The sequence below is a fragment of the Pseudomonas cichorii genome, assembly GCF_003700275.1.
GTDB lineage: Bacteria > Pseudomonadota > Gammaproteobacteria > Pseudomonadales > Pseudomonadaceae > Aquipseudomonas > Aquipseudomonas cichorii_B.
This window is the reverse complement of sequence record NZ_RBRE01000048.1, coordinates 1-47,196: the sequence shown is the minus strand read 5'-3', so window position 1 is coordinate 47,196 and position 47,196 is coordinate 1. Positions and strand designations below refer to the sequence as shown.

Sequence of the window (47,196 nt, the reverse complement as noted above, 5' to 3'; positions counted from 1 at the left end):
TGCAAACGGTCATGACCCATCTGCTGATCATCTATGGGCAGGATCAACAGGCCAGCGTCTGGCTGGCCGAGCAGGAAGCCAGGGCCAGCAGCCTGTTCGGCACTATGCGCTACGGCTTTTCCCCGGCCCTCAAGGATGCTCTGGAACAGCAAGCCAACGCCCTGTTCAGTGGCATTGGCGACCTCACCAACCTCGCCACCCGTGCCGGTGAACTCAACGCCGCGCTCAACCATCAGGGTTTTGCCGATGCGGCCTGGATGAAAAACCTTAAACAGCCGGTGCGCGACACCTTCAAGGCCCTGCGCGAACTGGTCGCAGGCGCTGGCAAGGCCATGGCGGAAAACATGCTGCTGGCCTGGGTGCCGGTCGACAGCCGTCTGGCGCTGGGCAAGCAACAGAATATTCCGGCCTTGATCCGCAGCCTGTTGATCGGCCAGATCCTGACCAATATGCCGGAACAGGTGCGCATCGACCAACAACTCGCCTCCCGACTCAAACAGTGGAAACGCGAATGGCGGCTGCTCTCCAGTCAGATCACCGACACTCGCCACAGTTGGTTGTACCCGCTCGATCCCCGCAGCCGCCGCAGCACCGCACGCCATCTGCAGAAGCAAATGGACGCGCTACGCCTGCACGAACTGAAAATCCCCGGCCTACTGGACTTCCAGAACAACCAGTACGCCCAGTTGCTGCAGGATGAAATTCGCGCCTTCTTCAATTCCGGCCTGGATGTCGCAAAGGACTGGCACACCCGCGCCAAGGCCTGGAGCGAACGCCTCGGCGGCTTGGGCGCTGGCATCACCTGGGGCGTGATCCTGATCAACTTCATCAACACCGCCATGCTCTATCAGGACCTGACCCGAGATGGCGAATTCAGCGGCAAGGATATCGTCAAGGTCGGTTACAGCCTGGGCTATAGCGCCAACTTGCTGATGGCGGTGTTTGTCGAAGCGCCGTGGGCGGTGATTCGGGAGGCGAAGCCGGTGATGATAGGTGGATATGAAGTCGGAATTCTGGATCGGTCTGCCGCTTATTGGAAAGCTCAGGGGAATACGGTCTGGGGAGAGGCGCTTCGCGGTTTCAGGGCCACGATGGTGGCCTTGGGGGCGTTTGCGATGATGGCAGGGATGTTGGAGATTTGGGACATTCAGGACATTCAGGGCGACTATAGAAGCGCTAAAACTGAGCAGGAAAAAGCAGCACTACTTGTAAAAGGTTCTGCTGTGTTTGTAATGGGTTTTGGCGGTTTAATTGAAGTGCTTGCAGGGCTATCGCTATTCAGGCATGCCGTATTTTTTGTAATGAGTTCATGGTTCACTGTGGGTCTCCTGATAGCCGGTATAGTTTATTTGATCTCCAGTTTTGCCTTGAATTATTTTGAACAGGACAGTGTTGGCTGGTGGTTACGAAAGTGCTGCTGGTCGCGCTCGTCTGAACATCGCCATGCGGAGACTCCAGAAGCTGAAGCCGAAGAAAAGCGCGCTTTACTGGAAATCCAGTTGAGCCCGCAGGTACTGGTTAAAAGCACGGTTGAGTACCGGCAGAAATATATAGGTAAAGTCGGGTATACAGATGTGCCGGTACAAAACGGGGCCTGGATACAAATACGTTTGCCTGAGGCCTTACGTGGGCAATGGGTTCAGTTGAACGTGATCAGCAGTACGCGACCTTTCGGCTTTCTGCCCACGGTGCAAACCAATACGCCCATTGCCGATAAATTTGAGGAATTTGGCACATTCACCCCGCTCAAGAAGTTTGGCAGTCTCGGCAGTGAGTGCCCGCCCCATAACCCTTCGGGTCTGTATTTCCCGATTTTCCCTGCGGGCGAGGATGTCGTCTGGCAGACCTGGGTTCGGCTCAGGGAAGAGGCTGTCTATATCGAGCTGCAAATCTGGTACCCGAAGGCCGTCGGCGTCTCGGGAGAAAAAGCCCAAAGCTATCTGTATCAGATAGAGCTAAGCCAGGAAGGAAACATGGCGGTTGATGGCTCAACCCTCGCGCAGCTTGAAGTCAATAAATACAGCCGCGCCCAGGCTCTGACACTTATGCTTCCGGAATAATAAATCCTATGGCTCATATAACAATTTGCAGCACAGAGCAGGATTCAATTTCCTGCACTGATACACCTGTCATGGTATGGAGCGCCAAAACAATTGATTGCCCACCAAAGGAGTTAATGAAGTTTCAAATCATAATTGTAAGCTCAAGTCTTATGTTTTTTCTTTATTGCTTGTGGCTTATGTGGGATACGCTTCCTGAGGATGTAGGGCTGCTTATAGCGTTTGGCTGTTCGGCAGTGGTGTCTGTTATTTATATGATTATGCTAGTAGCAAGACAAAAGACCATCTTCAATTACAAATTAACAACCCAGTCAGGCTCTGTCGAACGCTACCTTCACTACCCGGACTTCGCAGGCCAGCTCTTCAAATGCATCGCCATTTTCACCATCCTGTTCTTTCTCGGCGTCGCGCTCGTCACCGGCTCGCTATTATTTCTGATCGGTCCTGCTGCCATTGCGCTCGGGGCAGCCCGTACCTTGCTGAATTGGGAGAACCCGATCCATCATCGAGAAACCCGCCCATGGGAGATGCATAACTTCGTCACGATTGATCGCAAGCGCTCAATCATCGTTATCCATTGCACTGACATAACAACAGGATTTGTCGCCCACCTCCCCAACAAGGAGCTATTCGAGCAGTACCTGCAATTCCTGCATTCCGTCCTGCCGCCCACCGCCGAGTTCATGGAGAAATCCTGGGAGTGGTAAGCAGGCCAGATACCTAAGGCTGTTGGTCGATCACGGCCTTGTCAGGCGCATCGTGTTTGGCTGCCGTGCGAATTTCCTTGCTCCACTGCAGGATGATCATCAGCAAGGTCGGCACGCCCAGCAGCGCGGTGATCAGGAAGAAGTTGTGATAGCCGAACTTCTCCACCATCACTCCCGAATAACCGCCAATCAAGCGCGGCAGCAACAGCATGATCGAGCTGAGCAGGGCGTATTGAGTGGCAGAGAACTTGAGGTTGGTCAGGCTCGACAGGTAGGCCACAAAGGCGGAGGTGGCCAGTCCTGAACTCAGGTTGTCGAGGGAAATGGTCAGCACCAGCATTTTGATGTTCGGGCCCATGTCGGCCAACAGCAGGAACAGGATATTGGTTGCCGCCGAACTCAGGCCGCCGATGAACAGGATCGGCATGATGCCGAAGCGCACGATCAGCAGGCCGCCGGCTCCTGCGCCGAGCAGGGTCATGATCAGGCCGAAGATCTTGCTGACACTGGCGATCTGGTCCTTGGTAAAGCCCTGATCGATATAGAACACGTTGGCCATTACGCCCATCACGGTATCGGACATGCGATAGGTCGCGATCAGGCCCAGCAAGATGAAGGCCTGCCAGCGGTAGCGCATGATGAAGTCGTTGACCGGGGTCAGGACCGGAGCGAGGCCACGGCGGCCCATGGAAGACAGGCAGGCGGTGGTCAGCACGATGTAGAGAATCGAGCGCAGGAACGCCCGGTCTTCCATCAACAGGTCCATCCAGCTACTGCCCTGGAACAGCACGCTGGCGAAGTCGGTGTTGTACAACTGGGTGAACATGGCCGGAACCGACACCAGCAGCACGATAAGCACGAATACCGAGGCCAGTTGATGCATGAAACCATAGCGCGCTGCCGACAGTTGGGTACGCAACGGTACTGGCGGCTCACGCATGATAAAGGTGGTCAGCAGAGCTGGAAGCATCAACAGGCCGAACAGTACATAGGTACCGGTCCAGGCCGAATGCTTGTAAGAGAACCCTGTCGAGCCAAAACCCTCGGCGAAATACAGCGCGCCGGCTGTGGACAGGAGCGCCGCAACCCGATAACCGGACATATAGCTGGCCGCCAGGGCTGCCTGTTGGGTGTCATGGGCGATTTCCAGGCGATAGGCATCGATGGCGATATCCTGAGTCGCCGAAGCAAAGGCCACCACCACGGCAATCGCGATCAACCACGACAGATGCTGCTGCGGGTCGCAAAAGCCCATGCCAATCAGGCCGAGCATGACCAGCGCCTGGGAGAGGACCAGCCAGGAGCGTCTGCGCCCCAGCTTGCCGAGCAGCGGCAGGCGCCATTGGTCGAGTAATGGCGACCAGACCCATTTGAAGGCATAGGCCAGGCCGATGAGGCTGGCATAACCGATGGTTTCGCGAGCGACACCGGCTTCGCGCAGCCAGACCGACAGCGTAGAGAAGACCAGCATGTAAGGCATGCCCGCTGCGAATCCGAGCAGCAGCAACACTAATGTCGAGGGACTGGCATAGGCGGCGAGCGCGGCGCGCCAGGTTTTACGGGGCATGAGCTGGAAACTGCCTCAGGTTGCGAAAACAAAGGGCGCACTCTAACCGCTGTGCTACGTGGGACGCCAGCCATGGCGCTGCATATCGACCCGATTGTTGCGGATGGTAAGGCCTTCTGCACGCAAGCGGGCACGCTGTTCGTCACCTGAGGCGCTTCCTGCGGGAAGGCTGAGCCTGCCTCCAGCGCCCAATACCCGATGCCAGGGCAGCGAAGTCCCTTCGGGTAACTGGCTCAAGGTGCGGCCGACCCAGCGCGCCGCCCTGCCAAGTCCGGCCAGTTCGGCCAGCTGTCCATAACTGGCGACCTTGCCTTCCGGAATCTGCTCAAGCGTGAGATAGAGCGCTGTACGTCGGGCCTCAGCCGGTGAAAGCCCGGCAGGATCGTCATGTTCTGACGCGGGATGGGGCACGGTTTTCTTCCTGTTTAGAGGCATGTATATGTTTTGTTACCGGAACTACAGAGCAATCCTACGGTCACTGATACCTGTTACCCGGCGGTCTTCGATTGCCCTGACGTTATTCTGCAGGCCGGCAGAATAATGCCCGATTTTCCGCTTAACAGAGCCTAGTAGTCGCTTATGTTGTCCAGAACCCTGTTGTGCCTTGCAATAACCACAGTGTCCACTCCACTGCTTGCCGATACCGTCTGGATGAAGAACGGCGACCGGTTGAGCGGCACGATCAAGCTTTTCGATGGTGGAAAACTGCTGATCGAAACCAAGTATGGCGGCTCTGTGCCGCTGGACTGGAAAGAGGTCAAGACCCTTGAAAGCGATCATCCGTTGCTGGTCAAGCAGGATCAGTCCTCTGGCGAAGTCGCCAAGTCGCTGAAGGCGGCCGATGACGGCAAGGTCGTGCTGGTCAATGGCGAAGCACCGAAGACGGTAGAGCTGGCCAGCATTCAGCAGTTGATCAAGCCCAAGCCGGTCATCACCGACATGGTGTGGAAGGGCAACATCGACGCCGCACTGGATTTCCAGAGGGCCGAGAACGATACCAACGACTACAACGTCGCGTTCAAGACCTCGGCGCGCCATGGCCAGTGGCGGCATAACGCCAAGGGCGATTACAACCGCGAAACCACGGACGATGCAGTCGGCACCAATAACTGGAGCGCCGAATACTCCATCGACCGCTTCCTTACCGACAAATTCTTCTGGGATGCGCGCATCACCTACAAGCGCGACAAGATCGAAGACCTGTCTCGCCAGCGCACCGTCGGTACCGGTCCCGGCTACCAGTTCTGGGATGACGAACTGGGTGCATTCAAGGTGGGCGCACTGCTCAACCGTACCGACTTCGAGTTCTCCAATGGCCAGAAAGAGAACTTCTATGCGGTCGCCGGCACCTGGGACTACAACCGCTATCTGGTGGGCAAGAAGTTCGAGTTCTTCTCCTCCGGTGAATTGGGCAAGCCGCTGAGCGGCGTGGCCGATTACTCGATGGATGTAGAGGCGGGGCTGCGCTACAAGGTCACCGATTGGGCATCGCTGAACCTCAAGGCAGAGAAAAACATCATCAGCGGCTCAAGCAATGGCGATGTCGACAAGACCCGTTACACCGCAGGTTTTGGTGTGAGCTGGTAACTCGCCAGGCTGCTGTAGATCGGCGGCTCCACGCATCGATGGCGTGAAGCCGCCAGCTCGCTAGTGTGGTACTTCTGAAACACACTAGATACGCATCGCCCCGTCAAGCTCCAGAATCCTTCCGCTGTAGTAATCGTTCTCCAGAATGTAAGCGACCGAGTGCGCAATCTCGGCAGGCTTGCCCATGCGTTTGAGCGGGATGGCCGAGGTCATCTTTTCCAGCGCCTCGGGTTTCATGCCGGCGGTCATCTCGGTTTCAATGAAACCCGGTGCGATACCCGCGACCCGGATCCCATAGCGCGCCAGCTCCTTGGCCCAGGTCACGGTCACGGCCGCCACGCCAGCCTTGGCGGCCGTATAGTTGGTTTGCCCGATGTTCCCGGCGCGGGATATCGAGGAAATATTGATGATTGCGCCCTGACTTTTCTGCTCGACCATTTTTGCTGCCACTTCACGGGTACAGAGGAATACCCCGGTCAGGTTCACGTCAATGACCGATTGCCACTGGGACAGGCTCAGCTTGGTGATTTCGCCATCCTTGACCTTGAGCAACAAACCATCGCGCAGGATGCCGGCATTATTGATCAGGCCATGAATTGCACCGAAGTCGTCGGCGATTCGGATCACCGTTTCGGTGACCTGATCTTCATTGGCAACGTTGCACAGATAGGCGCGCGCCTCGACACCCAACGCCTTGCAGGCTGCTACGGCCTGATCGAGCTTTTCCTGATTCAGATCCACCAGCGCCAGATTGGCACCTCTGGCTGCCAGGTCTTCGGCCATCGCCCGGCCCAGTCCCTGACCGCCCCCCGTAATAATAATTAACTTGTTTTTCAATTCCATGTGCGTGCCCAATCAGCAAGTCATAGTCGTGGCATCGATCATCGCGAATGCCATTAACAACAGTTATAAGCTGTTTCAGAGCGTTCGTCTTTAACTCGACGAAAACGTTATAAGGAGCCATAAGATTGAGCGCAAAAGCCTCTAAAGATGCCCGCGAGCTACTGCTTAAAGAGTACCGCTCGGTACTGTCCACGCACTCCAGGTCGATGCCCGGGTTTCCATTCGGTTCGGTGGTGCCTTACTGCCTTGATGAGCAGGGCAGGCCGCTGATCCTGATCAGCCGCATTGCCCAGCACACCCACAACTTGGCCCAGGACCCCAAGTGCTCCTTGCTGGTGGGCGAGCGGAATGCCGACAATATTCAGGTAGGGGGACGCATCACGATGCTGGCCGAGGCCTGCAAGCTGACCGATCCGCAAGCCATCGAAGCTGCTGCCCAACGCTATTACCGCTATTTCCCTGCGTCGCAGAACTACCACACAGTTCACGATTTCGATTTCTGGGTGCTGACGCCCGTGCGCTATCGCTACATTGGTGGCTTTGGCTCAGCTCATTGGTTCGATTCCGATACTGTCGCGCTGGCCAATCCGTTCGCCGGAGAAGTCGAAACCCGCATGATCGAGCACATGAACGATGACCACGCCAATGCCATTGCGCATTACGTGGCGTTGTCCGGTCTGCCGCAGAGCGAGCCAGCGAAAATGGTCGGCCTCGACAGTGAAGGCATGCACCTGCGCATCGGTCATGGGCTCCACTGGCTGGCATTCGGGCAGCCCTGCAATACGCCGACACAAGTGCGCGAAGCCTTGGTTCAACTGGCTCGCACCGAAAAATGGCCGTCATCCGAAGGCCAAAAAGCTTGAATTAACGATCTTCTGACATCACATACGGTCTACTTGGAAGGCATTCTTCCTTAGAGGAACTGATTTGATGCGTGCTTTTTTGCTGCTCTTTTTGCTTTTTCCGGTCCTGGAGCTGTTCATTCTGGTCCGGGTCGGTATGTCCATCGGCTTCCTGTGGACCTTCCTGCTGGTGCTGGGCACTTCGGTGCTCGGGCTGTTCGTGATGCGGGTCGCCGGTCTGGCCACTGCGCTGCGCGCCCGTGAAAGCCTGGCGCGTGGTGAGCTTCCTGCCCAGCAGATGCTTGAAGGGCTGATGATTGCCGTCGGTGGCGGGCTGCTCCTGCTGCCGGGCTTTATCAGTGACATCCTGGGCGTGATCTGCCTGATGCCTTTCACTCGTCGCATGCTGGCTGACAAGCTGCGTAAGCGGGCCGAGGATCAGGCCATGCGCCAGCGAGCGTTCGCCGAAGACTTGCAGCAAGCCAGCCAGGGGCCTGCAAGCAGCCGTCCGGGTTCGATTCATCAGTCGAGCCGCGAGCCTGATGTCATCGAAGGTGAATTCGAGCATCGCGACAAGTAACCGGCATAACCCCTCTGCACGGCACCTTCGGGTGCCGTCTCTGTTTCAAGTCTCTGTATATATGCAAAAAAATTCTTGCCCAAGCCTTGTAATCACCTTGCCTGCCCTTATGTATGGGTCACCGCAAGGTTTCTGGCCCGTTGGCCAGACCGTATTCTGCGGTTCGCTCGTCGAACCGTAACCGGCAAGACCGGATTTTTAACCCCGCCGGTGTGCTCACCGGGCGCTCTAAAACCATAATCAGGAGATCGACAATGAAGCTTCGTCCTCTGCATGACCGCGTCGTAATCCGTCGCAGCGAAGAAGAAACGAAAACTGCCGGCGGTATCGTGCTGCCAGGTTCGGCTGCTGAAAAGCCTAACCGTGGCGAGATCGTCGCTGTTGGTACCGGCCGTGTGCTGGATAACGGTGAAGTACGTGCGCTGGCCGTGAAAGTGGGTGACAAAGTAGTGTTTGGCCCTTACTCCGGCAGCAACACTGTGAAAGTAGACGGCGAAGACCTGCTGGTGATGAGCGAGAACGAAATTCTCGCGGTCATCGAAGCCTGAGAAACCCGCTGATTTCCGTCACTACAAAGTATCGAAGGAATAAAGATCATGGCTGCTAAAGAAGTTAAATTCGGCGACGCTGGCCGTAAGAAAATGCTCGCTGGTGTAAACGTCCTGGCTGACGCAGTAAAAGCGACCCTGGGCCCGAAAGGCCGTAACGTCATCATCGAGAAGAGCTTCGGTGCTCCTCTGATCACCAAAGACGGTGTTTCGGTTGCCAAGGAAATCGAACTCAAAGACCGTTTCGAGAACATGGGCGCGCAACTGGTCAAAGACGTTGCTTCCCGTGCCAACGACGACGCTGGTGACGGTACTACCACCGCTACCGTTCTGGCTCAGGCTATTGTCAACGAAGGCCTGAAAGCCGTCGCTGCCGGCATGAACCCGATGGACCTCAAGCGCGGTATCGACAAGGCGACCATCGCCATCGTTGCCGAGCTGAAGAAACTGTCCAAGCCTTGCACCGACACCAAGGCAATCGCTCAGGTGGGTACCATTTCCGCCAACTCCGACAACTCCATCGGCGACATCATTGCCGAAGCCATGGAAAAAGTGACCAAAGACGGCGTTATCACCGTTGAAGAAGGCACTGGTCTGGAAAACGAGCTGTCGGTTGTCGAAGGCATGCAGTTCGACCGTGGCTACCTGTCCCCGTACTTCATCAACAAGCCGGACACCATGGTTGCCGAGCTGGACAGCCCGCTGATCCTGCTGGTCGACAAGAAGATCTCCAACATCCGCGAAATGCTGCCGGTTCTGGAAGCAGTCGCCAAGGCTGGTCGTCCACTGTTGATCGTTGCCGAAGACGTTGAAGGCGAAGCCCTGGCGACTCTGGTTGTGAACAACATGCGCGGTATCGTCAAGGTTGCAGCCGTCAAGGCTCCAGGTTTCGGCGACCGTCGCAAGGCAATGCTGCAGGACATCGCTGTCCTGACTGGCGGTACCGTCATCTCCGAAGAGATCGGCCTGAGCCTGGAAACCACTACCCTGGAACACCTGGGTAATGCCAAGCGCGTTGTACTGAACAAAGAAAACACCACCATCATCGACGGCTCCGGCGTCAAGACCGATATCGACTCGCGCATCGCCCAGATTCGCCAGCAGATCGGCGACACCAGCTCCGACTACGACAAGGAAAAACTGCAAGAGCGTCTGGCCAAGCTGTCTGGCGGCGTTGCAGTCATCAAGGTCGGTGCCGGTTCCGAAGTTGAAATGAAAGAGAAGAAAGCCCGCGTTGAAGACGCCCTGCACGCTACTCGTGCAGCCGTTGAAGAAGGCGTGGTACCTGGCGGTGGCGTGGCACTGGTTCGCTCCCTGCAGGCTATCTCCGAGCTGAAAGGCGACAACGCCGATCAGAACGTCGGTATCGCTCTGCTGCGTCGCGCTGTAGAAGCTCCACTGCGCCAGATCGTTGCCAACTCCGGTGACGAGCCAAGCGTTGTTGTCGACAAGGTCAAGCAGGGTTCGGGTAACTTCGGTTACAACGCTGCCAGCGGCGAATACGGCGACATGATCGAAATGGGTATCCTGGACCCGGCCAAAGTGACTCGCTCTGCTCTGCAGGCCGCGTCCTCCATTGCCAGCTTGATGATCACCACCGAAGCGATGATCGCTGACGTGGCTGAAGACAAGCCAGCAGCTGGCGGCATGCCAGACATGGGCGGCATGGGTGGTATGGGCGGCATGATGTAAGCCAGCCTTACCCTCGCAACACCCATGAAGCACCCCGCGTTGTACGAAATGCCGCTCACTTGAGCATCAAGTCCTGGCGGGGGGCTTTGCAGAAAATCCGGTGCCAGCTATCTGGCATCGGATTTTTTTATGCGCGTTCACCAGCAATTGTCTGGCTTTGCAGGCATGGGGCAGTAGAAGAGCACTACAGTGAGTGTAATGTTCGTGTACCACTCATCGTTTTTTTGAAAAAAGGTGTGATCAGAGAAAAAATCATGACCAGAAGGGGGATGGAAGTAAGCGTTATTTTTGCATGTATCGTCGCCAAAAATGATGGATTCCTGAGTTAAAGCTGTGATGCGTGGACTGTTGTCGTTGGGCTTTTTTGCGTAGTTCTTCGATGGTTTATGCAGGGACGAAGCATCCGTAAAGATGAGTGTGTCGTCTCGTTTCTGAATGGAGCCACAATGGTTCCATTCTTCGTTCTGGCAGTTTCTGTCTTTAGTCCCTCTCTGTTGAATCTGGCGCTTGCTGCCAAGGGTGCAACCGTGCTCGCAGGTTGCGTCGGTATTTTCTTCGTGCTCGGAGAAACCCTCTCTCCGAGGGATCTTCGCCGTCCAGCCGCAAAAGTATCTGCATCGCCCGAGTCTTTGCCTGACTGAACGATCGGTAGCCTGGCCTTCGCTCGCCGACTTTCGTACAGAACCTAGGATTGCGCAGGTGCACTGACTCCAGCAGCGGCGCTTTTATCCGGCCGGTACAGGATGAGGTAATACGCGCCGAGACAGATCAGCCAGCAGAACACCGCTGTCCAGACGTTGTGCGAAAAGAAGTGCGCGCCTTGCAGCATGCGCCCCAGAGAAAATATCGCCCCCAGACTGAACGCCAGCACCAGCCCTGCCTTGGCCAGGCGTGGCTTGCGGTCGCGAAACATGAAGAACAGGGCGAACAGGGTAAAGCCGGTAGCCGCATGACCGCCCGGCCAGCAGCGTCCCGGTTTATCGGTCTCGGGGCGCGAAGCGAGCAGTTCGCTGTAGGTTTCCTTGCCACCGAACTCGCTGAGGCTCCATGGGCATTGCACGGCGGTGACGACTTTCACTGGCGTCACGAAGCCGGTCGAAAGCGCCATCGACAAGACCAGGCAACCCAGCTCGCGCCGCCATGGCATCAAGCGTCTGACCTTGAACGATGCGGCGAAAACCAGCATCGAGATCAGGCCGAGGGCAATGACTACCTGCTTGGCGCGGTCGTGCAGAATGTCTTCGAGAAAATAACTGTGTCTGCCAATGAAGTCGCCCGCGATCGGGTCATACGCCAGATGGGCGAGGCTCATGTCCAGGGAGGTCAATTCCAGCAGGATAAGGATCAGTGCGGTTGCAGCAGGAATGCCCAGATAGACCCACGGATTGAGCGGGCGCGAGCGGGACAGGGTTGCAGGTGTCGACATGTCTAATCCAGATCAATGGCACAGGCCCCGACGGCTATTACGGGGGACGCGGAAGTTTCTACCCGAAATGGTCGTATGTTCGTGAAGCATTGATGAAAAATTCGTAAAGCCATGTGGTACTGGCCCTGAGACTGACTTCGCCTTAAGCTGCGCCAGCCTAAATTGCATATTGAGAGTGTTCCCCCATGCGAATTCTTCTGGTTGAAGATAACCGCGACATCCTGGCGAACCTGGCCGATTACCTGGGCATGAAGGGCTATACAGTCGATTGCGCACAAGACGGCCTCTCTGGACTGCATCTGGCGGCAACCGAGCACTACGACCTGATCGTGCTCGACATCATGCTGCCCGGCATTGACGGTTACACCCTCTGCAAGCGCCTGCGCGAAGATGCGCGCCGTGATACGCCGGTGATCATGCTCACCGCCCGCGATCAACTGGATGACCGCCTGCAGGGCTTCCGCTCCGGTGCCGACGATTATCTGCTCAAGCCTTTCGCGCTGTCCGAGCTGGCGGCGCGTATCGAAGCGGTGTTGCGCCGTGCTCAGGGTGGAGGCCGTCGTACCCTGCAGGTCGCCGACCTGATCTATGACCTCGATACCCTCGAAGTTACCCGCGACGGGCGTCTGCTCAAGCTCAACCCGGTAGGACTGAAACTGTTGGCGGTGCTGATGCAGAAGAGCCCGCATGTGCTGCGCCGCGAGATTCTCGAAGAAGCCTTGTGGGGCGATGACTGCCCCGACAGCGACAGCCTGCGCAGCCATGTGCACCAATTGCGTCAGGTGATCGACAAACCTTTCCCGAAACCGCTGCTGCAAACCGTACATGGTGTGGGCTATCGCTTGGCCGAGGGTAAGGATGGAGTTTAAACAGAGCCTTGCCCAGCGGATCATCATTGCCTTTGCCTTGATGAGTGCATTGGTCGCCGGGTCCTTTGCCATGGGGATCATTTCCACCGTCCATCTGGTCGAGGAAAAACTGATTTCCACGGGGCTTGGTGGTGATCTCAACCGCTTGATGCTGATGGACAGTGTCAGTGACTGGAGCCATCGTCCCAAGCAGGACCAACTGTTCTATTTCAGCAACGGCCCGGGTGATTTCGACCTGCCCAAGGACCTGCGCCACCTTGAGCCCGGCTTTCATGAAGTGTTTCGTGGCCCCTTGTCCTATCACGCCATGATCGAGGTGGTGGATGGCAGGCATTACGCCTTGCTGCAGGATCAGAGCGACTTTGAAGAGCGCGAGCGGGTGCTGTTCGCCGTAGTGCTGGTGGGCTTCGTTCTGGCTCTGGCGCTTGCGGTTTTCCTCGGCTGGGTACTGGCTCGTCGGGTGATGGCTCCTGTGGTACGTCTGGCCCGTCAGGTACGCCATCGTGACCAGCTATTGGGACTGGCGCCGCCATTGGCTCCGGATTATGCCGCCGACGAGGTCGGTGAACTGGCCGTCGCCTTCGATGCGACCCTCGGTCGCCTGCGGCAGGCATTGATACGCGAGCGGATGTTCACCAGCGATGTCAGCCATGAATTGCGTACGCCCTTGATGGTGCTCGCCAGCTCCTGCGAGTTGCTGCTGGAAAATCCGGCCCTCGACCAGCGTGCCAGAAGGCAGGTAGAGCGCATTGCCCGTGCCTGTGAAGAAATGCGCGACCTGGTGCAGACCTTCCTCATGCTGGCTCGTACCCAGCGCGAAGATCCGGCCATGACGCCGCGAGCTACGCTGGGGGCTGTTGCCGAACAGCTGGTTGCCCTGTGGCGCGGCCCGATCGAAGGCAAAGGCCTGACGCTGATCTACAATCCGCCCGAGGTCGAGCAGTCGACCGATGTGAGTTACAACGCCACCTTCCTGCATGCCGTGATGGGCAACCTGCTGCGCAATGCGCTGCATTACACCGACCATGGGTTTATTGCGCTGACCTTGCAGGAAGATGGTTTTATCGTCGAAGACAGCGGCGTCGGTATTCCCGAAGAAAAACGTGAGGCCATGTTCGAGCCGTTCGTGCGCGGTAATGAGCAGCGTGGCGAAGGACTGGGTCTTGGGCTTTCGCTGGTGCAACGGATCTGCGCAAACCAGGGGTGGAGTGTCGGACTGACGCCGATGGAACCCAATGGCTGCCGGTTCAAGGTGAGCCTGGCAAGCAAGGCCTGATGGCTGCTACAGGAGCAGCCCGGAATGCTCCTGTATCAGGCTCTAAGTAATACCCTGAAATGTTCTCTGGCCCGGAGAACATTTTTTTCACATCTGCATGACCTGACGATGACAGCGGACTGATTACTCTGGCTGCAATCCGAATCATGAGATGCCTCCCATGAACAAGCGCATCGAGCTCGAGTTCTCGCGCAAATACACCAAAGAGCACGCCCGGCAATATCTGGAAAAACACCAGGACGGCCTGTCGCGCAAGTTGTCTCATTATCGCGACGAACAACTTGCCAGAAAGGCCCTGCATCTTGCTGGCGACCCTGGACTGGTGCTGGATCTGCCTTGTGGAGCAGGCCGCTTCTGGCCTTTGCTGGCTGAAAAAACCAACCGCTCGATTATTGGCGCCGACAATTCCGCCGATATGCTCAAGACCGCTTTGGACTCTCAGCCTGAGCAAGTGGTCAAACGGGTACAACCTTTGCAAACATCTGCTTTCGCAATTAACCTGCCCGACAATGCGGTAGACAGTATCTTCTGCATGCGTTTATTGCACCATGTTGGACAGGCTGAGCATCGAATGTCTCTATTGCGGGAGTTTCAGCGTGTCACTCGGGACAGTGTGATTGTCTCGCTGTGGGTTGATGGCAATTTCAAGGCCTGGAAACGCAAGCGTCTTGAGTTGCATCGACAGCAAAAAAGTGGGGCCGAAAGTTACCAGAATCGTTTTGTGTTACCTGTTGAAACTGTCGAAGCCGAATTCGAGAGCGCAGGTTTCCGCATTCAGGAGCGTATGGACTTCTTGCCGTTTTATGCCATGTGGCGCGTTTATTTACTGCGTAAAAGGTAATTCGGGATGAGTGCTCAGGCTTTAGGGAAACCGATGCGTATATCCAAAGACAATCGCTTTAGCCACTTCTGGAACCTGCGTGGTGAATGGGTGGAAGAACCCAATGTTCGTCGTGGTGGTGAAAGTGGTGTTCAGCGGATTCACACCACTGAAGGTTCGATGCTTTACAGCAAACGTCAGACAGGGCATACCTATCGTAGCTGGCGTTATCCACTGGGGCGCCCGACCGTCCTGCGTGAGCGTGATGCGATCGAAGGACTGCGCCGTGTCAACGTTGGCGTGCCTGAAATCGTGTTCTGCGGTGCCGAACAGGATGCCAACAACCAGTGGCGCGCCTTGCTGGTGACTGCTGCCCTGGATGGTTTCGAGGATCTCGACCACTGGTACGCCAGTGGCGGGCGCGAGCGTTGCGGCGAGTTGCTGCATGAACAGATGCTCAAGGAAATCGGCACTACTCTGGCGCGCATGCATCTGGCGCGCTGGCAGCACAGTTGCCTGTACAGCAAGCATGTATTCGTCCGGGTGACCGGCGAGGGTGCGCAGTCTCGAGTGGAAGTTGCGTTGCTGGACCTGGAAAAGGGCCGCCGTCGCTGGACCGCTTATGGCGCTGCCCAGCACGACATGAAACAGTTTCGTCGCCATTCGTCGTTCACGACAGCAGACTGGCAAAAGCTCGTCTACTTTTACCATTCAGTGTTTGGCAGCACTATCAAAGGCTTGTAGTGATGAAACTAGAAGTGGCTAGAGGTCTGTTTCTGCTTGGTGCCCTGGCAACGGCAACGGTTGCCGTGGCCGCCTGGGAGCAACCGTCGACAAAGATACTCAGTGCCCAGAACGGCGAAGGGCATTGCCCCTTGCCGCGTGTCGTAAAAAGCTCGCCGAGCATGACGCCCGATCATGATCTGCTGCTTCTGATGTACAGCCTGGTTCAAGGCGGGCCTCGAAGTTGAAGTGACTTTCAACTATCCAAAGCCCCTTCTTGGGGCTTTTTAGTGTGCGGGATCGGGATGTTCAGAGTGTAAGTGCGCAGGCTTGTACCGGGCCGCCAGCAATGTATACACACAAGGCAGCACGAACAGGGTAAACAGCGTTCCCACCGACATTCCCGTCGCAATCACGATTCCGATATCGAAACGGCTGACCGCTCCGGCTCCGGTTGCGAGTATCAAGGGCACCATGCCGAATACCATTGCCGCGGTGGTCATCAGCACCGGCCTCAGACGAATCGCTGCCGCTTCCTCTACTGCTTCGCGAGCCGACAGCCCTTTATCGTGGCGCAACTGATTGGCGAACTCGACGATCAGGATGCCGTGCTTGCTGATTAGGCCGATCAGGGTCACCAGCCCGACCTGAGTGTAGATATTCATGCTCGACAGCCCGAGAAACAACGGAATCAAGGCCCCGCAGATCGACAGCGGCACCGTGACCAGAATCACCAGCGGGTCGCGGAAACTCTCGAACTGGGCAGCCAGCACCAGAAAGATGATCGCCAGTGCCAGGGCAAAGGTCACCCACAGCGCACTGCCTTCCTGAACATACTGGCGTGACGCGCCCGCGTAGTCATAAGCGAATCCGGCCGGAGCTTCTTCACTGGCAATCTGCCGGACAGTTTCAATAGCCTCGCCCATGCTGACGATGGGAAAGCCCTGAATGATTGCCGAATTGAGCTGCTGGAACTGGTTGAGCTGGCGTGGCCTGGCCCGGTCGCTGACAGTGATCAGCGTGGACAGCGCCAACAGCTTGCCTTCGCTGTTCCTGACGTAATAGTTGTTCAACCAGCCTGGATTGTCCCGGTAAGGTCGCTCTACCTGGGCAATCACCTTGTAGCTGCGGCCTTCGATGGTGAAACGGTTGATTTCCGCCTCGGCCAGCAGAGTCGCCAGTGTGCCGCCCAGATCCTGCATGGAAACACCCATCTGCGCCGCCTTGGCACGGTCGATATCGACCACCACCTCAGGCTTGTCGAAGGCCAGATCGATATCCATGAACGCGAACTTGCCGGATTCCACGGCGCGTTTCTTTACGCGTTCGGCGACTTCCAGCAGCGCGGCATAATCGTTCGGGGTGTTGATGACGAACTGAAACGGCAGGCCTTCACCAGTGCCCGGCAGCGAGGGCAGGTTGAAGCCGAAGATCTGCAGGCCCGGAATCTGCGCCAGTCGCGCCTGAACCTGCGGCAGGATTTCCATCTGGGTCCGGCTGCGCTCGTCCCACGGCTTGAGCAGAAAACCACCTACGCCGGTCTGCACACCATTGAAACCGTTGATCTGGAACGACGAGTAGTACTCGGGAAACTCCCGGAATATCTGCACGAACTCGTCAGTGTAAGCGTTGATGTAATCCAGGTTGGTCGGCTGCGGAGAAGTCGCCATCATGAAAATGATGCCCTGGTCTTCGTCCGGCGCCAGATTCGACTGGGTGAACTTGAGCAGCACCGGAATCAGGCACAGCACGATCAGCGCGAACACCAGAACCACCGGACGGGTATCGAGAGTGCCATGCAGCATGCGTCGATAGCGTACTTTCAGGCGCTCGAAAAGCTTGTCGAGTTTGTGCGCCAGCCCACCGCTGTTTTTGTCATGACGCAATAGCAGGGCGCACATCATCGGTGAGAGGGTCAGGGCAACAATCCCGGAAATGATCACCGCACCTGCCAGGGTCAGGGCAAACTCCTTGAACAGGGCGCCCGTCAGGCCCTCCAGAAAGCCTATAGGGGCGTAGACCGCAGCGAGGGTGACGGTCATCGATACCACGGGCATGGCGATTTCCCGGGCACCCTCGATGGCCGCGTCGAACGGCGTCTTGCCTTCTTCGATATGGCGATGAATGTTTTCCACCACGACAATCGCATCGTCCACTACCAGCCCGATCGCCAGCACCATGGCCAGCAAGGTAAGCAGGTTGATCGAATAACCCATCAACTGCATGAAGAACAGGACCCCGATCATCGACAGGGGAATGGTAATGACCGGGATCAGCACAGAGCGCAACGCACCGAGGAACAGGAACACCACCACGATGACGATCAATACCGCTTCGATCAGGGTTTTCACTACTTCATTGATCGAAGCCTGGATGAACAGCGTCGCGTCGTAGGCGATGGATACCTTGAGGCTGGGCGGCAACTGGCTTTCCAGCTCCGGCATGATGCGTCGCACTTCCTTGATCACATCCAGCGGATTGGAACTGGGAGTGCCCTTGATGCCGATATACACCGAAGGAATACCATCGAACGAGCTCACGGCGTTGTAACTCTCGGCGCCCATTTCCACCCGTGCTACATCCCCAAGCAGCACTCGACTGTCGCCATCGGTTTTCAGCGGGATTGCGGCAAAGGCTTCGGCGGACTTCAGGTCGGTGGTGGCGTTGATGCTGGTGACCACATATTCGCCCTTGACCTCGCCCGCCGCTGCCAGGAAGTTATAGCGCCGTACCGCATTGGTGACATCCGCTGCCGTCAGGCCGAAGCCGGCCATGCGTACCGGGTCCAGCCACAGACGCATGGCGAACACCTGGTTACCGAGGATTTCCGCTTCGGCCATGCCCGGCAATGTGGCCAGCTTGGGCTGGATGACCCGTGACAGGTAGTCGGTGATCTGCGGATTGCTCAGTTCGGAGCTGTAGAAGCTGATGTACATCAGCGCCGAAGCGTTGGCGGCCTCCTTGCTCAATACCGGGTCTTCGGCATCCTGCGGCAGCTTGTTCTTGACTTCGTTGGCCTTGGCCAGCAGCTCGGTGAACAGACGGTCGCTGTCGGCACCGATGCGCGCATAGATAGTGATGATCGAGAAGTTCTGGCGGCTGACCGAGGTCATGTAGTCGATGCCTTCGGCACTGGCCAGGCTCTGTTGCAGGGGCTGGGTAATGTAGCCCTGAATGGTTTCGGCATTGGCGCCGGGATACGCCGTGGTCACGGTGATCATGGCGTTTTCCATCTGCGGATACTGGCGGATGGTCAGTTTGCTGAACGCCTGGAAACCCAGCAGCACGATCAACAGGCTGACCACGGTCGCCAGTACCGGGCGGCGAATGAACGGATCGGTAAATGCCATGGGAAATTCCTTGCTCAGTCAGCGCGTGGCTGGCTGTTCGGATCGGCGGGCAGGGTCTTGTCGGCGCTGATGGCTACATGGGTGCCGTTGTCGAGCTTGAGCTGGCCGCCGCTGACCACCTGATCGCCGGCCTTAAGCCCCTTGGCTATGATGACCATCCCGCCGCGACGCTCACCGGTTTCGACGAAGTGCCGTTCGACCGCCAGTTGTTGCTGGCCCTGGGCGTCCTTTTCCGGCTCGCCGCTGGCGTTTTTCTTCGGTACGACGACAAACACCGAATTGCCGTAGAGGGTGTAGGTGATTGCGCTTTCCGGCACCACGATCTGGTTTGGAGCACTGGGCAGCACCACCTGCAGATTGGCGAACATTCCCGGCAGCAATCTGTTTTCAGGGTTGGGCAGGGTGGCGCGAATCAGCACGTTTCGGGTGCTGTCATCGACCTTGGGGTTGATGGCGCTGACCCGTGCTTCAAAAGGTTGTTGCGGGTAGGCCGCGACACTGAGCTGGACGGCCTGACCGATGGCGAGTTTCGGCACGGCCTGCTCGGGCACGTAGAAGTCGACATAGAGGCTGCTCAGATCCTGCAGGGTGGCAATCACGGTGCCACTGGCCAGATAGTCGCCTACATCGACCTGACGAATGCCGATGGTACCGCTGAACGGTGCGAGGATCTGTTTCTTGGCCAGCGAGGCCTTGAGCTGGGCGACGGTTGCCGCGGCTTTTTTCTGTTGCGCGGCGAGCCTGTCGAAATCGCCCCGGGAGATTGCCTGATCGCCTACCAGCCTGCTACCGCGCCCGTACTCAACCTGCGCCAGCCCCAGGTCTGCCTCGGCGGTGCCCAGTTGGCCCTTTTCCACATCGCTGTCCAGTTGCAGCAAGGGCTGGCCAACCCGGACCTTTTGTCCGGACTCGAACTGTACGGCTTTTACCGTACCGGCGATTTCCAGGCTCAGGTCGACGCCCTGCAGGGCCTTGAGGGTGCCAATCGCTGGCAGAAGATTTTGCCAGGGCTGCTCGCGGGCCGTGGCCACAGCGACACTGACCGCTGGTTTGGGAGCGCTGAACTGCTGGATCTGTTGGTAAATGGAGAACGCCTTGTAGCCCGCCAGCATAAGCACTACAAGCAGAACAAAGCCCAGCATGATCAGCATGCGCCGACGCACCATACTGCACTTCCTTGGAGATATTTAACCTGAGAAGCAGGCTAGCTCCACGACCGGATATTGCAACCCGATGTCGTGTGGGACTTTTCCTTTTTTGTTGGCGCGCAGGAGCGGTTTAACCGCGAATGTCACCACGATCTTCTTCGCGAGTGAATTCGTTTACCGAAGGTTTGTATTTATGGATTAGCTGACCAGATGCAAATGGTTGTCCCAGAGCCCGGCCGGCAGGTCCAGAGGCCGGGCCTGCAACTCGGCCTGGCGGCAATCGTAGAAGCGGCAGCGGCCCTGGCCGGAGGTCACCACGAAACCATCGGTCACCGCCCCGACGCCAGCGCAGTCCGGCAGTGGTGCATCAAGCTTCAAGGCCCCGCTGTCCAGGTCCCAGATGAAGAACCGGTTGCCACGCGGGGCAGTCAGGGCCACCAGTCGCAGGTCGCTATGGACCGCGACGCTCGCGGTGTAATGCCCCATCGCCTGTAGCTGTTGCTGCGCTACCGGGAAAGCCTGGAAAGGCTGTCCTGGCCGCTTGATCGCCAGCAACTCGGAGGACTCGTGGGCATCGCCCATGAACTGCTGACCGCAGACAATCGTGCCGTCGCTGGCAATCCCCATGTGACGCACGCTGTTCATCTGCTGGGAAAGGGTTTCCTTGCTCAGCAGCGTACCGTCGCGCTGCATAAGTACCAGGCTGGGTTCCATGGCATGCAGGTTCATCTCGACCCGGCTTTCGGCCTCGGTACGAATACCGCCGTTGGCGACCACCAGCGTCTCGCCGTCCGGCATCCATGACACCTGATGCGGACCAATGCCGTGAGTGGGAATTTCTGCCGAATGCACCAGCCGTTCATCGACAAAACGATAAACGCCCAACAGGCCACGGCCCGCATCGCTGGTGTCGTTTTCCGTGGCGTACAGCCATTCGCCATCGCCATGAATCACGGCATGGCCATAGAAATGCCGGTTGGGTTGTGAGGTGATGGTTTGCAGCAGACGCCCGTCGCGCAGGTCGATCAGGTAGCTTTCGGTGCCGGGCCTGCGGGCGATGAACACAGCCAGCGGCAATGACGGGTGATTGATGATGTCATGGCAGCGCTGGGCGACCCGGGTCGCGAATACCTGCGTGCCGTCGAGCCGGTAAGCCACTGCATAGTGTCCGCCGTCGCCATCGTCACGGGCGGACAGCAGCAGCGGGCTTTTGTCCTTTTGCCGAAACAGTGTCCAGCCGCCCAGCGTACACGCGCTGAGCAGCAGGCTGCCGAGGGCCAGGGCCTGGCGTCGCAACATCATCTACAACCTCTCGATCAATCGCCGTCGTTGGCGTTGAAGCCCAACTGAATACCCAGAGCCTTGGCCAGTTCGCCTTCATGCAGGCGATGCACCACGTTCAGGCTGTCGTAAAACGCATTGAGCTGCTGGCGGCCAGCATCGGAAGCCAGCAGGTCGGCCAGTGGCGGCTTGAGCTCTGACAGCAGTTTGCGGCTGGCAGCGTAGGCCGCGTCGATCTTGTCGGCCAGAGGTTTCTGCTCGGCGGGCAACAAACCACGCAGGCCTTTGTTATCCACACCGGCCCAGACGGCTTCAGCACTGCTCAGGCTCGCTTCCAGGCTGCTGAGCGAAGACTTGCTGCGCCAGGAGTCTGCCTGGAAAGGTTGTGGCGTGCCCTTGGTCTGGCGGCCCAGAGGCGTGCCGAGCTTTTTCTTCAGGCTGTCTAGTGCTGTGACCTGTACGCGCAGTACTTCGGCGATAGCCTCGTGGGAATCTGCGTAGCGAGTGTTGGGAAACTTGCTCAGTTGCGCGAGCATGCCGTCGTTGCTGTTCCAGCGGCTGAGGATTTCTTCGGCGAGGATCTTCTGGCGTTCACCGATGGCCATCAACAGCGGGCAGTAACGGGCTTTCTGCTCGGCGTTGGCCATGTCGATACCGGCATCGAACAGAATGTATTCGTAAGCAGACAGACCCTGAACCACGACGCTGGCCTTGGACAGTTCTTCGGCATTGATCTGCGGCTGGGCGGTGACCAGTTGTTCGACCTGACGTCCGACCAGATTCTTCTTGTCCGGCCAGAACTGTACTTGCCAGGCACGATTGCCCTCGGCCAGCGGCCCGATCAGCAAGGGTTGCAACTCGGCCCAGGTCTTCTGTGCTTTCAGGAAGTCGGCGCGGGCGCTCTCCAGGTCGGTCTTGCCCTGGCAGAAGGCAAGGGCGCTGCTGGCCAGTTGGCGATCGGCATCGACCCAGCGGCTGTAGGTCGGCAGGATCACCTGCTTGGCAATGGCGGCAGAAGTGACGGCCTGAGGATCGGAGGGCGAGCAGGCACCCAGTGCCAGGGCCGCAAGGCTGGTAAACAACAACTTGGGTCGGAACATGTCCGGCTCCTTACTTTAAAGAGAATACTTATAACGAATTCAGGAACGCCAACAGCGCCGCACGCTGCTCGGCATCGAAAGCCAGTACCTGCCGCTGTGCTGCCTGGGCTTCGCCACCGTGCCACAGTATCGCCTCCATCACGTTGCGAGCGCGACCATCATGCAGCAATTGGGTATGGCCGCTGACAGTACCGGTCAGGCCCAGTCCCCACAATGGCGGCGTGCGCCATTCGCGGCCATTGGCCTGAAACTCTGTCCGGTTGTCGGCCAGGCCTTCGCCCATATCGTGCAGCAGCAGGTCGCTGTAGGGACGAATCACCTGATTGGCCAGCTCCGGCTCGGCGGCATCGGCGCGGGTGGTGAATTGTGGCGTGTGGCATTGTTGGCAGCCGGCCTTGAAGAACAGGTTCTTGCCCGCCAGCACTTGTGGGTCAGCCACGTTGCGTCGGGCCGGAACCCCCAGGTTGCGGGTGTAGAACTCCACCAGCCGCAGAATATTGTCGCTGACCTCGGGTTCGCCGGCGGGGCCATTGCCGTTCGGGGCGTTGCGGCAACTGTTTTGCGCAGGAGTGCAGTCATCCTCGGTCTTCAGGCTGGTGGTCAGGCCCATGTCACCGGCGAACGCATGAACATTCTGCTGATTGAGAGTGGGTTGTCCGGCCTTCCAGCCGAAGCGCCCCATGACGACTTTTTGCTGCACATCGTCCCAGACCCAGTTGGCGCGTCCGGAGATGCCATCGTCATTCCTGTCATCCGGATCGGCATTGGCCAGGATCGCAGCTTCGGGGATCGCCTCAAGCAGCCCCAGGCCGATCATGGGCGGTGCAATCCGTGCCGATGCGTGGGTGTCGGGATGCATCGGGCCGTAGCCCAATTGAGTGATGCGCAGGGTCGGCTGGCGCAACTCCACGCTGGTGCCGTCGCGAAAGCGGATGCTCAGGGGATCGTACTCGACCCGCACCTTGCCTTCCGGCGCGACGCCGGGAATTGCCATGTCCTGTAGCTGCACGCCATAAGTCGGCTCGGGCACCACGCCATTGCGCTTGATGATCTCGGCATACGCCGGGCCGTCCGGAATAGAGAGCCTGACCAGCATCGACACCGCATTGCTGTCGCCCGGCTCTGGCGGATGACCACGACCATCCTTGATGTGGCAGTTCTGACAGGCATTGGTATTGAACAGCGGACCCAACCCGTCACGGGCGATGGTGGTTGAGGGCGCGATGACCCAGGGATTGCGGAAGAAACTGTTGCCGACACTGAAGTCCAGCCTGCGCACTGGCGAGAGGTTGGCCGAGGGCATGGAGAAGGCGTTCTGATCGCTTTTCTTTACCGTAGCCGCGCCACCGGAAAGCGCCTCGCCAGGTTCCGCCTCAGTGAAACGCGGCGCGTCATCGCACGCGATCAGGACCAGGGCCGAGAACATAACAAGGGACAGGCGCAGCGGCATACTCATACGAATTCTGCAAAGAGCCAAAAATCAGGGCGAGCAAGCTTATCAGCCTGATGCGCTTTGAATAAGAGGAGTTATCGTTTGCCGGGCTTGAGGCAATGTATTGTTACGAAATGGCAGACGTATGCACTACCTTCTTGCACACATCTCGACATTGGAAACTTCGTGAGCAAAACCCTTTGAAAAAAATGCCAGTCAGCAAAACTGACTGGCATTCGATGTTGCAGGCCCGAATCTTCGGTTACTTCACTGATCAGAAGTCGTGATCGGCGTTGTCCGGGTTCAGGTCGGTGATGCCCAGCTTGCCGGCAGCCTGTTCGATGGCGCCGGTCTGCTTGACCAGAGCCGCGATGGCGTCACGGACTACCTGATTGCCGGCGGTGTTGCCGGCTGCGATCAACTGGTCGAAGTGTTCGCCCTTGTTGGCGTGGTCGACGATCACTTGCAGCTTGGCCTGGGTATCGTCCAGGTCGGCGCGCAGGGTGGCGTCGGCAGCCGGGTCAACCTTGGCGACCAGGGACGAGATGCTCGGGCCGCTGATCTTGCTGCCGTCGGTGCGGGTGTATTCGCCCAGGTAGACGTTGCGGATACCTTTGCCGTTGTAGAAGTGCGAGTTGTGCGTGTTGTCGCTGAAGCAGTCGTGCTCGTCTTCGCTGGAGTTGGCTTCCAGAGCTACTTTCATGCGTTCGCCAGCCAGTTCGCCCAGCGACAGGCTGCCCATGCCGAACAGCATTTTGCGCAAGCCGTTTTCGCCGGACTCCGCTTCCAGAGTGGCACGGTAGTTATCCGCTACACCGGCTTTCCAGTTGCCCGACATTTCTTCCAGGTCGGTGACCAGCAGTTCGGTCACGGCCTTGAGGTAGGCGCGACGACGATCGTTGTGGCCGCCGGTTGCACCGTTACCTTCAAGGTAGTCGCTGGCTGGGCGTGCGCCGGCGCCAGGGCCGGTGCCGTTCAGGTCCTGGCCCCAGAGCAGGAATTCGATGGCGTGGTAGCCAGTGGCAACGTTGGCTTCGGAGCCGCCCAGCTCATTGAGGCTGGCGAGTTTCTCGGCAGTAATTTCCTTGACGTCGACCTTGTCTTCGCCGACCTGGATTTCCGTGTTGGCGATGATGTTGGCGGTAGCGCCCGGGTTGCCCAGTGCGTGCTGGTAATCCTTGGCAACGTAGTCGATCAGGCCTTCGTCCAGGGGCCAGGCGTTAACCTGTCCTTCCCAGTCGTCGATGATGGTGTTGCCGAAGCGGAAGACTTCGCTCTGCATGTAAGGCACGCGGGCGGCAACCCAGGCGTCACGGGCGGCCTTGAGCGTCTGGTCATTCGGCTTGGCCAGGAAGGCATCGACAGCGGTGCTCAGGTTCTTGGCAGCGTTTTCGGCATCGCTGAACACGGCATAGACCATGTTGGCGTAGTTGGCGACCACGGCCTTCGCGGCAGCGTCGTCAGTCTGGGAGGCAGCGGCTGGAGCGGGTGTGGCAGGCGCTGCTGCCGGAGTCACAGGAGCCGCAGCAGGAGCGGGTGCGGCGGCCTTGTCCTTGCCTTCGCCACAACCGGCGAGGGAGATAGCTATGGCCAGCAGACTAGCTGTTGCCAGAGGCATACGAATCATGACGAAATCCTGCGTCTAAGGGAGTTTATGGCGCCGGGCGCCCAGAAAAACTGCGACATAATGCGAAAGATTTGCATTCGGTGTAAAGGCATAAAGCCCTTAAAGTCGTGGACGAGTATTCCACTACTTGTAACTGTCGGTTTCAGGACAACCAGAAACTGATCGCAGGAGCGAATTCATTCGCGAATGAATTCGCTTCTACAACACCTCTGCCTGGCTGCGTTGCGATTGTTTGAGGTAAGGCAGGATTTCACGGGCGGGCAGGGGTTTGCTGTACAGATAGCCCTGACCTTCGTGGCAACCCTCGGAGATGATATAGGCTTCCTGTTCGGTGGTTTCCACGCCTTCGGCAATCACCTGCATGCCGAGGCTTTTACCCAACTGGATGATGGCGCGTACGATGGTCGCGTCGTCATCGTCGTCGATCAGGTCCTGCACGAAACTCTTGTCGATCTTGATCTTGTCCAGCGGCAGACTCTTGAGATAGCTCAGGGACGAATAGCCGGTGCCGAAGTCGTCAATCGCGATCAGCGCCCCGGAGCGGCGCAGGCTGAGCAAGTGCTGGGCGGCGGTGTTGATATCTTCCATCAGACCGGTTTCGGTGACTTCCAGCTCCAGGCTGCGCGGCGGCAGGCGATAGATCTGCAGCAGGTTGTTGACCACCCGTGGCAGTTCCGAGTGGTGCAGTTGCACGGTGGACAGGTTGACCGCCATGCGCAACTCGGTGAAGCCCTGGTCGTGCCATTCGCGTAACTGCCGACAAGCCTGGTCGAGCACCCATTCACCGATGGCGATAATGGTGCCGTTCTGTTCGGCCAGCGGAATGAAGACATCCGGCGGAACCAGACCGTGTTCTGGATGCTGCCAGCGAATCAATGCCTCGACGCCCATCACGCGATGGTCGCGATAGCTGATCTGCGGTTGATAGACCAGATACAGCTGGTTGCGCGGCATGGCTTCGCGCAGGTCTTTTTCCAGCTCGCGACGACGGCGCATTTCGCTGTCGACACTGGCGATATAGAACTGGTAGCGGTTACGCGAGCGCGTCTTGGCCAGGGTCATGGTCTGTTCGGCTTTCTGCAGCAGCTTTTCGGTGCTGTCGCCATCTTCCGGGAACAGCGTGATGCCAATGGTCGCGCGCAGGCGGATTTCCTGTAGATCCAGGGCGAACGGGGCTTCCAGATCATCCAGGATGTTTTGCGCCAGTTCCGCAGCTTCGTAGGGTTGTTCTATATCCGCCTGGACCAGGGCGAACTGATCGCCACCGAGCCGCGCCAGAGCGCCGAGCCGTCCGCTGTGGGCGCGCAACCGATCTGCCAGTGCCAGCAGCAACTGGTCGCCGGTCTGATAGCTGAACTGCTCGTTGATGCCTTTGAAATCATCGAGGCCGACACACAGCACGGCAACGCGGCGTTGCAGGCGCCCGGCGTCGACCAGGATCTTGTCCAGCTGGATCTGCAGTTGCAAGCGATTGGGCAGGCCGGTCAGGAAGTCGTACTGGGCCATGCGTTGCAGACTGTTCTCGGCTTCGTGGCGCAAGTGGGTGTTGCGCTCGATGGAGGCCAGCAATTGATTGGCGGTATTGACCCAGATCCCCAGCTCGTTCTTTTCATGGCCCTTGAGCAGCGGCAATTGATGCTCGCTGGGGCGATCCGGGTTGATGCTGGTCAGGTGCTCGATGATTCTGGACAGCGGTTTGGTCAGCAGCCAGTGATAGACCAGATACAGCACCAGACCCATTGCCAGTGCGCGCAACACGCCGGAAATGAAAATGATCACGGCATTGATGATGAAGCTCTCGCCGTAGTTGGCGGTATCCAGCGTGATGCGCAGGTCGCCGTAGTATTCGCTGTAGGGGCTGCGGCCGACCAGTTGAGTCGTGAAGCTGCGCTCCTGGCCGAGAATGACGTCTGTCAGCCAGCGCGAGGAAGAGTTTTTCAGAGGGCGTTCTTTTTCTGCCAGCAAGGTTTCGTTCGGGTGGCCGATGGAAGCCATGCGCACGGAATTGTCCTGAAACAGGCCCTCGATGACCTGCATGCCCATTTCCCGGTCAAGGCTGTACACCGCCTGGGTCGAAGGATCGCGGAACATGTCGAGGATGCGTTCGGCATCGCTGGCCACGTTCTGGCGTGTCTTGTAGGCATCGAAGACAATTTGCGCGCAACTCAACACAACGCCTACGAGCAGCGCTGACAGCAGTACCACGCGCAGCAACTTAACCGACAAGCTGTGTTTGAGTTCCAGCTTCAAATGGTCATTCCTTAATTCGTGCCGGGAGCGTGCAACCCTACAACCATCGAAAAACCAGCTGTGCCAGCCTGTGTCGAGAGCGCTTCTCGTCAGGTCGACTTCTGCTTTCCTTGCCCTGTTTGCCCGAAACTCTGACTCCGGACGATTCCACTGTGTCGGACAAGTATGCATGGAACTTGAGCAGGACTCTGCAAATACAAGAAGTAATATTAGTCTGCTATTGCTTTCTGGCAACACGCAAAGCTGGGGCGTCGGATCGCAGGCTGAATGCCCCCGCCGCACGTGGGTGAGGGCAGAGGCTTGTGCCAGAGCGGTTGCTGCTCCGGGGATCAGGCCAGTTGCTGCACAACCTCCAGAAAAGCCTCGCGGAATGTTTGCATTTCGGCTTCGGTGCCGATGCTGACGCGCACCCAGGTCGGCCAGACATCCCACTTCCTGCCAATCAGAATCCCGCGTCTGGCCAGCCCTTCGATGACCCGTTCGGCCGGATGCCCGGTATCGATCATGAAGCAGTTGGCCTGGGAAGCGGTACAGGTGAATCCATGGCTGGCGAGAAAGCTTCGGGTCTGTTCGCGCACCTTGCCATTGAGCAGTTTGCGCTGCCGGACCAGATCGGGGTCTTCAAGACTGGCGATACCGCCCATGGCCGCAGGCAGCGGCACAAAGTTGTTGCCGCCCCAGACTTCGATCTTCTCCAGCAGTTCGGGATGGCCTATCGCGAAACCCAGTCTGGCGCCGGCCATTCCGTAGAGTTTGGAGAAGGTCCGCAGCACCAGCACATCCTTGCGCGTGGCGGCCAGCGGGACCAGGCTGGGAGCATCCGAGAAATGAATGTACGCCTCATCGATCAGCACCACCGTACCTTCGGGTTTGCCGAGAATGGCTTGCTCGATCTGCTGCTGCGCGGTCACCGTTCCGGTCGGGTTATTGGGGTTGCAGATGTAGATCAGGCCTGGCGTTCTGTCGGCCTTGAGCATGGCATCGAGATCATGGCTGCCATCGGGGCGCAGCGGCACTTCATGAATCGTGACGTTCTGGCTGTGGGCGGCTTCGACCGGCGCGTCGTAGGAAGGCGTGGCGAGAGCGAGGCCCCGGTGTTCATCGGTGAACGCGGCAATCGCGTACTGCAAGGGTTCACGCGAGCCGCTGTAGGCGTGCACGTAATCGCTGGGTATGCGGTTCTGTCTGGCAAACAGTTCGATCAGTTTCAATTGCGCGCCGTAGTGATAGCGGCCTGTGGACGCGGCGCCATCCTGCATCTTTTCCAGGGCCAGGTGAGACGGGCCTAAATGGCTTTCATTGAAGTTGAGATGAATCTTGTCGCTGCGGGCCGGCTGGTTGTTCTGCGCTGTGGCTGAACTGACTTGCGGCAGCACCAGGCTTGCGGAGGCCAGGGCGGAGAGGGTCACGAAAGAACGACGGCTGACCGATGACATGGAGTTAGTCCCTTGTTGGTTGCGGGCGTCTGCACTCGTAATGGCACATTAATGTTGCGCAAGGCTTGAGTGGCGGGGGTTTCGTTGAAGGAAACGATAGCAAGCGAAGGATATTTACAGAGCGGTGCGGGGACTGTCCGCAGGACTTGCGTGTGATGGAGCCAGAATCTTTTTAAATCAAAGGCTTGAAGCCCAGGCAATAAAAAACCCGGCATGGCCGGGTTTTTTGACTGAAGCAGGAATCAGGCAGCGTATTGCTTGGCCACGAAGTCCCAGTTCACCAGGTTCCAGAATGCTTCAACGTATTTTGGACGCAGGTTGCGGTAGTCGATGTAGTAAGCGTGTTCCCAGACGTCGCAGGTCAGCAGCGGAGTGTCGCCGCTGGTCAGCGGGTTGCCTGCGCCGATGGTGCTGGCCAGAGCCAGGGAGCCGTCAGCCTTTTTCACCAGCCAGCCCCAGCCGGAACCGAAAGTGCCGATGGAAGTCTTGCTGAACTCTTCCTTGAACTTGTCGAAAGAGCCGAATGCAGCGGTGATGGCATCTGCCAGAGCGCCGGTTGGTTCGCCGCCGCCGTTTGGCGACAGGCATTCCCAGTAGAAAGTGTGGTTCCAGACCTGAGCGGCGTTGTTGAAGATACCGCCCGAAGAAGTCTTGATGATTTCTTCCAAGGTCTTGCCTTCGAACTCGGTGCCTGGCACCAGGTTATTCAGGTTCACGACGTAGGTGTTGTGGTGCTTGTCGTGGTGATATTCCAGTGTCTCAGCGGAAATGTGCGGCACCAGAGCGTCTTTTGCATAGGGCAGCGGTGGCAATTCAAAAGCCATGGTTTATCTCCTTATCAGGTCAGTTGCGGTAATCGCACGGCCGATCACGGGCGGCCAGATACAGCATGCACCGGGAGTTTTACTCTTTTGCGGCGCAGACCCCGGATCATAGCACCGGCCCTCTGGCATAACCACGCAACAACTGTGTGGGATAGAGGTTCCAGAGCGATTGACCCAATGGTCACGAAAAATGTTTATCAACTTGCGCCGATCAATTTGCCCTGATCAATTGAGCCGCCACGCTGAACATCATCACCGCCACCATCAGATCGAGTAATCTCCAGGTTGCGGGACGGGCCAGCCATGGGGCGAGCCAGGCTGCGCCGATTGCCAGCGTCGAGAACCACAGCAGAGAAGCACTGGCAGCGCCTGCGACATAGGCACCCGGCACGCTTTGCTGGGCGCCCAGCGAGCCGATCAGCAGGACCGTATCGAGATAGACATGCGGGTTGAGCAGCGTTACAGCCAGGGCGCTGAGCAACACCGCCTTGCGCGAACGCTGGCCCACCACCTGGCTTTTTTCCAGGCTCTGGCGTGAGCAGGCCCGGCGCAGCGCCTGCAAGCCGTACCAGCTCAGGAACAGCACGCCGCCCCAGCGCGCTATCGCCAGCAGTGTCGGGTTCTGCACCAGGACATTGGCCAGGCCGAAAACACCGGCAGCCACCAGCAACGCATCGCAGACAATGCACAGCAGCGCCACGGGTACGTGATATTCGCGTCTCAGGCCCTGCGCCAGTACAAAAGCATTCTGTGCACCGATGGCCATGATCAGGCCGGCTGCGACCAACAGGCCGTTAAAATAACTTTGCCACATAAAATCAGTTCCGCAATGCAGGGGTAGGTGGCGATTGTCATCCCTGTCGGTGTATAAGAAAAACCAATATTCCTGATTCCTCATTAGGAAAACTGATGTTCGATTACAAATTGCTTTCGGCCCTCGCGGCGGTCATCGAGCAGGCCGGTTTTGAGCGGGCCGCCCAGGTGCTGGGCTTGTCCCAGTCAGCCGTCTCGCAGCGGATCAAACTGCTGGAGGCGCGCATCGGCCAGCCGGTCTTGGTGCGGGCCACGCCACCGACGCCGACCGATATCGGCAGGCGTCTGCTCAACCATGTGCAGCAAGTGCGCCTCCTTGAGCGTGACCTGCAAAGCCAGGTGCCTGCGCTGGACGAGGAGGGCATGCCCGAACGGCTGCGCATCGCACTGAACGCCGACAGTCTGGCGACCTGGTGGGCGCCTGCTGTCGGCGCCTTCTGTGCCGAGCAACGGCTGTTGCTGGACCTGGTGGTCGAGGATCAGGACGTCGGCCTCAAGCGCATGCGCGCCGGAGAAGTGGCCGCCTGCCTGTGTGGCAGCGAACGACCGGTGGCCGGTGCGCGCAGTCAGTTGCTCGGTGCCATGCGCTATCGTGCGTTGGCCAGTCCGGCGTTCATCGAGCGGCATTTTGCCGATGGTGTCAGCTCGGCAAAGCTGATGCATTCGGCAGCGCTGGTATTCGGTCCCGATGATTTTCTGCAGCATCGCTACCTGGCACTGCTTGGGATCGAGGGCGGTTTCAAGCATCATCTGTGCCCCTCTTCGGAGGGGTTTGTGCGCATGATCGAGGCCGGCGTCGGCTGGGGACTGGTGCCCGAGTTGCAGGTGCAGGCGCAATTGCACAATGGTTCGCTGCGCGAACTGGTGCCGGATCGCTACATTGATGTGCCTTTGTATTGGCACCATTGGCGTACTGGCGGTCAATTGCTGACCCGCCTCACGGCGCACCTGGCGCAACAGGCGAGCCAATGGCTGGTGCCGCTGGGCGACAAGTGAGCGTCAGTGCAGACATATGAAATGTGGGAGCGGTAAATGAAGATTCTGGTCACCGGCGCAAGCGGCTTCATTGGCGGACGCTTTGCGCGTTTTGCCCTGGAGCAGGGCATGAGCGTGCGCATCAATGGTCGACGGGCCACGGGTGTCGAGCATCTGGTGCGACGCGGCGCTGAATTCATCCAGGGCGATCTGACGGACCCCGAGCTGGTCAAGGCCTTGTGTCATGACGTGGAGGCCGTGGTGCACTGTGCCGGAGCGGTCGGTGTCTGGGGCACGCGCCAGGATTTCGTTCAGGGCAACGTGCAACTGACCGAAAATATTGTCGAGGCCTGCCTGAAACAAAGAGTGCGGCGGCTTGTCCATCTTTCGTCGCCGTCGATCTATTTCGACGGTCGTTCGCACCGCGACATCAAGGAAGAGCAAGTGCCCCGGCGCTTGCACAATCACTACGCCAGCACCAAGTACCTCGCCGAGCAAAAGGTGTTTGGCGCCGAAGAGTTCGGCCTGGAAGTCATCGCCTTGCGACCACGCTTTGTAACCGGCGCGGGCGACACCAGCATTTTCCCGCGGCTGCTCAACATGCAGCGCAAGAAGCGCCTGTCGATTGTCGGCAATGGCCTGAATGTGGTGGATTTCACCAGCATGCAGAATCTTAACGAAGCCATGTTAAGCAGTCTGCTGGCAGCGGGTTCGGCGTTGGGCAAGGCCTACAACATCAGCAACGGTGCGCCGGTGCCGTTGTGGGATGCCATCAACTACGTCATGCGCCAGATGCAGTTGCCGCAGGTCACGCGCTATCGCTCGTATCGGCTGGCGTACACCGCAGCGGCGCTCAACGAAGGTGCATGCCTGTTGTGGCCGGGTCGACCTGAGCCCACGCTGTCGAGGTTGGGAATGCAGGTCATGAACAAGGACTTCACGCTTGATATAAGCCGGGCCAGGCATTATCTGGATTACCAGCCAAAGGTCAGCCTCTGGACCGCGCTGGATGAGTTTTGTGGCTGGTGGCAGGCGCAGCACAAATCCTGACACCCTGGCCGATCAATTAACTGACGAGCCTCGTTATACTGCTCGACTTTGGTTCAACAGTTTCTAAAGGGTTACCCATGCGTAACGATCCATACGACGACGTCGATGACGTTCCGAACCTCAGCGCCAAGGACGACGATGACGATGATTTCGTCCCGGCCAAGGGCGCTCGTGAGCGCACCACGGTCTACTCGCGCAGCACGCCGGTGGTCAAGGTCAAAGGACCGAGCACCGGGCCGCTCTGGGCACTGGTCGGCGCGCTGTTCATTGCCTTCTGTGGTCTGGGCTGGTGGAGTTTCCAGCAGGTTTCCCTGATGGAACAGCAACTGGTCGCGACCCAGGAAAGCTTTGCGCGCATCAGCGAAGAAGCGGCAGGTCGCCTGCAGGATATTTCCGGCAAGGTGGTCGCCACCGAATCGCTGTCCAGCGATGGCGAAGCACTCAAGCAACGTATCAAGCTGCTCGAAGCGCAACTGGAAGACCAGGACAAGCAACGCGAAGGTGTCGCAGGCCAGCAAAGCAGCCTGGACAAGCGCCTGGAGCAGATTTCCAGCCAGGCGGCGCAGCAACAGCATGACAACGCGCAGTTGCAGGAACAACTGAAGAATGTCGCCATCGAACTGACTGCCCTCAAGGCCGCCTTGCCGGACCTCAAGGCTGCGCAAAGCGATCAGGGCAAACTCGATGCCCAGCTCAAGAGCCTGAGTGCCGATGTCGCGACCTTGAAGAAACAGGGTAATCCGTCGGCGGCCATCGAGCGGCTGGAGCAGGATCTGGTAGTGCTCAAGAGCGAGCAGGAAAATCGCCCGGCACCTTCGGCTGCGGGCAATACCGCCGAGTTCGATGCCTTTCGTGCTCAGGTGACCCGCAGCATCAACACCCTGACCAGTCAGATCCAGACCTTGTCGCAGCAGCTCAACAGCAGTCGTTGAGGTTTGGCGTCAAAGTAAAAAGCCCTGGTTCGTGAGAGCCAGGGCTTTTTGATTTCAGCGCGTTCCAGGATTACAGGCGCGGGTAATCGATATAACCGACCGGGCCTTTGGCGTAGAAGGTGTCAGGATTGGCCGGGTTCAGCGGGGCATCCTTTTCCAGGCGCTCGACCAGATCCGGGTTGGCAATGTAAGGCACACCGAAAGCAACGGCATCGGCCTTGCCTGCTGCCAGCCAGGCATTGCTGGTGGCCTTGGTAAAGCGTTCGTTGGCGATGTACACACCACCGAAAGCCTTCTTCAGTTGTGGGCCCAGGCTGTCGTCGGCGTCCTGCTCGCGGGAGCACAGGAACGCGATGCCACGCTTGCCCAGCTCGGTCGCGACATAGCCAAAGGTTTCGGCCAGATTGTCGTCGCCCATGTCATGCAGGTCTGCGCGTGGTGCCAGATGCACGCCGACACGGCCCGGTCCCCAGATTTCGATGATCGCGTCGGTGATTTCCAGCAGCAGGCGGGCGCGGTTTTCCACCGAGCCGCCGTACTGGTCGTTGCGCTGGTTGGTGCTGGTCTGCAGGAACTGATCGATCAGGTAACCGTTGGCGGCATGGACTTCCACGCCATCGAAACCGGCAGCCTTGGCGTTTTCCGCGCCGACCCGATAGGCCTCGATCACATCACCGATTTCTGCCAGCTCCAGTGCGCGAGGCGTCACGTAGTCGGCTTTCGGGCGCAGCAGGCTGACATGGCCCGCTGGCTTGACCGCGCTTGGCGCCACTGGAGTTTCATCGTCCAGGTAGGACGGGTGGGAAATACGCCCCACGTGCCACAGTTGCAGGACAATGCGGCCACCGGCGCCATGTACTGCCTTGGTGATATTGCTCCAGCCACGCACCTGATCGTTGGACCAGATACCCGGTGTGTCCGGATAGCCCACGCCGATTGGCGTGACCGAGGTGGCTTCGCTGATGATCAGGCCTGCCGAGGCGCGTTGTACGTAGTACTCGGCCATCATCGCATTCGGCACACGACCTTCGTCGGCGCGGCAGCGCGTCAACGGGGCCATGATGATGCGGTTAGGCAATTGCAGATCGCCTACGGTGATCGGGTCAAAGATAGTTGTCATGCGTCGAACCCTCTAAATGATCAATTGCTAGCGGGAGCCAGGTCGGGATTGGCGGTCTGGCGGAAAGTAATCAGGGTGACCAGTAGCGCGAGCACGGCCAGCGCAGCGGCGGCCAGTGGCACGCGTGTCAGGCCCAGGCCGTGGGCGATGACGCTGCCGCCAACCCACGCGCCCAGCGCGTTGCCGACGTTGAAGGCACCGATATTCAGGGTCGACACCAGATTGGGGGCCGCCTTGCCGAAGGTCACCACGTTGATCTGCAGGGCAGGCACTGCGGCAAAGGCGGCAACCGCCCAGAGGAACAGGGTGATTTCAGTCGGCACCAGCGCCACGCTGGTCCAGCTCAGGACTGTGGAAACAACGGCCATGGCGATGAACACACCGATCAGGGTGGACGGAAGACTGCGGTCAGCCATCTTGCCGCCAAGCACGTTGCCCAGCGTCAGGCCCAGGCCGATCAGCATCAGGGTCCAGGTCACGCCGCGCGGCGACACACCGGTGACTTCGCCCAGCAGCGGCGCAACGTAGGTAAACAGGGTGAACACCGACGCGGCGAACAGCGCGGTCATGCTCAACGACAACCAGATACCGGCCCCCTTGAGCGCGGCCAGTTCGGCGCGCATGTCGAGTCTGGCTTCTTCGCGGTTGCTTGGCAGGAAGCGAGCCAGGCCGATGAAGGCAATGATGCCGATAACCGTCACCGCCCAGAAGGTCGAGCGCCAGCCTGCGTATTGGCCCAGCGCAGTGCCCAGCGGCACGCCCAGCACGTTGGCCAGCGTCAGGCCGGTGAACATCAGGGCCACCGCAGAAGCGCGGCGGTTGGCCGGAACCAGATTCGCGGCAACCACCGAACCGATGCCGAAGAATGCACCGTGGCACAGCGCTGTCACGACCCGGGCGAACATCAGCACGTTGTAGTCGCTGGCCAGGGCGCAGAGCAGGTTGCCGATGATGAAAATGCCCATCAATGCGACCAGTGCGGCCTTGCGCGGCAGCCTGGACGTGGCCAGCGCCATGAATGGGGCGCCAATCGCAACGCCCAGGGCATAACCGGTTACCAGCCAGCCGGCACCGGGGATCGAAACACCCAGGTCGGCGGCGACATCGGGCAGCAGGCCCATGATGACGAATTCGGTAGTGCCGATGGCGAAGGCGCTCAGGGCCAGGATAAGCAAGGGAAGGGGCACGGAAGGTTTCCTTTTGAGGCTGTGCATCAGGGCCGGTTGTTCAGTTCTTGCACCAGGGCAGCGACGAACGCTTCGATGACCTCTTCATTGCGTCTGAAGAAATGCCATTGACCGACCTTTTTGCTGGTAATCAGGCCTGCGCGTTGCAGGGTGGCCAGGTGGGCGGAAACCGTGGATTGCGACATGCCGGCACGTTGGTCGATCTGGCCGGCGCAGACGCCGTGTTCAATGGAGTATTCCTGGGTCGGAAAGCAGCCACGCGGGTCTTTGAGCCAGGTCAGGATCTCGCGGCGCAAAGGATGCGCCAGGGCTTTTATTATTTCGTCGAGGTCGATGGTCATGTCGTTCTCACTAACGGTATATCGCGATGCAGCGAACTTTATATCTGTATTTCGCGATATACAAATATGAAAATGCGCTAAGCAAGGGGCGAATCGCTATATCGGGTTATAACGATATATGGACCCGCCGCCTGAAAACGGCGTAGGCTTTGCTCCATGAATTACCTCGCACACCTTCATCTTGGCGGCCAGCGGCCCGCCCAATTGCTTGGCAGCCTGTATGGCGATTTCGTCAAAGGGCCGTTGCCAGGGCGTTTTCCTGCAGAACTCGAAGACTCGATCCGGCTGCATCGCAGCATCGATTCGTTCACCGATAACCATCCGCTGATCAAGGATTCGATGAGCCGATTCCCGGTACAGCGGCGTCGTTATGCGGGGATCATGCTGGATGTGTTTTTCGACCATTGCCTGGCTCGCGACTGGCATCGTTACGCCGATATCCCGCTGGAGGCCTTCACCCGCAAGGTGTATGGCGCACTGGCCGCCGAGCCGCAATTGCCTGAGCGACTGGCCATGATCGCCCCGCGCATGGCTGCGCAGGACTGGCTGGGTTCATATCGCGATTTCGAGGTGCTGGAGCAGGTACTGGGCGGGATTTCCCGGCGTCTGTCACGGCCTGAAGGATTGGCCGGCGCCATGCAGGAATTGCAGGCGCTGTACCAACCCTTGAGTGCGGACTTCGACGAGTTCTATCCGCTGTTGCAGGATTTCGCTCAGGCAGCTCTGGCCGGGCGCGACAGCACTTCGCTTGGCTGAGCCGTCTCACCGAACAACGCGACCTGAACTGCCTGTTGTGCCTGGAATGCCAGTGCGGCACGTTCCTGGCCGGCTGTCGGGATCGGCGTCAGCAACTGGATATGCACATCGCCTTGCTCATGGGCGAACAGGCGACGCAAATGCGACAGCAGATCGTCATCGCCAATGAACGGTGCAATCGGGTCAGGCTTGCCGTTACGCGAATAGGCAATCGCTACCGGCTGTAGCCACACGCCGGTTTCGATGGCGCTGGACAACAGACGGCCATGAAACGTACGCAGGCTACGGCCATCGGTGGTGGTGCCTTCCGGGAAGATCACCAGCGAAGTGTCTTGTTGCAGGTGACTGCCCATCTGACGCTGAATCAGGCGGCTGTCGCCCGCACCGCGCCGAATGAACAGGGTTCCCGCTTTCAGCGCCAGCCAGCCGGCCACCGGCCAGGTCCGCACCTCGGCCTTGGACAGAAACGACAGCGGCGCCAGCATGCCCAGCAATGGAATGTCCGTCCATGACACATGATTGCTGACCCACAGCATCGGTTGGCGCGGCAGCTCGCCGCTGATGGTCACGCGAAACGGCAGGGCATTGCTCAGACGGGCCATGAACCAGCGCGTCCAGCGCTGGCGGCGTTCCATGGAACTGCCGACTTTCAAGCGCTCCATGACGGCAAAGACTGCGGCAATCGTCAGACCGGCAGCAATCACCAGCAAGACCCGTGCAACCCGCGCATAGCTGCGCATGCGGCTCATCACACGGCAGCCTTGAAGTGACGGGCATAGCGCGGGCACAACTCGTCGCGCTTGAGCAGGATGAACACATCGGCGACCTGGAAATCTTCATCCCAGCAAGGCTCGCCGCAGACCTTCGCGCCCAGGCGCATGTAAGCCTTGAGCAGCGGCGGCATTTCGCAGATGACGTTGCCGGGGATATCGAGGGTCGGCAATGGATTTTTCGGTTCGGCGCGCAGGTTCTCGGTGCACAGATAACGTTCGCGCAGACGCTGCATGATCGCGTGGGCCTGGATGCCACCGTCCTGCATCGGGATGCTGGCGCAACCCATCAGATAGCTGTAGCCGCCTTCGTTGAGCACTTCAGCCAGTTCGCTCCACAACACCGCGATGGTGCCGCCATTGCGATAGGCCGGATCGACGCAAGTACGGCCCAGCTCCAGAATCGGGCCTTGCAGATGCAGCAGTCCATGCAGGCTGAACTCTTCTTCGCTGTAGAAGCGGCCCAGTGAACTGGCGGCCTTGTGGTCGAGCAAACGAGTGGTTGCCACCAGACGCCCGGTATTCAGATCGCGAACACCGATGTGCGAGCAGTGCACATCGTAGTCATCGATATCCAGGCCTTGTTCAGCGCCTTTGAGACGGGCGTTGAATTCTTCGCTGAACACGCTGAAACGCAACGCCTGTGCTTCCTGCAAGGCATATGCTCCGATCAGGCGCTCGGCCTGAAGACGACGGTCAGAAGTGTTGTCACGGATGCGGGCTATCTGGGTCATACCAAGTCTCCATGAGCCAGCCATGCAAGTGCGGCCGGTTGACTGAATTGTCCAAGCGCGTTGCTGTAGGTGCAGGCTAGGGAGATGCCGTGTCATGACCGTGAAGCTTTGGTGATGGTTGTGTGACGAGGGGGACAGGTGTGGGCTGGCTGCTATGGGCTGGCAGGTAGCGAATTTGTTCGCGCCTGCACAATCGTCATGAACGCCCGTTAATGTGTGCTGTTTGTCGTTTCGAGACTCCGGCCATGTCCCGTCGTTTTGTTCGCTTGTGCATGCTTGTCCTGTTGAGCCTGAATGTCTGCTCGGCACTGGCCGAAACCTGGCCCGGTGAACAATGGGCCGTCCAGCCGGTGTCCAGGACTGCCGCTCTCAAGGCACTGGAGGACTACGCTTTCCCGCCTCGTGACGACGCGACTCGCGCGGGTGTTCGCAGCGATGCGTTGCTGGTGATTCGTGACGGGCGCATCGTGTATGAGCGCTATGCCGGAGTCACCACGGCCCAGACACCGCACCTGACCTGGTCGATCAGCAAAAGCGTGCTGGCCACGGTGCTGGGTGTGGCCTTCGGGGAAGGGCGCTTTCAACCGGACGACGCCGTCGCGAAGTTCTACAGCCCGTTCCAGGCGCACCCCGATATTGCCATCAAGGACCTGCTGCACTGGGCATCCGGCCTCGACTGGCAGGAAGACTATGAATACGCGCCGCTCAACTCTTCAGTGGTCGCCATGCTCTACACCCGCGGCCGTGGCGATATGGCTCGCTTCACGGCCAGCCACGGCTTTGCCAGCGCCGCGGGCACTTCGTATCGCTATTCCAGCGGCGACAGCAATGTTTTGGCGGCCGCGCTAAAAACCATGGTCGGCGAAGCGAATTATGCGGACTATCCGTGGACCGCCCTGTTCGACCCGCTCGGTATTCGTAGCGCAACCTGGGAAACCGATGGCAGCGGTACTTTTGTCGGTTCTTCCTATACCTATATGACCGCTCGCGACCTGGCCCGCATCGGCCTGTTGATGCAGCGAGGCGGGCAGTGGCAGGGGCGGCAGTTGCTGCCCAAGGCCTGGGTGGATTTCGTGCTGACGCCCTTCAAGGGCGAGAACGTGCAGGCCGGTTCTGAAGTGCCGGGTGGTCACTGGTGGCTCAACCGCACGCATGACAATGGCGCAGGCCCCTGGCCGGATGCGCCGCCTGATACTTTCGCGGCGCTCGGGCATTGGGGGCAGGCGTTGTATGTGATGCCCGGCGAAGGGCTGGTGATCGTGCGCTATGCCGATGATCGCGACGGCAGCTATGACCACAACCGCATGCTCCAGTTGTTGCGAACGGCCTTCAAGAAGGAGGGCGGGCAATGAGCACGCGCCGAATGTTTATCCTGCGTCGCCCCTTCACCAGCCTGTTGCTGCTGGCGTTGTTCATTCTCGCAGTGCTGGCCTGGCAATACCGGGTGGCCTTGCAGTCCTTTCCAGGCATCATCAGTGCCTACACCGCCAAGGAGTATTGCTCCTGTCGCTATGTGATGAACAATCCTGCCGAATACTGCCGCGGTTACGTCAAGCAATACATTCCCGGCACCCTGAGTGACGATGAGGCCAGCAAGTCGGTCAGCGCCAGCGGCATGGGGCGCAGCAGTCGAGCGGCATGGCTGGGCGAGCGCCAGGGCTGCCGTTTGCTGCCTGAACAACCCTGATCGACGAACGGAGTCATTTGCCAGCGGTCAGACAGGCGGATAAGGTTGCCCTCGAATGTGCACATGGAGTTTTCATGCCCAACACACCTCGTCCGCTGCTGGCCTGTGCCGCTCTCGCGACTGCTGTTCTGACTGTCCCGGCACGTTGACGTGGCCGGTGCGATCTTCCCATGGCGTCAGGACAATCGATTCCAACTGTTGATTGATGGCCCGACCTTCTTCCCGCGCATGATCGCCGCCATCGACCGTGCCGAGCAGCAGGTCGACCTGGAGCTGTATCTGGTCGAGGCGGGCGCTTGTGCGGACGCCATCGTTCGGGCCTTGGTCGAGGCTGCGCGGCGTGGTGTGATCGTGCGCTGTCTGTTTGACGACTTCGGTTCCCAGGCTTTCAACAGCGGCCTGCGCCGACAACTCACCGACGCCGGTGTGAGCCTGCGCTTCTACAACCCGATTCGCTGGCGACGTGGCATCCGCAATCTTTATCGCGACCATCGCAAGGTGCTGGTAGTGGACAAGAGCCTGGCGGTGGTGGGGGGCACAGGTGTCACCGATGAGTTCTGGGAGCCGGATCAGCCATCCAGCCAGTGGCATGAGGTGATGGTGGAAATCAGCGGCCCGCTGGTGATCGACTGGCAGGCGCTGTTCGATCGCCAGTTTCACGCCAACCAGCGCCGCACGGCCTGGCGCCCGGTGGAAAACTTCGGTCTGACCCATTTGCCCAAAGTCCCGGTTTCAGGCCAGGGCCTTGGCCGCGTGGCCTATGCCGATGCGCGTCAGCATCGCGACATCGTGCAATCGTTGGTCCGCGCCCTGAACAGCGGGCAAAAACGGATCTGGCTGGCAACCCCGTATTTCCTGCCGACCTGGAAAGTCCGTCGCGCGTTGCGCAGGGCCGCGGTGCGGGGCGTCGATGTGCGCCTGCTGCTCACCGGTCCACGCACCGATCACCCTTCGGTGCGCTATGCCGGGCATCGTTATTACCCGCGTCTGCTCAGGGCCGGGGTAAAAATCTTCGAGTACCGGCCCCGCTTCCTGCATCTGAAAATGGTCCTGATCGATGACTGGGTCAGCATTGGCTCGTGCAATTTCGACCACTGGAACCTGCGCTTCAACCTTGAAGCCAACCTTGAAGCCATCGACCCGGGCTTGACCCGCGATGTCGTGGCCAGCTTTGAAAAGGACTTCGCCCTGAGCGCCAGCATCACCCTGGCCGACTGGAAAGCCCGGCCCTTGTGGCGGCGGGTCAAGCAGCGGCTCTGGGGCTGGATTGACCGGTTGGTGGTCAAGTTGCTGGATCGGCGTAACTGAGTTCTCCAGGCCATGCAGGAGCGGATTCATCCGCGAAGACTGTTTTCGAGTCTCTGCTGGATATACGGCCTTTTCGCCAATGAATTCGCTCTTGGTGCTGCTCTATGTACTTTAGGCTCTGTACCAAAAGTCGGCGAGCGAAGGTCAGGCAAGGCAAAAACAGGCGAGGAACGGTCGGAGTCGCGCTCGACTTTACGAATGGTAAGTGAGCATTCCGAGCCTGTTTTTAACGCAGCATCACCGAGCACAGCCACTATTCGTACAAAGCCTTTAGTGTCGGGTTGCCAACTGCTGTGAAAGATTTTTCTTGTAAAGCAGGTTCAAGTGGTAGGCCGCATGAATCAAGCTATCAGCATTGTCAGCAGACATGCTGGCGATAATGTCAGGGTTTTGATTGAATCCGGTTATTGCACTCTGCAAATCGGTAATGCTTTCTGGGGCAGGGTGAAGGGCCTTGACCTGACTGGTGAAGGCGTTGCCCAGCGTACTGAACATTGAAAAATATTGCGGGGTCAATCCACCTCCCGTAATCATTTCGGCTACCGTCCGGTAGTCATGATGGTTAAATGTGTTTTTATCGCTTGTCAGTGCTGAAGCCTGGGAAGATAAAAGATAGTAATAGTCTTGAGTTCCCGGGGTGACGACTGGACTTTCAATGACATTTTTTAAATGACTTAATTCATGCCCTATCGTAAGCGGTAGCGTTTCTTGTTCTATGTGTCGAGTGTCTATGATGATCCGGCCAAGAGGGTCTTCCTGAAAAACAAAGGCGGTGAGTCTGTCTATGTTTGAGCGGATGCCCACGATATTTCTTTCCCCCTGTTCGCCTCGATATTCTGCGGCGCGTAGGTAATTGTCTTCCCAGGTTCGTATGATGTCAGGGGTGACGCCATGATAACGAATGCCGAAAAAGCTGCGCATGATACTGGCACTTTCTTCTGGGTGAAGTTTAATCATGTACAGGGCGTTTTCATAAATGATATGCGTATTTTCAAACCCTTTTTCCAGCGCGTTACTCATGCCCTCCGGGAAATCACTCAAGCCGCGATAGAGGATGGTGTGTCCCTGTGCTTCAATCGCATCCTCGACGGGATCACCTCTGCCGCTATACATCCGGCCGTCCAGGTCATTATTCATAATGGGTGAGTTGGCGACGAAACAGAAAAGATTCAACCCCTCCACATCCCCTGCCGGGTCTGGATTGATCCAGCGTTGCAGCCATGGCGCGTAATAGCGGAAACCGTAGTAATACAACCCGCCCGCATCCCGTTCCTTGCCTGAGTAGCGAACTGTTTTGTATTTCGCTTGCACAGCACTGCGGGTCGCCCACCACGAAGTGCCACCAAACGGGTAATAACTCTCCTGGGTGATCAGGTTGCCTTGCTGATCCAGTTCCAGCGTGTTTGATCCCAGATGATCGCTCAGGTTGTAGCGGGTTTGATCGTTGGCGATGCCCGCTGGAAGCCCCGTCTGCCAGTGCAATATTCGTATGTTGTGGGCGCTGATGACGTGAAGGATTTCACCATCGGCGGTGGTGCGGATTTCCAGTCCTGGCAGGTAGCGGACCTCACTGATCAAGATGCGATTGGACGCTTGAGCGTTGTTGATCTTGCGGCAGCGTAAACCCTGGCCATCGTAGATATAACGCTCGTGATCGCTGGCTTTGGTTGTTCGGGTGACGGTAATGATTTGCTGAAGTTGATTTCGTAAATCCCATTCCAGGGCCTGGCCACGTACCAGTTGCAGTTGGTTGCCATTGACGTCGAAGCCTGTTTCAAAGTCCGCATCGGTTTCACCTTCAGGCAGACTGCGGTTGCTGTCGGGAGCCATGCACATGGTGCGGGTAAAGACTTGAGCGCCCACATGGCGCATTTGCAACAGATTGCCAGCGCTGTCGTAGTCGTAGCTTTGCGTGTAATTGCTGACCTGATTGGGATCGGCTGGCAGGTTTTGCAGATCGGGTAGGGCAGGGCCATGACTGACGCCGGTATTCACCTCGCGGCCTGTGGCTTCGACGAGTTGATACAGCGTGTCATAGGTGTAGCGACTGATTGGTTCGACACGTTGATTGCTGAAGAAACGAACCGGCTGTGCCGTGTCCTCGATCTGCAGGATATTGCCGGCCGGGTCGTAAGCGTATTTGAGGTGTTGCAAGCGTTCGGCGTTGCGCTCCATCAACCGGCCATCCTGCGGGTCATAAAGCGAATGACTGGCCACGCCATTACCCGCCGTCTCTTGCTCGACCTGATCGAAGGCGTTGTAAAGAATCTCGCTGACGAGCGTCTGTGGTTGTGTCGCCCTGTCCAGGGTCAGATCGACGGCTTTCAATTGCCCGGCTACGGTCTGTCTGAAGTGTTGCGTATGACCCATGGCATCGGTTTGCGCGATGGCTTCGCCCAAAGCATTGAACGTCCACTGAGTTTGCAGAGAAATGGTTTCCAGAAGAGCATCGCGTTCATGCTCGGCCAGTGGCCAATCCGGTGTTTCCACTGCTGACAGGAACTGCCGAACCTCACTCAGCGCAGTTCCGAGTAAACCGTGATCGGGTATATACCGAGTGCCCGCTGTATCGTCATGGCGTATCAACCGGCCACATTGGTTATGTTCAAAAGCATCGGGCCCTGCATAACTAAAACGTTCGGTGACGTGCATCTGTTCGGTGATCGCCAGCGGACGCAGTAACTCGTCGTATTCGATCAGGCGCTGGCTGCCGCGACCGTCCCACCTTTCAACGACCTGGTTCGCGTCACCCAACAAACCGAGCCGCCAACCGGCATCGACGCTGTCGGAGAACAACATCTGAGCGCTGAGGCTGTAAGTCGTGTTGAGATTGCAATGAACAAGACGTGGATCACGCTGACTGACCAGCCGACCCGCTGCGTCATGGAACTGGTGCGTTACCCGCTCATCCACAGGCTGGTTTTGCTCGCGGCGGCAAAAGGCAATGCTGCGTATCGCCAAGCCACGCGGGTCGATGGCAACCAGTGCTGGGGTGTGGGCATGCAGAGCCATGTTCATTCGCAAGCGTCCCTGTCTGCGATCTGCAATGAGTTTAGTTCAACTGCTTTGGCTGATTTGACCGTATATCAATAATCAGGGAGATACCGTCTTGTCCTGTCGCGGGCAAGCCCCCTCCTACAACGTGATATACCCATCCTCGCGACAGCGGTATTTCAGGAAAAACACTAAATATAGTGCCATCGGTAATAGCGGGTTTATTCACGAAGCGGCCGATAAAAATCATTGTCTGGCCAGAGCTTTCGCGAATGAATCCCGCTAGGCAACAGAAGCCCTTCTTCCTGGCCTTATCTTCGACCAGTTGCCTTCACCGTTCAGTCCTCTGGTATACCCGTGGGTAAAAATCTGCGTAAGCGTTCGTGGGTTATTGAGTGAAAATGCTGGCGTACTTCCGTCGCGATAGAAAAAGCCACCTTTGGGAAGGGCATAGCTTTCTCTGTTTTGTAACGATGCCGGAAGCGCACCACTGATCATTGAGGGGCCGGTCATATGCATCGTCAGTTTCAGGCGGCTGAACAGCCCACTTCCTTCGGTGCTTCTTTTTTTAGCCCAGCCGGCGTTTTCGTTATCGATCAGCATTGAAGGGCTGGTTGTATAAAGCTCGATAATGTTGTCGAGCAGGCTTTTGACGAACTCAGACCTGGGGGGCGCGGCAATGGCAGCATTAGAGACCCGCGGTCCTTCGATATGAGCGAGGAAATCATGTGGGGCCTCCAGAGTTTCAAGGGGCATTCCTATGGCAACGTCCACATCTGTGTATAACCCGCCTTTGGCGTAAACAGCCGCCAGTTCTGCGATGTCGCTGGCGCTTGCCAGGTTTTTAAACGGCCCCGTGCTTTCCCGGGCAAAGAGTGATTCCAGTTTGTTAGCTTGTGGATAAACCACGGCAAGCTCTTTGAATAAATCATGAGTTTCGCCAATCATCAGGGCATCACCGTGAGCGTAAGCCAGATGCCGTTTGGCCGGCTCAAGGCTTTCCTCAAGGGCGGTCAGCGTATTCAGTATTTGCGTGGGCTTTGAGGTCCACACATTAATTGCATACTCAGGATTGAATTCTTTGAACATTAAAATGTTTTGCAGATACGATTCCGGAATATCGCTGCCTTCCCAGAAGTAATGGGCGATGGCCGGGACGGGTTTATTCCCTTCTGGATCAATATTGGTAAGCGGATTGTTGTGAAGAGCCTCGAACAGATTCAAGTCATCCACATCTCCCGCAGGATCCGGATTGATCCAGCGCTGCAACCACGGCGCGTAATACCTGAAACCGTAGTAATACAACCCGCTGATATCGCGCTCCTTGCCTGAGTAGCGCACCGTCTTGTACTTCGCTTCCACCGCGTTACGTCCCGCCCACCATGAAGTACCGCCGAACGGGTAGTAACTTTCCTGGCTGATCAGGCTGCCTTGTTGGTCCAGCTCCAGCGTGCTTGAGCCGAGATGATCGCTGATGTGGTAGCGGATTTGATCGTTGGCGATACCGCCTGGTTGGCCAGCTTGCCAGTGCAATACCCGTGCATTTTTGGCGGTAATGACATGCAGGATTTCGCCATCGGCAGTGGTGCGGATTTCCACTCCTGGCAGATAGCGGACTTCATTATTCAATGTGCGACTGGAGGTTTGCGCGCTGTTGATCTTGCGGCAGCGCTGGCCCTGGCCGTCGTAGATATAGCGTTCGTGATCGCTGGCTTCGGTGGCTCGGGTCACGGTCGTGATCTGCTGCAATTGATTGCGCAAATCCCATTCCAGCGCCTGACCCCGTATCAGCTGCAGGAGGTTGCCGTTGGCGTCGAAATCCACCCCGGTTTGATCGTCCGAAAAGCTGCGATTGCTGTCGGGGGCCACGTGCATGGTGCGGGTAAATGACTGCGCGCCGACATGGCGCATCTTCAACAGATTGCCTGCTGCGTCATAGTCGTAGCTTTGGGTGTAATGACTGATCTGATTTGGATCGGGCGGCAGGTTTTGCAGGTCGGGCAAGGCCGGCCCATGACTGGCACCGGTACTGACCTCACGGCCTGTGGCTTCGATGAGTTGATACAGTGTGTCGTAGCGGTAATGGCTGATGGGCTCGATACGCTGGTTGGCAAAGAAACGAATCGGCTGCGCGGCGTCTTCGATCTGCAGGATATTGCCAACAGGGTCGTAAATGTATTTGAGGTGTTGCAAGCGTTCGGTGCTGCGCTCCATCAACCGGCCATCCTGCGGATCGTAGAGTGAGCGGCTGATCACGCCATTGTCTGCGGTTTCCTGCTCGATCTGATCGAAGGCGTTGTAGTGGATATCGCTGACCAGCGTTTGCGATTGCACGGTTCCTGCAAGCTTCAGATCTACGGCTTTCAACTGTCCGGCAACTGTCTGCCGGAAGTGCTGCTGATGGTTCATGGCATCGGTTTGCTTGATGGCCTCGCTCACGGCATTGAACGTCCACTGTGTTTCGAGAGGATTACCTTCCAGAAGTGCATCGCGCTCGTCTTCAGGCTGTGGCCAATCCGGTATTTCCACGGCCAGCAGGAA

42 protein-coding genes are annotated in these 47,196 nt (G+C 58.2%); 20 read left to right on the top strand and 22 right to left on the bottom strand.

Translation table 11 applies throughout. The features are described from left to right. Window positions 1-233, bottom strand: a 233-nt coding sequence (locus tag ALQ04_RS27060) for a hypothetical protein (protein ID WP_221033404.1), incomplete at its 3' end; no start/stop codon positions are given. Between the two features lie 24 nt (window positions 234-257). Between ALQ04_RS27060 and ALQ04_RS13310 the strand changes: the two genes are divergently transcribed. Further along, window positions 258-2,060: a hypothetical protein gene (locus ALQ04_RS13310; RefSeq protein WP_221033403.1), complete on the top strand. Its 1,803-nt coding sequence runs from the start codon at window positions 258-260 to the stop codon at window positions 2,058-2,060. 116 nt (window positions 2,061-2,176) lie between these two features. Continuing rightward, a complete protein-coding gene (locus ALQ04_RS13305) occupies window positions 2,177-2,767 on the top strand; it encodes a permease (RefSeq protein ID WP_259645007.1) in 591 nt (196 codons plus the stop codon). A 13-nt stretch (window positions 2,768-2,780) separates the two neighbouring features. Here ALQ04_RS13305 and ALQ04_RS13300 read toward each other — a convergent pair whose 3' ends face one another. Both ALQ04_RS13300 and ALQ04_RS13295 read right to left on the bottom strand, forming a co-directional pair. Then, entirely contained in the window at window positions 2,781-4,334 is a 1,554-nt protein-coding gene (locus ALQ04_RS13300) for an AmpG family muropeptide MFS transporter (protein ID WP_122316220.1), read from the bottom strand. Window positions 4,335-4,388: 54 nt separating this feature from the next. Beyond that, window positions 4,389-4,769: an MGMT family protein gene (locus ALQ04_RS13295; RefSeq protein WP_122316219.1), complete on the bottom strand. Its 381-nt coding sequence runs from the start codon at window positions 4,767-4,769 to the stop codon at window positions 4,389-4,391. Window positions 4,770-4,913: 144 nt separating this feature from the next. Between ALQ04_RS13295 and ALQ04_RS13290 the strand changes: the two genes are divergently transcribed. Next, window positions 4,914-5,921: a DUF481 domain-containing protein gene (locus ALQ04_RS13290; protein ID WP_122316218.1), complete on the top strand. Its 1,008-nt coding sequence runs from the start codon at window positions 4,914-4,916 to the stop codon at window positions 5,919-5,921. Window positions 5,922-6,005: 84 nt separating this feature from the next. Here the strand turns inward: ALQ04_RS13290 and ALQ04_RS13285 are convergent, their stop codons facing one another. Further along, the gene (locus ALQ04_RS13285) at window positions 6,006-6,764 is read right to left on the bottom strand and encodes an SDR family oxidoreductase (RefSeq protein ID WP_122316217.1); all 759 of its coding nucleotides are present in this window, start codon (window positions 6,762-6,764) and stop codon (window positions 6,006-6,008) included. Between the two features lie 125 nt (window positions 6,765-6,889). Between ALQ04_RS13285 and ALQ04_RS13280 the strand changes: the two genes are divergently transcribed. The 5 genes from ALQ04_RS13280 (at window position 6,890) to ALQ04_RS26760 (ending at window position 11,067) form a co-directional block, all read left to right on the top strand. Then, on the top strand, window positions 6,890-7,627 hold the full coding sequence (locus ALQ04_RS13280; protein ID WP_122316216.1) for a HugZ family protein: 738 nt from the start codon (window positions 6,890-6,892) through the stop codon (window positions 7,625-7,627). 67 nt (window positions 7,628-7,694) lie between these two features. Beyond that, window positions 7,695-8,186 (top strand): FxsA family protein, encoded by a 492-nt coding sequence (locus tag ALQ04_RS13275; RefSeq protein ID WP_122316215.1) that lies wholly within the window; start codon window positions 7,695-7,697, stop codon window positions 8,184-8,186. A 254-nt stretch (window positions 8,187-8,440) separates the two neighbouring features. Further along, a complete protein-coding gene (locus tag ALQ04_RS13270) occupies window positions 8,441-8,734 on the top strand; it encodes a co-chaperone GroES (protein ID WP_056834276.1) in 294 nt (97 codons plus the stop codon). A 48-nt stretch (window positions 8,735-8,782) separates the two neighbouring features. Continuing rightward, window positions 8,783-10,426 (top strand): chaperonin GroEL, encoded by a 1,644-nt coding sequence (gene groL, locus ALQ04_RS13265; protein ID WP_122316214.1) that lies wholly within the window; start codon window positions 8,783-8,785, stop codon window positions 10,424-10,426. A gap of 446 nt (window positions 10,427-10,872) precedes the next feature. Further along, complete coding sequence (locus ALQ04_RS26760; RefSeq protein WP_147466595.1) at window positions 10,873-11,067, top strand: hypothetical protein; 195 nt, start codon at window positions 10,873-10,875, stop codon at window positions 11,065-11,067. Between the two features lie 44 nt (window positions 11,068-11,111). Here ALQ04_RS26760 and ALQ04_RS13260 read toward each other — a convergent pair whose 3' ends face one another. Further along, on the bottom strand, window positions 11,112-11,852 hold the full coding sequence (locus ALQ04_RS13260; protein WP_122316213.1) for a phosphatase PAP2 family protein: 741 nt from the start codon (window positions 11,850-11,852) through the stop codon (window positions 11,112-11,114). 185 nt (window positions 11,853-12,037) lie between these two features. Here ALQ04_RS13260 and colR point away from each other — a divergent pair, with 185 nt between their 5' ends. The 5 genes from colR to ALQ04_RS13235 all read left to right on the top strand — a co-directional run bounded on the left by colR (window position 12,038) and on the right by ALQ04_RS13235 (window position 15,788). Then, complete coding sequence (colR, locus tag ALQ04_RS13255; RefSeq protein WP_122316212.1) at window positions 12,038-12,721, top strand: two-component system response regulator ColR; 684 nt, start codon at window positions 12,038-12,040, stop codon at window positions 12,719-12,721. Further along, a complete protein-coding gene (locus ALQ04_RS13250; protein ID WP_122316211.1) occupies window positions 12,711-13,997 on the top strand; it encodes a HAMP domain-containing sensor histidine kinase in 1,287 nt (428 codons plus the stop codon). Before colR ends, ALQ04_RS13250 begins: the two co-directional genes overlap by 11 nt. A gap of 160 nt (window positions 13,998-14,157) precedes the next feature. After that, complete coding sequence (locus tag ALQ04_RS13245) at window positions 14,158-14,838, top strand: class I SAM-dependent methyltransferase (protein WP_122316210.1); 681 nt, start codon at window positions 14,158-14,160, stop codon at window positions 14,836-14,838. Window positions 14,839-14,844: 6 nt separating this feature from the next. Next, window positions 14,845-15,561, top strand: a complete 717-nt coding sequence (locus tag ALQ04_RS13240; protein WP_122316209.1) for a lipopolysaccharide kinase InaA family protein — start codon at window positions 14,845-14,847, stop codon at window positions 15,559-15,561. Window positions 15,562-15,563: 2 nt separating this feature from the next. Next, entirely contained in the window at window positions 15,564-15,788 is a 225-nt protein-coding gene (locus ALQ04_RS13235) for a hypothetical protein (protein WP_122316208.1), read from the top strand. Window positions 15,789-15,827: 39 nt separating this feature from the next. Here ALQ04_RS13235 and ALQ04_RS13230 read toward each other — a convergent pair whose 3' ends face one another. The 10 genes from ALQ04_RS13230 to ALQ04_RS13185 form a co-directional block, all read right to left on the bottom strand. Next, entirely contained in the window at window positions 15,828-18,890 is a 3,063-nt protein-coding gene (locus tag ALQ04_RS13230) for a multidrug efflux RND transporter permease subunit (RefSeq protein WP_122316207.1), read from the bottom strand. A 14-nt stretch (window positions 18,891-18,904) separates the two neighbouring features. After that, window positions 18,905-20,056: an efflux RND transporter periplasmic adaptor subunit gene (locus ALQ04_RS13225; RefSeq protein WP_122316206.1), complete on the bottom strand. Its 1,152-nt coding sequence runs from the start codon at window positions 20,054-20,056 to the stop codon at window positions 18,905-18,907. A 180-nt stretch (window positions 20,057-20,236) separates the two neighbouring features. Then, entirely contained in the window at window positions 20,237-21,337 is a 1,101-nt protein-coding gene (locus tag ALQ04_RS13220) for a DUF1513 domain-containing protein (RefSeq protein ID WP_122316224.1), read from the bottom strand. Between the two features lie 17 nt (window positions 21,338-21,354). After that, complete coding sequence (locus tag ALQ04_RS13215; protein ID WP_122316205.1) at window positions 21,355-22,419, bottom strand: imelysin family protein; 1,065 nt, start codon at window positions 22,417-22,419, stop codon at window positions 21,355-21,357. Between the two features lie 28 nt (window positions 22,420-22,447). Next, window positions 22,448-23,875 (bottom strand): di-heme oxidoredictase family protein, encoded by a 1,428-nt coding sequence (locus tag ALQ04_RS13210; protein ID WP_122316204.1) that lies wholly within the window; start codon window positions 23,873-23,875, stop codon window positions 22,448-22,450. Window positions 23,876-24,125: 250 nt separating this feature from the next. Further along, on the bottom strand, window positions 24,126-25,478 hold the full coding sequence (locus ALQ04_RS13205; RefSeq protein ID WP_122316203.1) for an imelysin family protein: 1,353 nt from the start codon (window positions 25,476-25,478) through the stop codon (window positions 24,126-24,128). Between the two features lie 198 nt (window positions 25,479-25,676). Continuing rightward, a complete protein-coding gene (locus ALQ04_RS13200) occupies window positions 25,677-27,728 on the bottom strand; it encodes a bifunctional diguanylate cyclase/phosphodiesterase (protein ID WP_122316202.1) in 2,052 nt (683 codons plus the stop codon). Between the two features lie 329 nt (window positions 27,729-28,057). Further along, entirely contained in the window at window positions 28,058-29,164 is a 1,107-nt protein-coding gene (locus ALQ04_RS13195; protein ID WP_122316201.1) for a pyridoxal phosphate-dependent aminotransferase, read from the bottom strand. 242 nt (window positions 29,165-29,406) lie between these two features. Beyond that, the gene (gene sodB, locus ALQ04_RS13190; RefSeq protein WP_122316200.1) at window positions 29,407-29,988 is read right to left on the bottom strand and encodes a superoxide dismutase [Fe]; all 582 of its coding nucleotides are present in this window, start codon (window positions 29,986-29,988) and stop codon (window positions 29,407-29,409) included. Between the two features lie 211 nt (window positions 29,989-30,199). Continuing rightward, window positions 30,200-30,802 carry a LysE/ArgO family amino acid transporter gene (locus tag ALQ04_RS13185; protein WP_122316199.1) on the bottom strand — a complete coding sequence of 201 codons (603 nt, stop codon included), beginning with the start codon at window positions 30,800-30,802 and terminating at the stop codon, window positions 30,200-30,202. Window positions 30,803-30,897: 95 nt separating this feature from the next. On the opposite strand from ALQ04_RS13185, the gene ALQ04_RS13180 reads away from it, so the two are divergent. The 3 genes from ALQ04_RS13180 to ALQ04_RS13170 all read left to right on the top strand — a co-directional run bounded on the left by ALQ04_RS13180 (window position 30,898) and on the right by ALQ04_RS13170 (window position 33,758). Further along, window positions 30,898-31,797 carry a LysR family transcriptional regulator ArgP gene (locus ALQ04_RS13180; RefSeq protein ID WP_122316198.1) on the top strand — a complete coding sequence of 300 codons (900 nt, stop codon included), beginning with the start codon at window positions 30,898-30,900 and terminating at the stop codon, window positions 31,795-31,797. Window positions 31,798-31,833: 36 nt separating this feature from the next. Beyond that, entirely contained in the window at window positions 31,834-32,826 is a 993-nt protein-coding gene (locus ALQ04_RS13175; protein ID WP_122316197.1) for an NAD(P)-dependent oxidoreductase, read from the top strand. Window positions 32,827-32,903: 77 nt separating this feature from the next. Next, entirely contained in the window at window positions 32,904-33,758 is an 855-nt protein-coding gene (locus tag ALQ04_RS13170; protein ID WP_122316196.1) for an ATPase, read from the top strand. 70 nt (window positions 33,759-33,828) lie between these two features. On the opposite strand, the gene ALQ04_RS13165 is transcribed toward ALQ04_RS13170, so the two are convergent. The 3 genes from ALQ04_RS13165 to ALQ04_RS13155 are packed head-to-tail and all read right to left on the bottom strand — an operon-like array spanning window position 33,829 to window position 36,406. Beyond that, the gene (locus ALQ04_RS13165; RefSeq protein ID WP_122316195.1) at window positions 33,829-34,878 is read right to left on the bottom strand and encodes an alkene reductase; all 1,050 of its coding nucleotides are present in this window, start codon (window positions 34,876-34,878) and stop codon (window positions 33,829-33,831) included. A gap of 20 nt (window positions 34,879-34,898) precedes the next feature. Continuing rightward, window positions 34,899-36,065, bottom strand: a complete 1,167-nt coding sequence (locus ALQ04_RS13160) for an MFS transporter (RefSeq protein ID WP_122316194.1) — start codon at window positions 36,063-36,065, stop codon at window positions 34,899-34,901. 26 nt (window positions 36,066-36,091) lie between these two features. Continuing rightward, window positions 36,092-36,406, bottom strand: a complete 315-nt coding sequence (locus ALQ04_RS13155; RefSeq protein WP_122316193.1) for a helix-turn-helix transcriptional regulator — start codon at window positions 36,404-36,406, stop codon at window positions 36,092-36,094. 156 nt (window positions 36,407-36,562) lie between these two features. Between ALQ04_RS13155 and ALQ04_RS13150 the strand changes: the two genes are divergently transcribed. Continuing rightward, complete coding sequence (locus ALQ04_RS13150) at window positions 36,563-37,162, top strand: ACP phosphodiesterase (RefSeq protein ID WP_122316192.1); 600 nt, start codon at window positions 36,563-36,565, stop codon at window positions 37,160-37,162. Here ALQ04_RS13150 and ALQ04_RS13145 read toward each other — a convergent pair. Further along, window positions 37,120-37,911 carry a 1-acyl-sn-glycerol-3-phosphate acyltransferase gene (locus ALQ04_RS13145; RefSeq protein WP_122316191.1) on the bottom strand — a complete coding sequence of 264 codons (792 nt, stop codon included), beginning with the start codon at window positions 37,909-37,911 and terminating at the stop codon, window positions 37,120-37,122. The two genes, ALQ04_RS13150 and ALQ04_RS13145, sit on opposite strands and share 43 nt — an antisense overlap. Then, window positions 37,911-38,666, bottom strand: a complete 756-nt coding sequence (gene olsB / locus ALQ04_RS13140) for an L-ornithine N(alpha)-acyltransferase (RefSeq protein WP_122316190.1) — start codon at window positions 38,664-38,666, stop codon at window positions 37,911-37,913. The genes ALQ04_RS13145 and olsB overlap by 1 nt, the downstream gene beginning before the upstream one ends. Before the next feature lie 245 nt (window positions 38,667-38,911). Here olsB and ALQ04_RS13135 point away from each other — a divergent pair, with 245 nt between their 5' ends. The 3 genes from ALQ04_RS13135 to ALQ04_RS13125 all read left to right on the top strand — a co-directional run bounded on the left by ALQ04_RS13135 (window position 38,912) and on the right by ALQ04_RS13125 (window position 41,661). Beyond that, complete coding sequence (locus ALQ04_RS13135) at window positions 38,912-40,018, top strand: serine hydrolase (protein WP_122316223.1); 1,107 nt, start codon at window positions 38,912-38,914, stop codon at window positions 40,016-40,018. Next, window positions 40,015-40,353: an amidase gene (locus ALQ04_RS13130; protein WP_122316189.1), complete on the top strand. Its 339-nt coding sequence runs from the start codon at window positions 40,015-40,017 to the stop codon at window positions 40,351-40,353. Before ALQ04_RS13135 ends, ALQ04_RS13130 begins: the two co-directional genes overlap by 4 nt. A gap of 150 nt (window positions 40,354-40,503) precedes the next feature. Further along, window positions 40,504-41,661: a phosphatidylserine/phosphatidylglycerophosphate/cardiolipin synthase family protein gene (locus ALQ04_RS13125; RefSeq protein WP_122316188.1), complete on the top strand. Its 1,158-nt coding sequence runs from the start codon at window positions 40,504-40,506 to the stop codon at window positions 41,659-41,661. Window positions 41,662-41,931: 270 nt separating this feature from the next. On the opposite strand, the gene ALQ04_RS13120 is transcribed toward ALQ04_RS13125, so the two are convergent. Then, window positions 41,932-44,679, bottom strand: coding sequence for an RHS repeat domain-containing protein (locus ALQ04_RS13120; RefSeq protein WP_122316187.1), 2,748 nt, complete (start codon window positions 44,677-44,679; stop codon window positions 41,932-41,934). 258 nt (window positions 44,680-44,937) lie between these two features. Further along, window positions 44,938-47,196 (bottom strand): RHS repeat-associated core domain-containing protein (locus ALQ04_RS13115; protein WP_122316186.1); only part of this gene is annotated, 2,259 nt, incomplete at its 5' end.

What these genes read in the sequence shown, in the direction of transcription:
- ALQ04_RS13250 (WP_122316211.1), top strand. Translation starts at nt 12,711, where the DNA reads ATGGAGTTTAAACAGAGCCTTGCCCAGCGGATCATCATTGCCTTTGCC.
- ALQ04_RS13135 (WP_122316223.1), top strand. Translation starts at nt 38,912, where the DNA reads ATGTCCCGTCGTTTTGTTCGCTTGTGCATGCTTGTCCTGTTGAGCCTG.
- ALQ04_RS13300 (WP_122316220.1), bottom strand. Translation starts at nt 4,334, where the DNA reads ATGCCCCGTAAAACCTGGCGCGCCGCGCTCGCCGCCTATGCCAGTCCC.
- ALQ04_RS13225 (WP_122316206.1), bottom strand. Translation starts at nt 20,056, where the DNA reads ATGGTGCGTCGGCGCATGCTGATCATGCTGGGCTTTGTTCTGCTTGTA.
- ALQ04_RS13305 (WP_259645007.1), top strand. Translation starts at nt 2,177, where the DNA reads ATGAAGTTTCAAATCATAATTGTAAGCTCAAGTCTTATGTTTTTTCTT.
- ALQ04_RS13165 (WP_122316195.1), bottom strand. Translation starts at nt 34,878, where the DNA reads ATGACAACTATCTTTGACCCGATCACCGTAGGCGATCTGCAATTGCCT.
- ALQ04_RS13180 (WP_122316198.1), top strand. Translation starts at nt 30,898, where the DNA reads ATGTTCGATTACAAATTGCTTTCGGCCCTCGCGGCGGTCATCGAGCAG.
- colR (WP_122316212.1), top strand. Translation starts at nt 12,038, where the DNA reads ATGCGAATTCTTCTGGTTGAAGATAACCGCGACATCCTGGCGAACCTG.
- ALQ04_RS13145 (WP_122316191.1), bottom strand. Translation starts at nt 37,911, where the DNA reads ATGAGCCGCATGCGCAGCTATGCGCGGGTTGCACGGGTCTTGCTGGTG.
- ALQ04_RS13150 (WP_122316192.1), top strand. Translation starts at nt 36,563, where the DNA reads ATGAATTACCTCGCACACCTTCATCTTGGCGGCCAGCGGCCCGCCCAA.
- ALQ04_RS13240 (WP_122316209.1), top strand. Translation starts at nt 14,845, where the DNA reads ATGAGTGCTCAGGCTTTAGGGAAACCGATGCGTATATCCAAAGACAAT.
- ALQ04_RS13170 (WP_122316196.1), top strand. Translation starts at nt 32,904, where the DNA reads ATGCGTAACGATCCATACGACGACGTCGATGACGTTCCGAACCTCAGC.
- ALQ04_RS13290 (WP_122316218.1), top strand. Translation starts at nt 4,914, where the DNA reads ATGTTGTCCAGAACCCTGTTGTGCCTTGCAATAACCACAGTGTCCACT.
- groL (WP_122316214.1), top strand. Translation starts at nt 8,783, where the DNA reads ATGGCTGCTAAAGAAGTTAAATTCGGCGACGCTGGCCGTAAGAAAATG.
- ALQ04_RS13275 (WP_122316215.1), top strand. Translation starts at nt 7,695, where the DNA reads ATGCGTGCTTTTTTGCTGCTCTTTTTGCTTTTTCCGGTCCTGGAGCTG.
- ALQ04_RS13220 (WP_122316224.1), bottom strand. Translation starts at nt 21,337, where the DNA reads ATGTTGCGACGCCAGGCCCTGGCCCTCGGCAGCCTGCTGCTCAGCGCG.
- ALQ04_RS13205 (WP_122316203.1), bottom strand. Translation starts at nt 25,478, where the DNA reads ATGATTCGTATGCCTCTGGCAACAGCTAGTCTGCTGGCCATAGCTATC.
- ALQ04_RS13295 (WP_122316219.1), bottom strand. Translation starts at nt 4,769, where the DNA reads ATGCCTCTAAACAGGAAGAAAACCGTGCCCCATCCCGCGTCAGAACAT.
- sodB (WP_122316200.1), bottom strand. Translation starts at nt 29,988, where the DNA reads ATGGCTTTTGAATTGCCACCGCTGCCCTATGCAAAAGACGCTCTGGTG.
- ALQ04_RS13270 (WP_056834276.1), top strand. Translation starts at nt 8,441, where the DNA reads ATGAAGCTTCGTCCTCTGCATGACCGCGTCGTAATCCGTCGCAGCGAA.
- ALQ04_RS13155 (WP_122316193.1), bottom strand. Translation starts at nt 36,406, where the DNA reads ATGACCATCGACCTCGACGAAATAATAAAAGCCCTGGCGCATCCTTTG.
- ALQ04_RS13120 (WP_122316187.1), bottom strand. Translation starts at nt 44,679, where the DNA reads ATGAACATGGCTCTGCATGCCCACACCCCAGCACTGGTTGCCATCGAC.
- ALQ04_RS13230 (WP_122316207.1), bottom strand. Translation starts at nt 18,890, where the DNA reads ATGGCATTTACCGATCCGTTCATTCGCCGCCCGGTACTGGCGACCGTG.
- ALQ04_RS13175 (WP_122316197.1), top strand. Translation starts at nt 31,834, where the DNA reads ATGAAGATTCTGGTCACCGGCGCAAGCGGCTTCATTGGCGGACGCTTT.
- ALQ04_RS13130 (WP_122316189.1), top strand. Translation starts at nt 40,015, where the DNA reads ATGAGCACGCGCCGAATGTTTATCCTGCGTCGCCCCTTCACCAGCCTG.
- ALQ04_RS13215 (WP_122316205.1), bottom strand. Translation starts at nt 22,419, where the DNA reads ATGTTCCGACCCAAGTTGTTGTTTACCAGCCTTGCGGCCCTGGCACTG.
- ALQ04_RS13195 (WP_122316201.1), bottom strand. Translation starts at nt 29,164, where the DNA reads ATGTCATCGGTCAGCCGTCGTTCTTTCGTGACCCTCTCCGCCCTGGCC.
- olsB (WP_122316190.1), bottom strand. Translation starts at nt 38,666, where the DNA reads ATGACCCAGATAGCCCGCATCCGTGACAACACTTCTGACCGTCGTCTT.
- ALQ04_RS13185 (WP_122316199.1), bottom strand. Translation starts at nt 30,802, where the DNA reads ATGTGGCAAAGTTATTTTAACGGCCTGTTGGTCGCAGCCGGCCTGATC.
- ALQ04_RS13310 (WP_221033403.1), top strand. Translation starts at nt 258, where the DNA reads ATGAAAAACCTTAAACAGCCGGTGCGCGACACCTTCAAGGCCCTGCGC.
- ALQ04_RS13260 (WP_122316213.1), bottom strand. Translation starts at nt 11,852, where the DNA reads ATGTCGACACCTGCAACCCTGTCCCGCTCGCGCCCGCTCAATCCGTGG.
- ALQ04_RS26760 (WP_147466595.1), top strand. Translation starts at nt 10,873, where the DNA reads ATGGTTCCATTCTTCGTTCTGGCAGTTTCTGTCTTTAGTCCCTCTCTG.
- ALQ04_RS13285 (WP_122316217.1), bottom strand. Translation starts at nt 6,764, where the DNA reads ATGGAATTGAAAAACAAGTTAATTATTATTACGGGGGGCGGTCAGGGA.
- ALQ04_RS13235 (WP_122316208.1), top strand. Translation starts at nt 15,564, where the DNA reads ATGAAACTAGAAGTGGCTAGAGGTCTGTTTCTGCTTGGTGCCCTGGCA.
- ALQ04_RS13210 (WP_122316204.1), bottom strand. Translation starts at nt 23,875, where the DNA reads ATGAGTATGCCGCTGCGCCTGTCCCTTGTTATGTTCTCGGCCCTGGTC.
- ALQ04_RS13245 (WP_122316210.1), top strand. Translation starts at nt 14,158, where the DNA reads ATGAACAAGCGCATCGAGCTCGAGTTCTCGCGCAAATACACCAAAGAG.